This is a genomic window from Tenacibaculum sp. FZY0031, assembly GCF_036350695.1.
Classification (GTDB): domain Bacteria; phylum Bacteroidota; class Bacteroidia; order Flavobacteriales; family Flavobacteriaceae; genus Polaribacter.
In genome coordinates this window covers 115,344-173,014 of the sequence record NZ_JAZDVY010000003.1, presented here as the reverse complement: position 1 = coordinate 173,014, position 57,671 = coordinate 115,344, and the positions used below count along the sequence as shown (strand labels likewise).

51 protein-coding genes (2 of these 51 cut by a window edge) are annotated in these 57,671 nt (G+C 33.0%); 11 read left to right on the top strand and 40 right to left on the bottom strand.

The window, feature by feature from the left end; genetic code table 11:
* The 3 genes from V1T75_RS05115 to V1T75_RS05105 form a co-directional block, all read left to right on the top strand.
* Positions 1-977, top strand: the 3' portion of a protein-coding gene (locus V1T75_RS05115; protein ID WP_330487487.1) for a short-chain fatty acid transporter. The gene continues 403 nt to the left of window position 1, outside the view; 977 of the gene's 1,380 nt are visible here — the last part of the coding sequence; its start codon lies beyond the left edge, outside the window; its stop codon occupies positions 975-977.
* A gap of 117 nt (positions 978-1,094) precedes the next feature.
* Entirely contained in the window at positions 1,095-1,718 is a 624-nt protein-coding gene (aat, locus tag V1T75_RS05110; RefSeq protein ID WP_330487486.1) for a leucyl/phenylalanyl-tRNA--protein transferase, read from the top strand.
* Between the two features lie 256 nt (positions 1,719-1,974).
* Complete coding sequence (locus V1T75_RS05105) at positions 1,975-3,690, top strand: Eco57I restriction-modification methylase domain-containing protein (protein ID WP_330487485.1); 1,716 nt, start codon at positions 1,975-1,977, stop codon at positions 3,688-3,690.
* On the opposite strand, the gene V1T75_RS05100 is transcribed toward V1T75_RS05105, so the two are convergent.
* From V1T75_RS05100 to V1T75_RS05035, 14 genes are all read right to left on the bottom strand, one after another.
* Positions 3,674-4,408: a hypothetical protein gene (locus tag V1T75_RS05100; protein WP_330487484.1), complete on the bottom strand. Its 735-nt coding sequence runs from the start codon at positions 4,406-4,408 to the stop codon at positions 3,674-3,676. The two genes, V1T75_RS05105 and V1T75_RS05100, sit on opposite strands and share 17 nt — an antisense overlap.
* The gene (locus V1T75_RS05095; RefSeq protein ID WP_330487483.1) at positions 4,409-4,624 is read right to left on the bottom strand and encodes a helix-turn-helix domain-containing protein; all 216 of its coding nucleotides are present in this window, start codon (positions 4,622-4,624) and stop codon (positions 4,409-4,411) included.
* Positions 4,625-4,936: 312 nt separating this feature from the next.
* On the bottom strand, positions 4,937-5,380 hold the full coding sequence (locus V1T75_RS05090) for a hypothetical protein (RefSeq protein WP_330487482.1): 444 nt from the start codon (positions 5,378-5,380) through the stop codon (positions 4,937-4,939).
* A gap of 64 nt (positions 5,381-5,444) precedes the next feature.
* Complete coding sequence (locus V1T75_RS05085; RefSeq protein ID WP_330487481.1) at positions 5,445-5,858, bottom strand: type II toxin-antitoxin system VapC family toxin; 414 nt, start codon at positions 5,856-5,858, stop codon at positions 5,445-5,447.
* The gene (locus tag V1T75_RS05080; protein WP_330487480.1) at positions 5,855-6,100 is read right to left on the bottom strand and encodes a DUF6364 family protein; all 246 of its coding nucleotides are present in this window, start codon (positions 6,098-6,100) and stop codon (positions 5,855-5,857) included. Before V1T75_RS05080 ends, V1T75_RS05085 begins: the two co-directional genes overlap by 4 nt.
* Positions 6,101-6,307: 207 nt before the next feature.
* Positions 6,308-6,586 (bottom strand): hypothetical protein, encoded by a 279-nt coding sequence (locus V1T75_RS05075; protein ID WP_330487479.1) that lies wholly within the window; start codon positions 6,584-6,586, stop codon positions 6,308-6,310.
* Positions 6,583-7,296, bottom strand: a complete 714-nt coding sequence (locus V1T75_RS05070) for a HEPN domain-containing protein (protein ID WP_330487478.1) — start codon at positions 7,294-7,296, stop codon at positions 6,583-6,585. The genes V1T75_RS05075 and V1T75_RS05070 overlap by 4 nt, the downstream gene beginning before the upstream one ends.
* A gap of 203 nt (positions 7,297-7,499) precedes the next feature.
* The gene (locus V1T75_RS05065) at positions 7,500-9,518 is read right to left on the bottom strand and encodes a hypothetical protein (RefSeq protein ID WP_330487477.1); all 2,019 of its coding nucleotides are present in this window, start codon (positions 9,516-9,518) and stop codon (positions 7,500-7,502) included.
* 265 nt (positions 9,519-9,783) lie between these two features.
* Positions 9,784-10,443 (bottom strand): VOC family protein, encoded by a 660-nt coding sequence (locus V1T75_RS05060; protein WP_330487476.1) that lies wholly within the window; start codon positions 10,441-10,443, stop codon positions 9,784-9,786.
* A 53-nt stretch (positions 10,444-10,496) separates the two neighbouring features.
* The gene (locus V1T75_RS05055) at positions 10,497-11,156 is read right to left on the bottom strand and encodes an SDR family NAD(P)-dependent oxidoreductase (RefSeq protein WP_330487475.1); all 660 of its coding nucleotides are present in this window, start codon (positions 11,154-11,156) and stop codon (positions 10,497-10,499) included.
* A 212-nt stretch (positions 11,157-11,368) separates the two neighbouring features.
* Positions 11,369-12,181: an META domain-containing protein gene (locus V1T75_RS05050; RefSeq protein ID WP_330487474.1), complete on the bottom strand. Its 813-nt coding sequence runs from the start codon at positions 12,179-12,181 to the stop codon at positions 11,369-11,371.
* Between the two features lie 274 nt (positions 12,182-12,455).
* Positions 12,456-14,378, bottom strand: a complete 1,923-nt coding sequence (locus V1T75_RS05045; protein WP_330487473.1) for a CocE/NonD family hydrolase — start codon at positions 14,376-14,378, stop codon at positions 12,456-12,458.
* 78 nt (positions 14,379-14,456) lie between these two features.
* Positions 14,457-16,955: a zinc-dependent metalloprotease gene (locus tag V1T75_RS05040; protein WP_330487472.1), complete on the bottom strand. Its 2,499-nt coding sequence runs from the start codon at positions 16,953-16,955 to the stop codon at positions 14,457-14,459.
* A gap of 104 nt (positions 16,956-17,059) precedes the next feature.
* A complete protein-coding gene (locus V1T75_RS05035; RefSeq protein WP_330487471.1) occupies positions 17,060-17,617 on the bottom strand; it encodes a hypothetical protein in 558 nt (185 codons plus the stop codon).
* Between the two features lie 143 nt (positions 17,618-17,760).
* Here V1T75_RS05035 and V1T75_RS05030 point away from each other — a divergent pair, with 143 nt between their 5' ends.
* Together V1T75_RS05030 and V1T75_RS05025 are read left to right on the top strand one after the other, a co-directional pair.
* On the top strand, positions 17,761-19,716 hold the full coding sequence (locus V1T75_RS05030) for a YgiQ family radical SAM protein (protein WP_330487470.1): 1,956 nt from the start codon (positions 17,761-17,763) through the stop codon (positions 19,714-19,716).
* Positions 19,717-20,065: 349 nt separating this feature from the next.
* Positions 20,066-20,623 (top strand): hypothetical protein, encoded by a 558-nt coding sequence (locus V1T75_RS05025; protein WP_330487469.1) that lies wholly within the window; start codon positions 20,066-20,068, stop codon positions 20,621-20,623.
* A 53-nt stretch (positions 20,624-20,676) separates the two neighbouring features.
* Here V1T75_RS05025 and V1T75_RS05020 read toward each other — a convergent pair whose 3' ends face one another.
* From V1T75_RS05020 to V1T75_RS04965, 12 genes are all read right to left on the bottom strand, one after another.
* Positions 20,677-20,931, bottom strand: coding sequence for a hypothetical protein (locus tag V1T75_RS05020; protein WP_047788492.1), 255 nt, complete (start codon positions 20,929-20,931; stop codon positions 20,677-20,679).
* Between the two features lie 138 nt (positions 20,932-21,069).
* The gene (locus V1T75_RS05015; protein WP_330487468.1) at positions 21,070-22,542 is read right to left on the bottom strand and encodes a nicotinate phosphoribosyltransferase; all 1,473 of its coding nucleotides are present in this window, start codon (positions 22,540-22,542) and stop codon (positions 21,070-21,072) included.
* Positions 22,543-22,621: 79 nt separating this feature from the next.
* Positions 22,622-23,662 (bottom strand): hypothetical protein, encoded by a 1,041-nt coding sequence (locus V1T75_RS05010; protein ID WP_330487467.1) that lies wholly within the window; start codon positions 23,660-23,662, stop codon positions 22,622-22,624.
* Complete coding sequence (locus V1T75_RS05005) at positions 23,634-24,287, bottom strand: hypothetical protein (RefSeq protein WP_330487466.1); 654 nt, start codon at positions 24,285-24,287, stop codon at positions 23,634-23,636. Before V1T75_RS05005 ends, V1T75_RS05010 begins: the two co-directional genes overlap by 29 nt.
* Before the next feature lie 65 nt (positions 24,288-24,352).
* Positions 24,353-25,078: a metallophosphoesterase gene (locus V1T75_RS05000; protein ID WP_330487465.1), complete on the bottom strand. Its 726-nt coding sequence runs from the start codon at positions 25,076-25,078 to the stop codon at positions 24,353-24,355.
* A gap of 80 nt (positions 25,079-25,158) precedes the next feature.
* Positions 25,159-25,665 (bottom strand): O-acetyl-ADP-ribose deacetylase, encoded by a 507-nt coding sequence (locus V1T75_RS04995; protein ID WP_330487464.1) that lies wholly within the window; start codon positions 25,663-25,665, stop codon positions 25,159-25,161.
* Entirely contained in the window at positions 25,655-26,623 is a 969-nt protein-coding gene (locus V1T75_RS04990; protein WP_330487463.1) for an ADP-ribosylglycohydrolase family protein, read from the bottom strand. The genes V1T75_RS04995 and V1T75_RS04990 overlap by 11 nt, the downstream gene beginning before the upstream one ends.
* Before the next feature lie 18 nt (positions 26,624-26,641).
* A complete protein-coding gene (gene prs, locus V1T75_RS04985) occupies positions 26,642-27,478 on the bottom strand; it encodes a ribose-phosphate diphosphokinase (RefSeq protein WP_330487462.1) in 837 nt (278 codons plus the stop codon).
* A 64-nt stretch (positions 27,479-27,542) separates the two neighbouring features.
* Positions 27,543-28,232 carry an NUDIX domain-containing protein gene (locus tag V1T75_RS04980; protein ID WP_330487461.1) on the bottom strand — a complete coding sequence of 230 codons (690 nt, stop codon included), beginning with the start codon at positions 28,230-28,232 and terminating at the stop codon, positions 27,543-27,545.
* Between the two features lie 41 nt (positions 28,233-28,273).
* Positions 28,274-28,651 carry a potassium channel family protein gene (locus V1T75_RS04975; RefSeq protein ID WP_330487460.1) on the bottom strand — a complete coding sequence of 126 codons (378 nt, stop codon included), beginning with the start codon at positions 28,649-28,651 and terminating at the stop codon, positions 28,274-28,276.
* A gap of 40 nt (positions 28,652-28,691) precedes the next feature.
* Positions 28,692-29,231, bottom strand: a complete 540-nt coding sequence (locus tag V1T75_RS04970) for a sigma-70 family RNA polymerase sigma factor (RefSeq protein ID WP_330487459.1) — start codon at positions 29,229-29,231, stop codon at positions 28,692-28,694.
* A gap of 262 nt (positions 29,232-29,493) precedes the next feature.
* Positions 29,494-29,829, bottom strand: coding sequence for a DUF3703 domain-containing protein (locus V1T75_RS04965; RefSeq protein ID WP_330487458.1), 336 nt, complete (start codon positions 29,827-29,829; stop codon positions 29,494-29,496).
* A 118-nt stretch (positions 29,830-29,947) separates the two neighbouring features.
* On the opposite strand from V1T75_RS04965, the gene V1T75_RS04960 reads away from it, so the two are divergent.
* On the top strand, positions 29,948-30,412 hold the full coding sequence (locus V1T75_RS04960; protein WP_330487457.1) for a hypothetical protein: 465 nt from the start codon (positions 29,948-29,950) through the stop codon (positions 30,410-30,412).
* Between the two features lie 72 nt (positions 30,413-30,484).
* Here V1T75_RS04960 and V1T75_RS04955 read toward each other — a convergent pair whose 3' ends face one another.
* From V1T75_RS04955 to V1T75_RS04925, 7 genes are all read right to left on the bottom strand, one after another.
* Positions 30,485-32,098 carry an amidohydrolase gene (locus V1T75_RS04955; RefSeq protein WP_330487456.1) on the bottom strand — a complete coding sequence of 538 codons (1,614 nt, stop codon included), beginning with the start codon at positions 32,096-32,098 and terminating at the stop codon, positions 30,485-30,487.
* Positions 32,099-32,208: 110 nt separating this feature from the next.
* Positions 32,209-33,969, bottom strand: a complete 1,761-nt coding sequence (locus V1T75_RS04950) for a S41 family peptidase (protein WP_330487455.1) — start codon at positions 33,967-33,969, stop codon at positions 32,209-32,211.
* Between the two features lie 13 nt (positions 33,970-33,982).
* Complete coding sequence (locus tag V1T75_RS04945; protein ID WP_330487454.1) at positions 33,983-34,729, bottom strand: outer membrane beta-barrel protein; 747 nt, start codon at positions 34,727-34,729, stop codon at positions 33,983-33,985.
* Positions 34,730-35,060: 331 nt separating this feature from the next.
* On the bottom strand, positions 35,061-35,420 hold the full coding sequence (locus V1T75_RS04940; protein WP_330487453.1) for a DoxX family protein: 360 nt from the start codon (positions 35,418-35,420) through the stop codon (positions 35,061-35,063).
* Positions 35,421-35,423: 3 nt separating this feature from the next.
* Positions 35,424-36,863 (bottom strand): M20/M25/M40 family metallo-hydrolase, encoded by a 1,440-nt coding sequence (locus V1T75_RS04935; RefSeq protein WP_330487452.1) that lies wholly within the window; start codon positions 36,861-36,863, stop codon positions 35,424-35,426.
* Between the two features lie 49 nt (positions 36,864-36,912).
* Entirely contained in the window at positions 36,913-38,706 is a 1,794-nt protein-coding gene (locus tag V1T75_RS04930; RefSeq protein ID WP_330487451.1) for a hypothetical protein, read from the bottom strand.
* A 27-nt stretch (positions 38,707-38,733) separates the two neighbouring features.
* The gene (locus V1T75_RS04925) at positions 38,734-41,754 is read right to left on the bottom strand and encodes a tetratricopeptide repeat protein (RefSeq protein WP_330487450.1); all 3,021 of its coding nucleotides are present in this window, start codon (positions 41,752-41,754) and stop codon (positions 38,734-38,736) included.
* A 124-nt stretch (positions 41,755-41,878) separates the two neighbouring features.
* On the opposite strand from V1T75_RS04925, the gene V1T75_RS04920 reads away from it, so the two are divergent.
* The gene (locus V1T75_RS04920) at positions 41,879-42,562 is read left to right on the top strand and encodes a cell division ATP-binding protein FtsE (RefSeq protein WP_330487449.1); all 684 of its coding nucleotides are present in this window, start codon (positions 41,879-41,881) and stop codon (positions 42,560-42,562) included.
* Positions 42,563-42,767: 205 nt separating this feature from the next.
* Here the strand turns inward: V1T75_RS04920 and mdh are convergent, their stop codons facing one another.
* From mdh to gyrB, 4 genes are all read right to left on the bottom strand, one after another.
* Positions 42,768-43,694 carry a malate dehydrogenase gene (mdh, locus tag V1T75_RS04915; RefSeq protein ID WP_330487448.1) on the bottom strand — a complete coding sequence of 309 codons (927 nt, stop codon included), beginning with the start codon at positions 43,692-43,694 and terminating at the stop codon, positions 42,768-42,770.
* A gap of 126 nt (positions 43,695-43,820) precedes the next feature.
* Positions 43,821-45,737 (bottom strand): outer membrane protein assembly factor BamB family protein, encoded by a 1,917-nt coding sequence (locus tag V1T75_RS04910; protein ID WP_330487447.1) that lies wholly within the window; start codon positions 45,735-45,737, stop codon positions 43,821-43,823.
* A 126-nt stretch (positions 45,738-45,863) separates the two neighbouring features.
* The gene (locus V1T75_RS04905) at positions 45,864-46,880 is read right to left on the bottom strand and encodes a DUF6588 family protein (protein ID WP_330487446.1); all 1,017 of its coding nucleotides are present in this window, start codon (positions 46,878-46,880) and stop codon (positions 45,864-45,866) included.
* A 91-nt stretch (positions 46,881-46,971) separates the two neighbouring features.
* Positions 46,972-48,909, bottom strand: a complete 1,938-nt coding sequence (gene gyrB, locus V1T75_RS04900; protein ID WP_330487445.1) for a DNA topoisomerase (ATP-hydrolyzing) subunit B — start codon at positions 48,907-48,909, stop codon at positions 46,972-46,974.
* 428 nt (positions 48,910-49,337) lie between these two features.
* Between gyrB and V1T75_RS04895 the strand changes: the two genes are divergently transcribed.
* A complete protein-coding gene (locus V1T75_RS04895) occupies positions 49,338-50,516 on the top strand; it encodes a DUF3103 family protein (RefSeq protein ID WP_330487444.1) in 1,179 nt (392 codons plus the stop codon).
* Between the two features lie 71 nt (positions 50,517-50,587).
* Here V1T75_RS04895 and V1T75_RS04890 read toward each other — a convergent pair whose 3' ends face one another.
* The 3 genes from V1T75_RS04890 to asnB form a co-directional block, all read right to left on the bottom strand.
* A complete protein-coding gene (locus V1T75_RS04890) occupies positions 50,588-51,682 on the bottom strand; it encodes a helix-turn-helix domain-containing protein (RefSeq protein WP_330487443.1) in 1,095 nt (364 codons plus the stop codon).
* Positions 51,683-51,830: 148 nt separating this feature from the next.
* Entirely contained in the window at positions 51,831-52,361 is a 531-nt protein-coding gene (locus V1T75_RS04885) for a hypothetical protein (RefSeq protein ID WP_330487442.1), read from the bottom strand.
* Positions 52,362-52,599: 238 nt separating this feature from the next.
* Positions 52,600-54,261 carry an asparagine synthase B gene (gene asnB, locus V1T75_RS04880; protein ID WP_330487441.1) on the bottom strand — a complete coding sequence of 554 codons (1,662 nt, stop codon included), beginning with the start codon at positions 54,259-54,261 and terminating at the stop codon, positions 52,600-52,602.
* A gap of 383 nt (positions 54,262-54,644) precedes the next feature.
* On the opposite strand from asnB, the gene V1T75_RS04875 reads away from it, so the two are divergent.
* From V1T75_RS04875 to trpD, 3 genes are all read left to right on the top strand, one after another.
* Complete coding sequence (locus V1T75_RS04875; protein ID WP_330487440.1) at positions 54,645-56,036, top strand: anthranilate synthase component I family protein; 1,392 nt, start codon at positions 54,645-54,647, stop codon at positions 56,034-56,036.
* An 84-nt stretch (positions 56,037-56,120) separates the two neighbouring features.
* Complete coding sequence (locus tag V1T75_RS04870) at positions 56,121-56,714, top strand: anthranilate synthase component II (RefSeq protein ID WP_330487439.1); 594 nt, start codon at positions 56,121-56,123, stop codon at positions 56,712-56,714.
* A gap of 10 nt (positions 56,715-56,724) precedes the next feature.
* Positions 56,725-57,671, top strand: the 5' portion of a protein-coding gene (trpD, locus tag V1T75_RS04865) for an anthranilate phosphoribosyltransferase (protein ID WP_330487438.1). The gene runs 43 nt beyond the window's last position; only the first 947 of its 990 coding nucleotides appear in the window; its start codon is at positions 56,725-56,727; its stop codon lies off the right edge, out of view.

The window sequence follows — 57,671 nt, the reverse complement described above, 5'->3', positions numbered from 1 at the left end:
CAGAACATGCGCAACAACATAATATCAAATTAAACTATCCAATTATTGGAGCGGCTGGTTATATGGGATTGATGGTTTGGCATGGTGGAATTTCTGGATCGGCACCGATAAAAATTAACGAAAGCGGACATATTAAAAGCATGATGCAATCGGTTTCTTCGGAAGAGGTTTTAGCTCAAATACCTGATGTGATTGATTATTCTCAAACGATTTTTAGTTGGTGGAATTTGCTGATTTTTTTCGTGGTAGTAGCGACGGTATCGGCAACCTTTTATTTTTTAGGAAAGAAAGCAGCTCCTACAGCAATTAATTTACCAGAATATAAAATGCATACCGATGAAAAGGTTAGTGCCCAAGCAGAAAAATTAGATAGTTCTCAATGGTTAGCCATTGCTTTTGGTGTGTTGATTTTAGTGGCGTTTGGTTATCGTTATTGGGCAGACATTCAGCAGTTAAAAATTACGCCTAACTTAATTAACTTTTTTATGTTAGGGTTGGGAATTATGCTACACGGAAGTTTTAAAAAGTTTACCAACGCTGTAGGGGAATCGATTAGTGATGTATCTGGAATTTTAATTCAGTTTCCGTTGTATTTTGGTATTATGGGCGTGATGAAAAGTACGGGAATGGTTACTTTAATTTCTGATTTTTTCGTGTCGATAGCAACCGCAACTACCTTACCCATATTTACTTTTTTTAGTGCTGGTTTGGTCAATATTTTTGTGCCGAGTGGAGGAGGACAATGGGTTGTACAAGGTCCTATTGTGGTAGAGAGTGCATTAAAATTAGGGGTTCCGTTACCTAAGGCAATTATGGCACTAGCATACGGAGACCAAATAACGAATATGTTACAGCCTTTTTGGGCATTACCCTTATTAGGAATTACGAAACTAAAAGCAAAAGAAATTTTACCCTACACGTTAATTGCAATGGTGGTAGGTAGCGTAATTTATTTGTTAGGACTTACCTTGTTTTAAGAGTTTATTGAGGAAATGCCAACGAACTTCGCTGATGGTGACTATACTTTGTTTTATTGATAAAACGTTGATGTTGAATTCACGGATATAGTATTTTTGTAAAAAAGAATGTAACGAATGATTTGGCTTTCTGAAAAAATAGAGTTTCCTCCGTATGAGTTGGCTACTGATGATGGTTTACTGGCTTTGGGTGGTGATTTATCGGCTGAACGATTGGTGTATGCCTACCAGCATGGTATTTTTCCGTGGTTTAATGAAGGGGAACCGATTGTTTGGTATTCTCCATGGGAGCGTATGGTGTTATTTCCTGAGGAAGTGAAGATTTCTAAATCGATGAAACAGGTATTGCGAAAAGGTGGTTTTACGATAACGGAAAACAAAGCTTTTGATGAGGTGATTTTTAATTGCCGACACATCAATCGTTTTGACCAATTAGGTACTTGGATTACCGATGAAATGGAAGATGCTTACATAAACCTACACGATAAAGGCTATGCAAAATCTATTGAGGTATGGGTGGACGATAAATTGGTGGCAGGTTTGTACGGAGTAGATTTAGGAAACGGGGTGTTTTGTGGCGAGAGTATGTTTAGCAAAGTAAGTAATATGAGCAAAGTAGCTTTTATCCATTTAGCACAAAAAGGAGGTTACAAGCTCATCGATTGCCAAGTATATAACGACCATTTAGCAAGTTTAGGTGCGAGAGAAATTCCTAGAGAGGAGTTTTTAAAGTGGTTGTGAACGGTTTTGTGTATGGGAATTGGTGGATTTCTACGGGTTAATTTTTTTCTTTAGAGAAAACCTTTATTTTATATTTTTGTCATATCACTTATAGATAAAGTTGTATACTGACTTTTTCCATGTGTAGCTTTTAAAGCTCTTTACAACCGCAGGAACGAAGATTAAATGTGCTTGAAAATTGACTAGTTAATTTAGTCCGTTATTTGTTTAATACAATTTTTAGTTTTAGATTTGCATACTATAATTAGCAAAATATATGTTTAATAATCAATCATCATCTGTTGTCGATAGACAAAGTATTCACGAAAAAACTCTAAAAGTTTCTTATAGAAAGGATTTTGGTGTTTTCTTGACGAATAATATTCTAACTGTTGATGAGATTTTAGATGTTGTTGATTTTAATGATAAAGAAATCTTGCATAAGAAATTCCTTGAACCATCTTGTGGTAATGGTGTTTTTGTTATTCGATTACTAGAAAGGATTTTTAAAGAAAAGGGTAATCCTTCCCAATTTCAAAATTTTGTAGAATCAAACATTTGTTTCGTAGATGTTGATGAGAAAATGGTTGAAAAAACCAAGCAGAATATAAAAGAATATTGTGAAATAAGATTTAATGAAGTCTATGTTGGCAGTTTCAATGCTTTTGTATATGATTTTACAAAAAGAATTAAACCTAAATATAATAACTCGTTATTAGATACAACTTTAGATGTGCCTCTTGCAAAATTTTTGCAAAGCATTGACTATGTAATAGGAAACCCTCCTTACGTTTCTTTATATGGAAGAAGAGACAGAAAAAAAGATGAGAATCAAAGAGTTTATTATTTAAATAGGTATTCGCAATTTCCCGATTCACTCAAGAATGGAAAAATCAATTATGTTATGCTATTTATTGAACATTCAATTGATTTCTTAAAAGAGAATGGGAAGTTAAGTTTTATTATCGATTTAGCATTTTTTGAAACCGCTTATGAGCATACAAGAAAATACTTGCTTGAGAATACTAAAATATTGTCCATAAAATATAATATTAAAGATTTTGAAGTTGCAAGTGGTCAAGTAATTTTAACTGTTCAAAAAACTAAAGTAGAAGATAACTTTGTCAACATTATTAATGCAGAGGATGATACTTTTATAGAAGTAAATCAAAAACTTTGGAATAATCCAAGCGACCAATACAAGTATAGATTTAATTCTTGTTCAAGAAGTGCTGAAATTGTAGAAAAGGTCATTGCTAAAAAATATCCTACTCTTAAAGAACTCTATCCGAAAAAGAATTTACGCACTTGTGTAATGCTTTTAAATATGGAAGATAGATTTGTTTTTGATGAACAAAAGCCAAAAAAGGATGTTAGCATATATCCATACCATCAAGGTTCTAAAGGATTAAAAGATAAGTATGCTCAAATGGAAAACTCGAAGTTTTTCCATTATGATAAAGTATTGCAAGACAATATAAATGATAAATTAAAAGCTGAACTAACTGCCAAAGGAATAAAAAATAAAAAGAGGTTAGGATTAGGTGAAACTGTTATTTATGATAACCCTAAAGTCTACATAAGACAATCCGCAAAAGAAATCATTGCATCCTTTGATGAAAAGCCAAGTTCTGCAAACAATAGTCTTTATGTATTTTCTTTAAGAAATAACTCGGATTCTACTATCCAGTTTTTGAAGTTTTTATGTGGTCTTTTTAACTCTGAACTTATCACATTTTATGCTCAACAACGCAAAATAATCCGTTTTTCAAAAGGCAAACAACCTCAAATTAAAGTTTCTGATTTATATACAATCCCAATTCCTACTGACATTACTGCCCAAGCTAAAATAGCTAAATTGGTTGATGTTATTTATTCCGATTTAGATAATAATGAAGAAATAAAAAGTCAAATTGATTCCTTCGTTTATAAGTTGTTTGGAATTACAAATGATGAAATAGACATAATTAAAAAGTCTATTTTAGATTTTTAATAGAATCCTCTTGATTTTTATTCTCTGTCAACAAATCTGATAGTTTTATTTCCATTGATCTAGTCTTTTTAAAGAAGCCTCCTTTTAAGTTTTCTAATTCCTCTGTAGCTTTCTTTAGCTTTCTCTTATTAGATTCAATCTTCTTTGTGAGTAGTAATTTAAGGAATTCTTCTCTTGTACGATATTCAGGTTCAGCCGAACCATTTACTTGCATTTGATTCGCTGGTGTTATTCTAAATGTAGGACTAATATCTTTTAAAAAATATGGTTTAACATATTTATCGTTAGCTTGAACGAATTCAAGACCTTTGTCGGTTCCTCTATAGAATACATATATGAAGACTAAATAGAAATTGTTTTCTAAAATATGTTTTATGATTTTGTCTGGTGTCCCACTGTCTGGATTCGTATCATCATTATCAATATTAACTGCTTTGAAATCTATCCAAACATCTTGTTTAAACCCTTGAACTGTATAATCCGTTCTTGCATCCCAAGGATTTTTAGTTTTACCTCTAGGCGATGCTTCAGAATTAGAGAAATATTTGTGTTTTTGAGTTTGGGCTACAAAATTATTTTCAAAAAACTTGCTTATTGCATCGCCAACTCTTTCTCCTTTTTTTACAGCAATATTTAATTTAGGGTTTTCAGAAATTATTCCTTTTACAACTAATTCTAATTCACTTATTAAATTGTCTTCGTATTTTTTTATTTCCATCTATTCAAATAGGTCAGTTACTTTTACTTCTAATGCATTAGCAATTTTTTGAATATTTATTAGAGTTATATTTTTCTCCGCTCTTTCAATCATACCAATATAAGTTCTATGTAAATCAGCTTTATGAGCTAATTCTTCTTGAGAAAGACTTTTCTCTTTTCGGATTTCTCGAACTCTTTCTCCGAATTTTATTAGTATGTTTTGTTTCGAATTCATTGCTAATTAAAGTACTCAAAGCTAACTTTAGTATTCAACTTGAACAACAGACTATAGTTAGCATTATCAGTCAGAAGTGAAAAAAAAGCAATGTGTACAATAGCACACTTTGCTTTTATGCGGCAGGATTTTTAGCTTGTTGGCAACTTGTTTATATAAGCACCTTTAGTGTTTTTTTTACGAATGATATGGAGGTATAATAGCATTTTTTTATCCAAATATAAAAAAATAAAAAGAGTACTAAGAGTTTAATTTAATAGGGTCAGTTAAATAAGCGTCCTTAAAACAGACGCTTATTTAGTAGTATAGATTTTAAACAGGACTCACTGGACCTGTAAGTGGAGTTTGAGCAGGTTTGGCAATTCCGTAAACCACTACAACTCCAGAGCCGCCACCCCAAGTAGAGTAGGCAGGGGCAGGTTTTGCTTCCATCACCGTTTGAGATAAGTTCCAGTTATTGGCACACCAAAGGTTTCCTACTTGGTCAACTACTACATCGGTCAACATTTGTATACTACCCGAATGAATGGTGTGAATTAAATCTCCTATAGTAAAATCTTCGGGACGTTCAGTTGGTGAAGCACCTGCCATAAACGATACGCCTCTTCCCATAAAGTTGGCAACCCAAACATCATCGTTCCTATCAATAGATACTCCCCAAGGAGCATTCAGTTCACCATCTCCGTAAGGTGTTAAATTAGATTCGTGGGTAATTTTATCAATCGTGTCTATAGGTGTAGCATCCACAGGAATCATAAAAACGGACCCTGTTTTATGTTTGCGACACAATTGTTTATAGCCATTGTTAGCCACTGGCATTTTATTCCGCTGCTAAATATTCTTTTGCCGTTAATACTGGAATTTTTGAATTTTTAAAGTCTTTCTTGTTTCTTGTCAGGATTATTTCGACTCCATTTTCTATTGCCGAATAATATTGAAGTCCGTCTTCAAAATCAAAAAACTCTTCATCGCTCAATGCTAATTCTATTATTTTATCATCTAAGTTTAGAATTTCAACTAATACTTTAAATTTTCTTAGAATTTCTCTCGCTTCTTTAGCTGATTTTTGCTTAGATAAGATATAATTGGTACTTGCAAATGTCAGTGACGAAATAGTCAATTTAATTTCCTTTTTATCGGAAAGTGAAAAAAGTTCCGCCGCTTCATTGTAAAAATTCTCTCGTTTTGCCAAAAGGTCAATCACAATATTTGTGTCAATCAAAATCTTTTTCATTTATATTTTTCCATTAGATACTCTGAATAGGCTTCCTTTTCATTGAAATCAGATGGAATTTCAATCACTCCACTTAAACTTTTTACCAACGGAGTTATTTCAGATGTTTTTTTTGACTTTCCTGTCAAAGTAGCCAAATAAGATTCAATCAACTTTGATAAGCTGATATTATTTGATTTAGCATAGATTTTTGCGTTTTCTATAATGTTCTGGTTCAGGCTCAATGTCAATTTTTTATCCATTACTTTTGATTTACGTGTAAAAATATAAAATTTTTACGTAAAACGCAAGGTTTTTGTCGGTTCTGCTTGTGGCTAACGGCTTCGTGTATGAGTAGTTGTGTGGTTTAGGACTAAACTTTGCAAGTACGCACAAGCTGAAAATCCGTAAGGATTTTCAGAAGTAGGCGAGAAAAAGCAATTACTTATAGCCAATGTTAGCGATAGTTGTTATTTTAAATTTTTCTTTAAATAATCAGTGACATTTTGACTAAATGAAGTCAACCAAGCAGAAGGTGCAGATGTAACTCCAACATAAATTTTGTCACCTGAAATTAAGTGCTTTTTTAAGTTGTCTCGAACAGAAGCTGGCGTATCTTCTGTCCAAATTATGCAAGCATTATCCATAAGAAAAGCAAATTTCTTATATTCTCTAATCTCGTTTTTCAGAGTATTCTTTTTTTCGAGAGAAGGATTCTTGAATTCAAATACTATTATTAACTGATTCATTTCTTTTGACTTATTTTATGGATTTCACTTGCAATAAGTTTAACCAACTCAATACATTTTGAAGCAGATTCTTTATCAATTTCAATCTCTGTAAGTTCTGTTTGCGTTAAATCGTGGTCTCCACAGTGGACAATTAAGTGTCTTCTTTGAGTGAAATTTTCGATTGAACTTAAAATATTATCAATACTCTTATCTGCACTAATAGATATTTGCTTAAAAACCTGATTCATTCCTGCCAGCTTCATAAACTTGTCAATAGACTTCTGACCTTGAAATGAGCGTTTCTCAAAATCCGCATCAAATTTTTGAATTACTTTGTCGTAAAAATTGTTTTCCAATACTACTTGGTGTAGTTCTTCTTTACTAAACAATTCTTCTTTAATGTATTTCTTAAGGTCGCTTGATAAACTTCTTTCATTAAGGTTTTTCTTTATTTCTACAATCAAAAAGGTCTTGATATATGAATCTAATGCAGAAATAGAAAGTACAACTACAGCACGATATGAATCAAGTAATTTGTTTTCTGGAATTTCTAATGGTTCACCATTTGAATTGATGTCAATCTCTAATAAGTTTTGCGCACGTTTTATTCCACTTTCAAAAATAGAATATGCCTGTTCTGAAGAGCTTCTGACAGTCTCTTCTGCTTGATTATCGGAATCAGATGAAGGAACATCATTTCCTATTTCATCATTTAAATTTTCATCCATTTAATTTTATATTTCGTCTTCTCAACAATTATCGCTAATTTGTTTATATAAGTGCTTTTAGTGTTTTTATACAAATGATATGGAGGTATAAGAGCACTTTTTATTCCAAATATAAAAAAATAAAAAGAGTACTAAGAGTTTAATTCAATACAGTTAGTTAAATAAGCGTCCTTAAAACAGACGCTTATTTAGTATTATAGATTTTAAACAGGACTCACTGGACCAGCAAGTGGCGTTTGAGCAGGTTTGGCAATTCCGTAAACCACTACGATACCAGAGCCACCTCCCCAAGTAGAATAAGCAGGGTCTGGTTTTGCTTCCATCACCGTTTGAGGTAGGTTCCAGTTATTGGCACACCAAAGGTTTCCTGCTTGGTCAACTACTACATCGGTCAGCATTTGTATACTACCCGAATGAATGGTGTGAATCACCTCTCCTGTAGTAAAATCTTCGGTACGTCCATTAGGTGAAGCACCTGCCATAAACGATACGCCTCTTCCCATAAAGTTGGCAACCCAAACATCATCATTTCCATCAATAGATACTCCCCAAGGAGCATTTAGTTCACCATCTCCGTAAGGTGTTAAATTCGATTTGTGGGTAATTTTATCAATCGTGTCTATAGGTGTAGCATCCGCAGGAATCATAAAAACGGACCCTGTTTTATGCTTACGTCCCACTGTTTGTTGTAGGTGTGGATATCCAAGGGCAAATCCTTCAATAATAGAAACGCCATCTGTAGTAGTGGTATGAGGAAAGTCTGGACTCGTATTGCAGGCTACCCAACAATTTCCTTTTGAATCTAAAGCAACACCGCGTCCGCCACCAGCAAGAATAAAACGTTCTACCGGTCTGTTTTTTTCATTTGGAGCATAACGCACCAGCGATACGCCGTTGGTATTACTAATCCATACACGATTGTTAGTATCTATAGAAGCAGCAAACGGAGCAGAAAGCGCTTCATTAAGTTTTTCATTTATAACAACTCTACCTCTGGTAAGGTCTCCCTCAGGAAAATGAAGCATGGTGTTGGATGAGGTTCCAACAATCCAAATATCACTATTCGGAGCTACTCCAATACCTTGCAAGCCTCCAATTTCATTTAGGGCTTCCGCTATATGTTCTGGAACCTTTTCAACGACTGGAGAACCGTCTTCTAATTTATACACACCAATAGAACCGTTAAAACTCGTTACCCAGCAAGTGCCGTCTTTGGTAACAGCCGTACCCCAACCAGCACCATCAACACCCATTCCGGTATAACCTGTAACTGGTGGAGATACTAATTTTCCTGTAGAGTCCAACTTTACAAGTCCGCCACCGATACCTTGATACACGCCATTTTGTGCTCCTGGCATCCAGTTTAACCCCGTCCATAGGTTTCCTTCTTTGTCAAGAGATAGTTTTCCAGGAGCGCAGATTCCTCCTTGACCAAAAGCTAAAATCATAGCGAAATCTTCTGGAGCAAAACTTAGATAAGGTACAAAAGGAGCATTGCGTCGACTTGTAGGAACTTTGCTGTTAGGTTTGGCAGGGAAACCATCTTCTGGTGATGGATAGGCTTTGTCAAAAAGATGAAATAAATCCGCAGGATGCAGCCAAGGTGATTGGGCGACACCAATTATAGCTTCGGCAGTATTTTGTGGTTTTTTACCTCCTAGTGATGTTGTATACTTCAAGAATTTTTCCTTCCAATTGTATTCTTCAATCTCTACCGTTCCGTAGGCTGTGATTAATGCGGCTAATGTATTTAATCGCGCGAGTGTTTCGTTTTGTGTGATGTTGAAAGGATCCGTTAATACCTCTCCATAGCTTCCTGTTACAGGGTTGATAAGGTTGGGAGTGTTTTTAGCGGCAATTTTGATTCCGTGTAGATTCCCCGTTAATTGAAGTCCGTTAAAAAACTGAGCACAGGTAAAAGCAGAGGCTACTGTAGTTAACTCATTTACAACAATGCCTTTTTTTGTAATGTCTTCTTCAAAATTAGGTGATAGTACAGAGAGTAGCACTACTTTAGAATTTTGTAGTTCGGCAGTGATGTAGAGAACAGTGTCTTTTGCTTTAGGAGTTGCTTTTATGGTGAACCTTCCTTTTGCTTTTGGAGCAATGATATGCTCACCAATGGCTTTTTTATTGTTTGCTTCCCACAATGTTACAATTGCAGTGACCTTATTAGATTGGTTAAACGATACATCTCCTTTAATAGTGATTTGATTAGACATAGCTTTAGTTAGTTTTAAAGTTGAAAAAGAATTTGTTTTAGCGATTAAATTGTCAGTGAATTTCTAATACGTGAATTTAATAGCGAAAACATTCTCCAAGTTACTAATAACTAGTTTGCATATGTACTATTGATGTTCTTACATCCTAATATAAAGGAATAAAAGTGCTTTTTTTAAGTATAAAAAATGAGAGAAGCAGTAGGTTAGTTAATAATGTTTTTATAAATGATACTTTAGAAGTTTTAAAGTAGAATTCAAATCCGTTTTATGGGGTTATTGTTAACGTAATATCAGTACCCGAGTTGGTTAATTTAATAGTCGCCCAACTAGCTTTAGATGGAGTTTCTGTTGGGTACCAATTTCGGTTGGTTTTAACGATGATTAATAGTCCATTATCATCACCAAGAACTGTGAATGTTTCACTGTTATGATTTTTTTCAAATAAATGGAGTCCGTAAGTGTCAATCAAATACTTTCCGTATATATCAGGACGGTCTTTCACAATTCCAAACTCACTTATGTTTAAAATTTGATTGCTATTGAACTGCGTTGTAGTAGCATTATCCAAATCGTGTCGAGCAATAAACTCTAATATGTTTCCGTCAGCATCATAAAAATATACTGAATTCGCGTTCCAGTTTTCGAAGTTAGTAATCAGTACCTCGTTTTCTTTTTTTACAAATTCGAACTTGTCAGCAGACCATTCGATAGCTTCTTGTAACTTGTTTTCAGGGATGTTAAAAGCCAAGTGGTAGGCAGGTGAAGGGTTTTTAGAATCTTCTATGAATTTTAAGTAGGAAGCACCAATTTTAATACGAATTGATTTATTGTCACTCTGCGTAGTTGGAAGCTCCAAGACATTTGCATAAAATTCCTTGATTGGTTTTATATCAGTCGTTTTTAGTTCAATTTCGTTCAGTGTCATCTTGGTAGTTTTTAGCTTAGAGTTTAACTTTAATTAGGTATAAGCATAGTGTTTTACCATTCTCTGATGTTTCCTTGATGCCAAAAATATCCACTTTTAGAATTGTTAGTTATTAAGTTTCTAACATCTTTTGCAACATCGTCAGGTTTTCTAGATGCTTCATTTCCTCCCATATCGGTTTGAGTCCATCCAGGATCAAGAGCTGAAACAATTACATGTTGTTTCTCGAGTCTTTTAGCGATTAGCTTAGTGTACATATTTAAAGCAGCTTTAGACATTTTGTAATGAGGTTGAAATTCATCAAAATTCTTTTCGCTAAAAGAACCCCAATCAGATGTAATGTTAACTATTTGTCCATCTTTTTTAAAGTTAGGAATTAATTTTTCAGTTAATTCAATTGTTCCAAATAAATTTACATTAAACGTTTGTTTTAATTGCTCGATGTTTATGGATGCATCGTTCCAGTTTTCTAGTAAGATTCCCGCATTATTAATAAGAAAGTCAATCTTGGTGTTTTTAATCTTTTTGATAAAATCATCTATGGAATCACTTTCAGAAAGGTTTAGTTGATGGATTTCAAAATTTGATTTTGTAATTGGAGAAGTTCCTGAAGTAGAGGTTCCAATAATTTTATAGTTGGGGTTTTCAGTTAACAGATTGGCAATAGCAAATCCAATTCCTCTACTGCACCCAGTTATTATTCCGGTTTTCATAATCGGTTAGATATTAATAAAATGTTAGCATATCAAACCTATTGAAAAATACACCAATTAAGGAGGTAATAGCATAGTTATTTTATAGCTTTTCATAGTTTTTAATTATGAATACTATCTGCAAAAGAGTTGTATAATTACTTTGATGATTGGTTTTATTAAGCGTTGAAAATAAAAGACTCTCAATACGCTATTGAGAGTCTTTATAGTTATTAATCAACTTTTTTAAATACCAATAAGGTTTTATCAGGATTCAAAAGTGTTAATCGGTTATTAGCAATTGTGTAAGATATGGTGCTAGCCAACGCTTTTGTAAACTCTTGTTCTTTTTCATTTCCTTTAGTACATAGCATTTCTGTTGAAGCCATGTTGGTAAATCGAATTCGCTCTCTTTCAGAAAAAAGTTTACCAGTGATGCTGTTACATCCTGAAGTTCCCATAAAGGTGTTTTTAGTAGCATTTATTTCTATATATGGCAATTCTTTACCAAAATCATCTTTACTAACTTTTGTGCCATTTAACTCTTCTAATGCCCAAATATCGTGTAATCGATAATTGGTGATGTATTCTCCGCATCCTTCTAAGCTAGTAAACTCTGTATCCTTTCCTTTTTTGTAGTCAACAGTTACCGAATAAGGAAATGATTTACCCGACATAGCATTGATACATTCCATTTGGTTAATTTCTATTTTAACAGCAGCTAATTCGGTATGTAAAGTATATAGTTTTACGTTGCTGTCTTGCGCATAGATAGGTTCTGTGTGTGGTGTTAAAATAGAATCTGAATTATGAAGTGTTTGTAGCTTAATCATCTTATCAGAAATAGTCAAACTCCAAAAAGGTTCAACTCCATGAGCTTTGAAATAAGCATCTGTTATTGTGTTTTTAGTGGTAACAGAAGAAGTTTTTGGAATTGAATCGGTAGTAGTAATGGTTTTTTCTTCAGAAGTTTTCTTTTCTTTTTTATTTGAGCATGCTGAAATTACTAAGCAAGCACTTAGTAGTATTGGTATAAGGTTTTTCATGAGTACGTTTTTTATAGTATGTTAAATATAGGGTATTATTTTAATATTTGTACTTGGTGAATATTGATGCTTTTAGTTCTTTTGTGTTGTTATTCAGTTGTTTATGTGTTAGTTTGGTGAGGGTATTTGCTTTGTAGTCTGTATATTTTAAAATAGATGTACAAAGTGTGAAAAGGTTGCGTAGAAAATCTAGTAATAAATAAGTTGTTTTTTTGATAAAAAAAACTCACAATACCTAAGTGTTGTGAGTTTTTTAAATAGAAAAAGTTTGTTGTTATTTTAGCACAGTAAACTCAATACTAGAGTCAGTAAATACCGAATGTGTTTGTGTTTTAAAATCTTTTTCGTCTGCTTTGTAAATATTGTCTACATAAGTTTGCGGATTCAAATCGATTAAAGGAAACCACGTGCTTTGTACTTGTAGTTGAACTTTGTGTCCTTTTTTAAACGTATGGAAAACATCTTGTAGTTTAATATTTACGGCTGTTTTCTGGTTTGGTGTAAATGGTTCTGGGTTAGAAAAACTGTTTCTAAAACGTCCACGCATTACTTCGCTACGTACCATTAAATGATAGTTGCTGAGTTTTAAATGGGTTTGCATTTCTTTGTTGTCGTTTTTTAAATCAGCAGGATGCACATCAACAACCTTCACAATCCAATCGGCTGCAGATCCTGTGGTAGCCACTTGTAGTTTTGCTAAAATATCACCAGCAAGTGTAAAATCTTCAGTTAATACCTCTGTTTCATAAACGAGTACATCAGGTCTACGAGCAGCAAAACGCTGATCGTCTGTCATATATTTACGCGGAGTAAACACCGTTTTAATATCTTCTGAATAGGGTACAGGTCGCTTAAGGTCACTAATAAAACTAACCTTGTTATTTCCTTTTTGAGTTGCTGTTAATTCTTGGTTTTCTGAAAGGAAAAATGTTTGTTTTTGAGCATTTTTTGGTGGCCATGCATCGTATGATTTCCACGTTTTTTTACCTGTATCAAAAACATAGGCTTCTGGTAATCCTGAGTTTTTAGTACCATCACCTTTTAAGAAGTGATTGAAGAATTTGGTTTCTACTTCTTTTTGGAATTTTAAAGAGATGGAATCTCCAAAGTAGTAGTTCCCCACTTTGTTAGCCACTTTATTTCTAGACCATCCGCCATGATCCCAAGGTCCAAAAACAATGGTATTATAGTTGTTTGGTTGATTTTTTTCAATGTTTTTGTAAGTTTCTAATGGGCCATACAAGTCTTCAGCATCAAATTCACCTCCAACAATCATCGTTGCTACAGTAGATGGTACTTTATCTAAATGTTGGATAATTCCTTTGCTTTGCCATACAGAGTCGTAATTAGGGTGTTCTACAATTTCCTTCCAAAAGAAATCATCAATACGCTCTTTGTTATCGGCAACTTTGGTGTCTAACTTATCGTATTGAAAATATTCGTTTAAGTTTTTTAATGGTCCTTTGTCTAAGAAAAACTGATATTGGTCTTGAGTTTTCATATCAGGGAAAGAGTACCAAGCAGAATCGGTAGGTTGATCTTTGTATGTTCCAAATAAAGAAATGGCTTTGAAATAGCTTAATAAGAAAGCTCCGTTATGGTGGAAATCGTCAAAAAAGAAATCTCCAATACATGCTTGCGGTGAAGCAGCTTTTAAAGCAGGGTGAGCATCAATGGTTGAAACAGTAGCGTAGTGACCTGGATATGAAATTCCCCATGTACCTACCTTACCATTATTATTTGCTACATTGTTCACCAGCCAATCGATAGTATCATAGGTATCGGTAGTTTCATCAGTTTGTTTTGCTGTTTTATTTGGAATATAAGCACGCATGTTGTCGTATACTCCTTCACTCATCCAACGTCCGCGAACATCTTGGTATACAATAATGTTTCCTTCTTTCATTAAAACGGGATTAGGGCCAATTTTTTTTCTGAATTTATCTTCTCCATAAGGTTGACAACTATACGGAGTACGTTGTAATAAAATAGGGTAGGTTTTACTAGTATCTTTTGGTGAATAGATGGTGGCATGTAGTTTTACACCATCTCTCATTGTAATTTTTACCTCTTTTTTTGTGTAGTGGTCTTTAACGTAAGTGTTTGCTGTCTTTTCAGCTTTTTTTGCCGTTGTTTTCTTAGTACAACTAGCAAACGAAATTGCTAGTATAAATAATAGAAGTAAGTTTTTTTTCATTATAGTTTTTTAGTGGATCGAAGGTAAATGTATAAAAAAATAACAGCAACCCATTAGATTGCTGTTATTTAAGAAAAATTAGTTGTTTGGATTTAGAATAGTGTCTATTCTATCCGCTGCATCTTGTAAGTGGTAACGAGTTATCGTATTACGTGCTGAGAGTATACTTCTTTTTATATCTCTTTGTAAACGCTTTAATTCTCCTCTTACTACGGGTTTAATGTCTGATTGATTGATGGTAACGGCTGTTTGTTTAAAATACCCTCTGTCGCTTCTTGGTGCTTTTTGGTCTTTTGCTTTGTTTAGTAAAAAGTCCAACCTGTCTAAATGTGCACGTTGCAAGTTTCTACGATACGGGTCAATGGTTTTGTTAGCGTATACTTCGCTCCAAATACCTTTACGTAAATCACTCATCATTTCAATAAGAGAATATGCTTTAGTTCCGTTTAAAGTTTCATTCTCTATCATACGTGTTAACCTTCCTGTTTTTAAAACTCTGTTTAAGGTTTGTACTTGTAGCCCTCTAATGCGCTCAATGATTCCAGAGTGTTGTGTTTTACTAATAATATTTTCGTCAATTAACCAATTTGGAGTTTTAAATAACTCATCATTTACAAATTGTAACGCTCTTTTTTGGTGTTCTTTTGGGACGTGAATATATACAGCACCGTCTTGATCGGCAGTTTTAAAGTATTCATATACACCACCAATATTAGAACTCACATGTCCCATATATCTATTAAATTGCCCAACTACTTGTCCGTACATAGTTTTTAACTCTTCGTAAGTTTCACCATCTTCAGTAGTCCACTCTTCTAAACGAGGTAAAATACGTTGTAGGTTTTTAATACCGTAAGCACTTGCTTTCATGGCATCATCACCTAAGTCCTCTGTTTGTGAACTAGGATCAATAATGTTACGAACTTGTTGATGTCCGAATCTATACACAGGATTTCCTGCTTTTTCTTTAATCCACTGATTTAATACAGGTTTTTCTTCCTTAGCAGATTTATCTATTATTGGTCTATATCCCCAATTGATAGCATACTTGTCGTAAGGACCAATATTAGGCATTAAAGCAACCCCTTTGTCTTCTGGCTGTGCCACATAGTTAAAACGAGCATAATCCATAATAGAAGGAGCAGTTCCATTCTTTTTAGTAAATTCAGCAGAACGTAAAGAATCTACAGGATAGGCAACAGAACTTCCCATGTTATGAGGCAATCCTAAAGTATGTCCAACTTCATGAGAAGAAACAAAACGAATTAAACGCCCCATAATTTCATCTTTAAACTGATTTGTTCTAGCTTCTGGATTGATAGCAGCTGTTTGTACAAAATACCAGTTGTGTAATAGAGTCATTACATTGTGGTACCAGTTAATATCTGATTCTAAAATTTCTCCAGAACGAGGGTCACTAACATGAGGTCCATTTGCATTTGGAATAGGAGATGCTAAATAGCGAACTACAGAATAGCGTACGTCTTCAGGGCTCCAATCAGGATCTTCTTCTTTAGTAGGAGCATCTTTAGCGATGATGGCATTTTTAAATCCAGCAGCCTCAAAGGCAATTTGCCAATCTTCAATACCTTGTTTGATGTATTTACGCCATTTTTTTGGTGTAGCTCTGTCAATATAGTATACAATTTGTTTCTTAGGTTCTACTAATTCACCTCTTTTAAACTTTTCGAGGTCTTCATCTTTTACTTCTAAACGCCATCTGTCTAAATAGGTAACCGATTTACTTTTTTGAACATCTAAACCATAATCTGTTTGAGAACTCGTAAACCACCCAACACGCTCATCAAAATAACGTCTTTTCATAGGGGTTTTAGGAAGTAAAATCATAGAGTTACTCAACTCCATAGTTACAGAACCTACACTTGAATTTGATGGAGGGTTTCCAGCAATGTAAGTTTTTACATTTCTAACTTCGATGTTTTGTGGATAACTGCTAATTCTGTCAATATAAGATCTCGTTTTATCCATTTTAGAAATCTTATAAGGTTTTCTGCTTCTTTGTGGAAAAGTAATTGCTTTTACATCACCTTCAAAAAGTGGACTAGCATCAATTACAGTAGCTGTTGAGTCTTTGCTAAATGCTTTGATAGGAAAAGCAAATAAAATGGGCTCAAAATTAGAATTAACTACTGCTTCATGTACCGGTAAAATGGTGTCAGCAACAACATTGTGAGAAACTACTTTTAGTAAAATTTGTTTCTTGTTTTTTACCCAACGCAATACTTGTGTATTTTGTTTTCCACCACCAAAACCAATACCGCTAGCTGTTTTGGCAATTCTAGTCACCATTAGCATTTCACGGTTCAGAAGAGAATCTGGAATTTCAAATAAATATTTAGCATCTTTTGAGTGCACTTTAAACAAACCTTCGTCTGTTTTGTGTTGTTTGGTAACCACCTTTTCGTAAGGTTGTATACCGCCCTTTTTAGGGCTGTCTTTTTTAGTGGTAGTCTCTTTTTTTGCGTTTTTTTTCTTCTTTCGTTGTGCTTCTGCATTCAAAGAAACTCCTAAAGCAAGAAATACCACTAAAATAGTTGAAAGTATTTTTTTAGTCATTGTAAAAATTAATTGAATAAATAAGGGCGGAAATTAGTAAAACTACTTTCGGTTTTATCTTAATTAATTGTTAAAGGGAAGTTAAACTAAAAGATGTGAGTAGTTTAGATTGCATAATTCATATTAGGTGCTAGCTTAGTCGTTTTTTTACGCTCTATTTTTTTTCGTACTTTTTTTAAGCCCTTGTTTACAACATCTTTCATTTTCTGTAGTTGCTCTTGTAGAGTTTCTTGAGTAAAAGTTTTCGGTTCTTTTTTTTCTAAAAGCTTATTAATTCTTTTCACTTGATTTTTTTTGTTGAAATCCACTAATTTAAATTTCGCACCTGCAGAAAAAGCTCCCATCACTGCATTGGTTTCAACTAAATAAACTTTGTCTGCTTCTAAATTAGCTTCTAGCACATCAATATTTTCCGCTTTAATCCAAAATACTTTTTCTCCTGGCTCACATTCATAACGTAAATAGTTAACACCATTAAATCTTCCTAAGTATTCTTCATTGTCAAAATACCTGATGTTCATTAGAGCACCTAAACCGCTTGTTCTAAGAAAATAAATTACCGATTTACCTTTGGCAGGAGGAACAATTTTTTCAGTTTGTAGTTGAGAAAAGCTTTGAAAGGATAAAAATACTAGTAGCAGAAAAAGAATGTTTTTTTTCATTTTTAAATTTTATTTAAATGATTTAGGAGATAAATCTAATTAAAAATTACGATTTTCTTTTTTTTGTTAGATGTGTTTATAATGTAGTTTTCAGTTTTTTACTGTATTGTAGTGTAAATAAAACCCCGTACCTTTGCAGCGGCATGAGAATAAGACGACTTTCAGATTGGTTACCGACTACAAATAAGGAGGTGAAGTTAAGAGGATGGGATGCATTAGACGTAATCCTGTTCAGTGGAGATGCATATGTAGATCATCCATCATTTGGTCCTGCAGTAATTGGACGTATTTTAGAGAGTTATGGCCTGCGTGTGGCAATTGTTCCGCAACCAAGTGTTCATGACAACTTACAAGATTTTGAGAAGCTAGGAACTCCAAGATTATTTTTTGCAGTTACCGGTGGTTGTATGGATCCGATGGTGAGTAATTACACGGCGAGTAAACGCCGTCGTGATAAGGATGCTTATACGCCTAATGGAGATAAAGGATTCAGACCTGATTATGCTACTTCAGTATATTCTAAAATTTTAAAAGAGAAGTTTCCAGATGTTCCTGTGTTAATTGGTGGAATTGAAGCTTCGTTGCGTCGTGTTACTCATTACGATTACTGGTCTGATCAATTATTACCAACGATTTTAGAAACGTCTAAAGCCGATATGTTGGTATACGGAATGGGAGAGCAGCCACTAAGAGAAATTGTAGAGCTGTTGCAAAAAGGTGTGCCATTTTCGAGCTTAAAAACGATTAAGCAGACCGCTGTTTTATTAGAAGAAGATGAGAAAACTCCGAAAAATAAGAACTGGGACGATGTAGAAATTAGTTCGCATGAAGTTTGTTTGAAGGATAAGAAAGCCTATGCTTCTAACTTTAAAGTGATAGAGCAGGAGTCGAACAAATTATACGCTCGTCGTATTTTTCAAAAAGTTGGGAATAAAAAGTTGATGATTAATCCGCCGTTTCCAACAATGACGGAGGAAGAAATTGATGCTTCATTCGATTTACCTTTTACACGTTTACCACATCCAAAGTATAACAAGCGTGGACCGATACCTGCGTTTGAAATGATTAAGTTTTCTATCAATATTCACCGTGGGTGTTTTGGAGGCTGTAGTTTCTGTACTATTTCAGCACACCAAGGAAAGTTTATTGCAAGTAGGAGTCAAGAATCGGTTTTAAAGGAAGTGGATCAAGTTGCCCAAATGGATGACTTTAAAGGGTACTTATCAGATATTGGTGGGCCATCTGCGAATATGTATAAGATGAAAGGTAAAGTACAAGCGATTTGTGACAAGTGTGTTGCTCCGTCGTGTATTTCACCTGTAATTTGTAGTAATTTAGATACCTCACACAAACCGTTAACCGAGTTATATCAAGCGGTTGATGCACATCCGAAGGTGAAAAAATCATTTATTGGAAGTGGTATTCGACATGATATGTTAGTGCCTGAGTTCAATAAAAATGCGGATCCTAAAGAGTTAGATGCTTATACAGAGGAGGTGATGACAAAACACGTTTCTGGGCGATTAAAAGTAGCGCCAGAACACACTTCCGATCCTGTACTAAAGTTAATGCGTAAGCCTTCGTTTAAGTATTTTCATTTATTTAAAGATAGGTTTGACCGCATCAATGTAAAAAAGAAATTAAAACTTCAATTAATACCGTATTTCATTTCTAGTCACCCAGCTTGTGAGGCGGAAGATATGGCAAATTTAGCTGCTGAGACCAAAGATATGGGCTTCCAGTTAGAACAAGTACAAGGGTTTACCCCAACACCGATGACGGTGGCTACAGTAATTTATTACAGTGGTTACCATCCGTATACTTTAAAAGAGGTAAAAACTCCAAAGACTAAAAAGGATAAGGAAGATCAGCACAAGTTTTTCTTTTGGTATAAAAAAGAAAATAAGCAATGGATTAAAGATACGTTAAACAAAGTTGGACGTACTGATTTATTGAAAAAATTACTTCCAGAAGACACTTCGTGGCGTAAAAATAAAGCAGGAAAAGCAAAAAACACCTTTGATGATACTGTAACCTACAAACCATCAAAACCATCTAGAAGAAAAAACAAAGGTTTCAAGAAGAAAAGAAGAAATTAATAAAGAAAAAACTTCACGCTTATTCCTGAATAACACTAGGTTATAACTTTTAATGATTGTTTAAAAGGTAAATACCTGTAGGTCAATTATATATGTTTTATTTTTGGTTTATAAATATACAATTATGTGTATTTGTTTAACCTAAAGTTGACTATTTGATTAAGTAGCTGCTAATTTACTTTTAGGTTGTATAAATGAAGCATTAAAATATGTAAAAACATAGCTGAGGAATTATTATTACTCAAGACAATATTTATGTTTTTACTTATTAAGAAATGCCACAAAGCGAAAAAAAATCTGTGTTACAAGATTTTTAGTAGCAATTTTTACTAACTTAAAAAGAGAAACAATGTTAAAAACAAAAAGGAAAACGACCGTTAATTTCAATATTGACCCCGTACAATTAATTAAAGACATATTTGGAGGCAACTCGGAGAGAAATGATTTAGCTATTGCTGTTGAAAATGGAACAAATGTTCAATGGGAAGTGGCTTGGAATAACGATGTTGGCCATGGAGATTTTCACGATTCTAAAGGAAATAGTACTTTACAACCGATTACCCCATATAGTAGCAAACCTGTTAATGCTACTACTTTTGAGCTTGGTTTTCATGCAGTAGGAGCTGGGTGTAATGTTGTTCTAAAAATAATGTTAAATGGTGATTCTGATAGTTACTTTGGAGTTATGGCAGCGACACCAGTTAATAAAACGAATTATGTGAAAGCTAAATATTATACAAAAGACATGTCATTTGAACACCTTTGGGATGATTTGGATGATATGGGTAAGCATTATGGAAGTCAAGGGGCTTTAAATGTAAAAAACAAGAATAAAACTATTAATGCTGAAATTACCATAGAGGAAACAAGCCCCGCTGGATGTATTATTAAGCTTGAAATGGCCTAAATAGTATTTCTATATAAATGAATAAAAAAATCCGCTGTTAAGCGGATTTTTGTTTATGCTTCATTTTCTAAACGGTTTCGTTTCATTTCAAAAGCTTCAGTAGCTTGTTTTATAATATTTAAGGTATCAGAAGCTCTTACCATTACTTTTTCGAGTTCTTTGTCTAAATCTTTTGACTGGATATCGAATAGTTGAACTTCAACCACACCAATTTTTTCAATTAAACTTTTTTGCGTGTTTTTAATGTCTTCCATTTTAACTAAAACGGAATTCATTGTATCGAGTCTTTTCTGTTCTTGATCTGTCATAAGTTTCTTTTTTAGTTGCAATTAAGATATGAAAAAATCAAGAGTTAAGCAAATTAAGTAGTTTGTAAGGTGTTGGTATTTAGTGTTTTTGATGGGTTTTTAAATGGGAAAAGCAGGAGTAAAATTCCTGCTTTTTTGTTATTCTGAAAATTCTAATACGCTGTTTTTAGTACGGAGTCTTATTTCACTTAGTTTTTCATCAACTAACAATTTTCCGTCTTTAAAAACTTCTCGTAACTCGCCTTCTTGTTCTTCTTTCCAGCTTACTTGATCGTGTAATGTATACTCTCCATCTTCTAGTGTTATTTTTAATAATCCTTTGGCAGATTTCTTTGTTCCGTCATCGGTAATTGGATCTTTAAAAATTTCTCTTCCTTCTCCATCTACTTCTCCGTAGGTAGCTTTCATGGCAAATCCAAAGGTATCTCTGGTGTTGTATTGATAAGTGAAAGAACCAATTCCTAGCACTATATTAGTAGAGGCAAATCCTTTTTGTTTTAAGCGTTCACAAATTTGTGTGGCTCTTTCAAGGGTAATGCTATCACCATAAATAGCTCCAATATGACTATCTAGTTCTTTATATCCTTTTGCATTGGTTGTACCTCCAAAAACTTCCCAAAGCAGTTGTATAACTCCTTTTTGTTCTACTTCTGTCTTACCGTTTGTATTTCCACAAATAATATCCACAGGGTCACCGCTATCAGGTCTAATCACTACTTTACCATCTCTGGCTAAGACTTCTTCTTTTAAGTTAGGTAAATATTCGGTAAGTACTTTCCATAAATCCCACGTATCAGAAACAATAGAAACGATGCCATTTGGATATACTTCCGTAATTAATCTTTTAAAAGTCTCTTCTTCACCGCTATTGGTTCCCATACACATTACAGAGTGTTCCGTTGCCGCAACAGAACCACCAATCAATTCATTATCAGAATCTGCATTGTAATACTTTTCTAAAAAGTCTACAGCTGGTATAGTATCTGTTCCAGTAAAACTTAATAGGTGACCCGCAGCGCTCATTTCAGCAGCTTCTAAACCAGCCATTCCTCTCATAGAAAAGTCGTGTCCTTGCCAATCTACCATTTCGGGAACAGATGAGGTTTCTTGTGCGTATTTATCTAATAGTTGCCTGTATTGTTTTGCAATGGTTGCAGAATTACATGGTAACCAAACAGTGGTTGATAATAAGGTTTCAAAATAGTTGGTTAGCCAAAAGAATTCTGGCAATGTATTATACATAGTAAACATTGGTACTCTAATAGGAACTTCTACACCCTCTGGCAATGCTTTAAAAGTCATAGGAATGTACCCTAAATCGTGTAATGCTGCAATATGTTCAATACCTACTGAGTTTTCGCCTAAATAGTTGTTAATTCTTCTGCTGTATTGTTTGCAAATTTCTTCTTTTGGTTTGTTAAAGAAGTTGGTTTGAAATTCTTCAATGATATATTTTTTGATGAAGTATTGCAGTCCGAAAAAAACTACTTTTTCAACTCCTTGAATTCTACTTTTTCTTGGTGTCCAGTTTGAATATACTAACGTAGTGTTGTTAGGGTATTGTCTTCTGTGGTCTACTTTATAACCGTCTGTATATAATAATGGATTCATAGTTTGTTATTTTGTTTGTGTCAAATTTACGCAAATTAAATTTACTTCACAACAGAACCTTAATTTTTTTTATAAATAATTATAGTAATTTTTCGAAGTCTATAAGAATTAGGTCTTCTCCTTCTATGCGTTTATTGTTTCTTGTATACACTACGATTTTAAGGTACCATATAATTTCAAAATCGTTATTTTTAATAGAGATAGGGAGTGATTCTTCGGGGAATTTAGATTTAAAGGATGAAATATTTATAGGGGTTACTTTTGTTTTTTCTCCTTCATAAAAAGTTTTAATACTGGTTGATCTACTACTACCGTTATCATAGGTAACCTTTTCTTTTCCTATTAACTGACAGTTTATATGTTGTATTGTATTTGTTCTTTTTTTTAACCTGAAGTTAGTTTGGTAGTAGTGTTCATCTAATGCTTCTAGTTTGTAGTTAATTGCCCCAATAGCCAGTGAAGGTTGTATTTTATAAAAATAAACTATTCCGCACAGTATGGCATATATGCTTAAAAAGACATAAAAAACCTCTAACCTACCTAGTTGTGAATAAATTATAGCACTTATAATTCCTGTTATGATAAGACCAAAAAATAAAATTGTTTGCGCTTTTTTGATACCGGGTTTGATGCTACCTGAAGTTTTTTTAAATTTATAAGTGGAGTTTCCTTTTATTAGTAAGATGGGAATTTCATGATAAAAATCAGGACGAATGAGCCCTTTTAAATAACCTCCTATTTTAAAGTCAGATAATTTTTCTTTTCGTAACTGTTTTTCACTTTCCTTTTTTATGTCGACTTTAGCTGTTAGCAAAACCGTTTGTGTCATGTTTTCCCCAATAAAAGAAACGTTATAAACAGGTTTAAAGGTAAATGTAGAAGCTATCGTTTGGCCTTTAGAAATTTTTTCACAATCGTTTATGGAATAATAGTCCAAAGTAATTTCATCAGTTTCTCCCTTACCTTGGTGTTTTATAGATAATTTAATTTGAATGTTTTCAATATCTAAGTGAATAGGACTATGGTTTTTAATAAAAACTTCACCAGAAATTGTCTCATTTGCTTGAAACTCGTTTTTGTCAAGTGTAACCTTAATATCTACAAATTGTTGATAACTCATATAGTTCGTTATTGGGGTTTAAGAAAAAATCATACAAGGATAGTTGAATTTCTCGTAAATTATTACCGTGATCTTCCAATAATTTTTGAAGATGTGCATCTTTAATTTTTATAGATTCTTTTTGAGAATCTAAACAGGCAAGTTCAATTCTTTTATGTACAATTTTTCTTAAAAGGTTTATGTCTAATTCTAGTTTGCTAAAATTTATTTTTTTATATAATTTTCTTTTCGGGAAATACGGAATTTTATGAGAGTAGTGTGCACCAATAATTAGTTTGTTTTGATTTGTAAGTAGTTCCAGTTTGTTTTTTGTGGACAAGAGCTGAAAGGAGTCTATAATGAGAATGCCAGGGATTGTATTTATATATGAATGTTCTTTCTTCTTTAGTTTGAAGAAAGTTGAGTTAGCTAAGTGCTTTGAGTGTAATGATTGTAAAAGAGTTGATTTTCCCTTTCCTTTTTTACCATAAAACTCAATAAAACAAGAACTGGTTGACATTATTTTTAAAGCCAAATCGTTAAGGTTGATTCGTTCTTCTGTAACCTTTAGTAATTCTTGGTCATTTAGAAATGAAAAAGGATTATATTTTAAGTTTAGCTTTTGATAATGATCTTGTTCTAGCATGTTACTTCTAAGGATATTTCGTAAAATTATTGAATGTTTACTTTTTAGATAAGTTAAAATATCTTTTAATTCCTTCCTTTTTCGTTTGGATATAGCGTTTTTATTGGATTGCTTTGCCAAAATTCTTTGCTGTCGATATCCATAATTGTTAAACACCCTGTAAATGCAGCTCCTGTATCAATATTCCATAGGTTTAAAGCGTTTATAGGGTTTGGTGAATTATAGCGTATAGTTGGGGTGTGACCAATGTATATTTCTGAATAGTGTATAAACCTCTCTGGGTATAGTTCAGATTTTTCAGATAAGTTTTTATCAGTAGCCAACGCTGTTTCCCATAAGGTTCTATCAAAATGATAATTTAATTTGAATGTTTCTTTTTCCACTCCGTGCATAGAGGTAAAACCAGCATGAATAAACAAACGATTTTTACTGTCGATATGGTAAGGTTTCATTTCTTGAAAAAATGCCAGATGTTCATGTTTCTGTTCTTCTGAATAAGATTCGTAGCTTTTTTTGGTTTCTTCGCCACCATGTGCTAACCAAATGGCTTTACCTTCACCAGTTCTCAACCAGTCTTCACACCACAAATCATGATTTCCTTTAATGAAAATACATTCATGCTTTTTGTTTAACTCTATTAAAAAATCAATGACTTGTGCAGATTCACTCCAGCCATCTACATAATCACCAAGAAAAATTAAGGTATCTTCTATAGTGATTTTGGCTTTTTTTAAAACCTGGGGTAAGGCTTTTAAGCCTCCATGAATATCACCAATGACAAATGTTTTCATACTATTATAAATCTTCAAATTCAATAAATTCAGCCGGGACAAGGTTGGTTAACCAAACGCCATTTCTTTTTGTGTTTTTCTCATTCATAGCTTAATAAGTTTTTATATATCGTGTAGCTTTCATTATCAAAACATACAAAAATTACTTCATCTAATATTGGAGTACTTTTTATTGTTGAAAGAGCTACTTCAGCTGCTACCTGTTTAGGAAAGCGATAAATCCCTGTACTAATGCAAGGAAAAGCGATGGAATGCAAATTGTTTTCTTTAGCAAGTAACAGGCTGTTTTTATAACAGTTGGCTAATAATTCTTTCTCGTTATTTTTTCCTTCTTGGTACACAGGGCCAACAGTATGTATAACTTTTTTAGCAGGAAGATTTCCAGCAGTTGTAATTACAGCTTCCCCAGTTTTACATTTACCTTGTTTGTTCCTAATTTGTTGGCATTCTTCTAAAATAGAAGAACCGCTCGCTCTGTGTATAGCTCCATCGACACCACTTCCTCCTAATAAACTCGAATTAGCAGCATTAACTATAACGTCAACTCTTACTTTTGTAATATCTCCTTTTATAATTTTAATTGTCATAGTTGTATTTTTTAGCAAATTGTTGACTTAATTGAAGAATATCATCTTTTCTTACTAATGAATCTACCCATTCTTGAGATATATTATCTATTCCATAGTACATACCAGCAATAGCTCCAACTATAGTAGCTGTAGTATCAGTATCATCCCCTAAATTTACAGCTTTTAAAACTGCTTCACTATAATTAGAAGTGATAAGTAAACACCAAAGTGAAGCTTCTAATGTATGTAGAACATAGCCACTGGAATTTATATCTTCTTCTTTTAAACTAGATATATCTTGCTTTAAAATTCTAGAGAAATAATTTTGCTCGTAAGAAGAAATATTTCTTTCTGAAAAAAAGACAGTAATTTCCTTTTGCATCTTTTTATATGAATCTACAATTGAAAATCCATTTAAAATATGTTCAGCTAATTTTAAATATATTAAACAAGAAATTGCCGATCTTATGTGGGGATGTGTTAGTGATGAAACATGCCAAATAATATTAAACTGGTCATTTATTTTTTTATCCTTTATGTAAAAGAGTAAAGGAACAATTCTCATTAATGAACCATTACCATTTGTATATTCATCATCAGAATATTTTAAAATTTCTAGTTCTTTATAGTCTTTTTTATTTATGATTTTTGAAAGTTGTTCAATCGCTTTTCGCGTTTGGATTCCGATATCAAAAACATTACCGTGTGGAGTCCATATCTCAGCATTCATCCATTGGATAAATTTATATGAAATATCCACTAAATCGTATCCTTGACATAAACTTTCAGCTAAACAAAATGTAAGAGAACTATCATCTGACCAAGTTCCTTTGGGTTGATGATGTGTTCCAAACTCTCTCATGTTTATTACAGGGTTTTGTTTTAACTCTTGCCTGTTTGTAAACTCTACAGGTACCCCTATAGCATCAGCTACAGCTAATCCAATAAATGTTGATTTAATAATGTTTTTTTTCATAGCAATTTTTTATGGTTTTTATAGCAATTTCCCCAGTTCAATCTGTATACAATTATCGTTTTCTATAGTTTTAAAACTATCCGTTGTAAAAATTTTGGTGAAGTGTTTTTCAAGTTCATCAAAACCTTTACTAAATATTCCGTGACTTACGGCTAAGTAGAGGTTTCCAGCATTCTTAGCTTTTAATTCTTTAGCTAGCCCTAAAAAAGTTCCGCCTCCATCACAAATATCATCCACAATTAAACAATCTTTACCCTGTAAATTATCAGCATATACTTTAAAACCTGTTAGCTGACCCGTTTTTACGTTTCTGCTTTTAGAACATTCAATTACTTCATAGTTTTGAAGGTAAGCAGCAACTTTGTATATCTTTTTTAACGCACCACCATCAGGAGAGATCAATATCAGATCTTTTGAAAGTTGCTGTGTTATTTGCTCTATGAATGTATGGTTGTCGATTATTTTACAGTTATTCAATAGGGCAGGAGTTACTTCAGAATGTGGATCGAAAACAGTTACTGACTCAAAGTTTTGTGTATTTATAATATCTGCATATACTTTTACCGATAAAGGTTCACCCGATACCATTAATCTGTCTTGACGAGCGGCTGGAAAATAGGGAAGGACAACGTGTAACTTTGTAATACCCATGTTTTTTAATGCATTAGTAGCCAATAAAAGTGTACCGATATCATTAAAAGACTGAATGCGATGTGTAATGGTAACTTCTGACTCATTTTCAAGTTCAGAAATGATTTTAATATGTGGTTCCCCTCCTGAAAAAGTAAAGAAATTATAGTCTATATTGTTTTCTGTTCCGTAAGGAGTAAAGTTTTTATCTAAGTTTAAAATCATATTGCGTAATTTTTACACAAATATAATGTGGTTTTTTAAAATAAAAAATGTTTTAGTGTTTTTTTTAAGCAAACTTAATTTCGAAATGGAAGCCTTTCTTTTCTAGTTCTTTATATTTCTTAGCATTGAACTTAAATAGCTTTGCAGGTCTACCGCTAGATGGTTGGTGTATTTTGTCGGTTTCGGTAAGTATCCCAAAGCTCATAATTTTTTTTCTAAAATTACGACGGTCAATTTTTTGGTCAAGAATAGTTTGATACAAATTTTCTAAATCAGAAAAAGGAAACTCTTTTTTTAGTAATTCAAAACCAATAGGTTGGTAGTTTATTTTGTTTTGAAGTCTTTGTAAAGCTGTGGTTAAAATACGATTGTGGTCAAAAGCTAGTTTGGGCAATTCATGAATAGGGAACCATTGCACTTCAGCAGCGTCTGTATTCGCACTGATTTTAAAATGATAGGGGCTCACTAATCCAAAATAGGTAACAGAAATAACTCTGTTTCTTGGGTCTCTTTTGGGAGTTCCAAAAGTGTACAATTGTTCAAGATAATCAATAGTGACTCCAGTTTCTTCTAATAGTTCTCTTTCAACGGCATGCTCTAGTGATTCGTTTTCTAAAACCAATCCACCAGGTAATGCCCAAGCTCCTTTAAAAGGTTCGATGCCTCTTTTTATTAATAAGACAGAGAGTTCTTTTTGTTGGTAACCAAAAACAACAGCATCTACAGCAACTTTTATATTTTGTGATATCTTCATTTAGTGTTGAATTTACACAAAGTTACGAAAGTTTTAAAAAATTATGGATTCTTATTTTTAAACTTGGATGTTAGTTTATGCAAAGGTGTTTTTTGACTGTCTTTTTGCAATGTAAACTGCACAATTTTAGCGGTAAAGGCAACAAAAGTTCCGATAGATAGAAAGGTATATATTATTGTAAATATTTTACTAATGCTATGTGTGGGTACGAAGTCTCCATAACCTACCGTTGCCATTGTCATTACAGAGAAGTATAAAGAGTCTATAACCTCCCAATGCTCAATTTTGTGATAGAATATAGTAGAACTTGTTAATAGTAAAGAGAGAAAAAAAAATAAATATCTAAATTCAGTATCTTTTTTGATACCTATAAAAACAAGTTTACAAAAGCGATAAAAGTTGATAAAGAATGAAACCATAAGTTGAAAAATACGTTAGAAGAAAAGTTGAAGATATAACTTACTTACAAACTTTACAATCTTCTTTGTCTTGAATTTCACCTACTAACTTTCCTTCTTCGTTAAGTGAAAATCCACAGCAATCCATAAAACCTTGTGCAATCAATTTACGAGCACGTTGAATTTGAGATTTTGTAGTAGGTAAATTTTGCTGTAAAGTATCAGCAACTTCTTGTTGTTTTAACCCTTTTATGTCTGATAAAAACAGCGGATCTCTATATTTTTTTGGTAAATCTTGTATGATTGCACGAAGACAATCTTTTTCGGTATGTTCGTGTTCTTTTGAGTCTGTTTGTGCTTCAAAATTGTTTAATTCAACTGTTTGGTTAGTGTTTTTGAAGTAATCCATCATCGTGTTCCGAGCAATCGTAAAAATCCAAGATTTTAGTTTGGTAATGTCGTTTAAGGTGTGAAGTTTCGTATGAACTTTTATAAATGTTTCTTGTAAGAGGTCATCAGTCGCATTGGGGTCTTTCACTTTACTTAAAATAAAGTGTTTTACATCATCTGCGTATTTTTTCCAAGCTTGTTGTGTTGTCATGCTAGTAAATTTACGAAAAATGCCACGCTGAATAAAATGAATATTTTGTTTTCATTGTGTTCAGAGTGACAAGAATTTTAAAAGTTGATTTAATTAACAGTTACAGTTATTACACGTACAGTTTTCACAAGTACAATTTGAGCAGTCTCCTATTTTGCATCCTTCGCAAGTGCAGGTGCATTGATTATTGTTTTTCATGATATTATTTGTTTTGTGTGTTTGTATAGTAGACTAGAAAATGAGTATAAAGATGCATTTATTGTTAAAAATATTTTTGAAGGTCTTTTCTAACAGGAATAGGTTTAATTGCAGATATGTTAGAGCCACCTGTATTTCCTGTAGGTACCCAAATTAAAGTAAATAAAATTGAAGCTATAATTCTGAAAAATTGTCCAATAATTTCTTTACTACTGTTTGTTTTTATTCCGTAAATAAACATCCAATAATGAGATAAAGTATGTCTATATACATGTTTTTGTCCCAATATATGAGCGTTTTCTAAATGATAAAAAGACACTCGAAAGCTTTTACTTTTAAGTGCCTTTTTAGCTAAGATTAATTGATTGTAAAATTCTTGTTTTCGTTGTAGTTGTGTCATGATTTGTTGACTTTATAAATCAGACTACAAAGAATAAAAAAAAGATGCGTTTTTTTTTTTTTTTTTTTTGTAAAAAGCTTTAAATTAGCGTTTTAACTAACTTTAAAATTTATTTATTATGAAAAAAAGAAAGATTATTTTAGGATTATTAATTATGGTGTTTGGCCTTATATCTTGTAATGATAATGAATCTCTTGATACTTTGACGGATACAAAAATGAGTCCAGATGAGTTTTTTTCTAAAGTAGCTGCTATGGATATACAAACATCAAATGATGAAAATGTCATATACATAGATGTTAAGTATGATAAGAAGAATAACACTATTGAGTATCTTAGTTCTATTGAGGCAGAAGCAGACTTTTTTATTTTGGACAGTGATAAAGATATTCAAAGAAGGATTGAAGAAAGTAAATATGAGGTAACTTGTAAAGGAGGCACAAATGAATTTACTAAGGGGTGTGATGGAAAGTTTTCATGTGGTAAGTTAATTTATAATTGTTTACAGTCAGGAGGATGTGCTACTATATGCCAAAACAGAATAACTTATGCTCCACAGAATAGGACATTTTATATAGAATAAATTATTTTATTAAATAGCAAGAGCCTTAGAAAATATTTTCTAAGGCTTTTTTGTTTAGTAAAATCTTTGTTTTTAATTCACTTTTTCTCCATTTACATAGGTTGCTATTACTTTTGTATTCGGAATTTCTTTTCCGTCAATAGCCATTATATCCTTATCAAGAATGATAAAATCAGCGACTTTACCAACTTCGATGCTTCCCTTTTCGTTTTCCTCAAAATTTGCATAGGCATTCCAAATGGTCATTCCTTTTAAGGCATTTTCTCTAGATAAAGCATTTTCCATTTGGTAACCACTTTCAGGATACCCTTTTAAATCTTTTCTGATAGTAGCTGCGTAAAAAGTATATAGCGGACTTACATGTTCAATAGGAAAATCGGTTCCTAAAGCAACTTTTCCGTATTCTTTTAATAAGTCGTTAAAGGCGTAAGCTCCTTTTATTCTTTCTGCACCTACTCGGTCTTCTGCCCAATACATATCAGAAGTGGCGTGTGTGGGTTGAATAGAAGGAAGTACATTTTTGAATAAATCAAAGTCATTCAGATCTACAATTTGAGCGTGTTCAATACGCCAACGTCTGTCAGTTTTATTTTTCAATACTTCGTTGTAGGTTTTTAACATCACATAATTGGCAGAGTCACCAATAGCATGGGTGTTCATTTGATAGTCGGAAGCAGCGATTCTCTTCGCTACTTTTTGTAGGTTCTCATAGGAATTTACCAAAGCACCAAAATGTCCTTTCTTATCAGAATATTCATCTTTAAGAGCAGCTCCTCGAGAACCTAGAGCTCCGTCAGAATAAACCTTTACAGAACGAACGTTTAATCTATCAGTTTTAATGATGCCTTTGTCGAGGTAGTAATCAAGATTTTTTTGATTGTTTGAAATCATAGCGTATATACGCATTTTTAAACCTCCAGATTGTTGTAAGCTATCAATTAATTCAATAACTTCTTTATCTAAACCAGCATCGTCAACGGTAGTTAATCCTAAATCGAAACATATTTTTTCAGCATCTTTTAATGCTTGAATTTGCTCCTTTTTTGATGGTTTTGGGTTGTTAACAAAATTCATCGCATTGTCAATAAGTACTCCTGTTAGCTTGCCGTCCTTTTTTATAAATTCTCCTCCGTTAATTTTTGAGTCAAGAGTTATTCCAGCTAAATTAATAGCAGCTTGATTGACTAACATTGCATGACCATCAATTCTACGAATGGCTACCGGTGTGTTTGGAAATATACTATCCAATTTTTCTTTGGTAGGGAATTCTTTTATTTCCCAATCATTTTGATCCCAGCCACGACCTGTGATGTAGGTTGTGCTTTTTTCTTTTTGAAAAGCAATTAAGCGTTGTAGTACTTCATCATAACTTTCAGTTCCAACTAAATCTACTTTTTGTTGTTGTAAGCCTAGTCCGTAAAAATGGCAATGTGCATCTATAAATCCTGGGTATATTGGGTTGTTTTTGGCATCAATAATGTTGGATGTGCTATATTTTTCTTGAATTTCTTTATTGTTTCCTATGGCTATAAATTTTCCATCTTTAATAGCGAAACTTTCAGCGGTATCAAAATTTGAGTTTACTGTATAGGTATTGGAATTAATAACAATAGTGTCTACTTTTTCTTTTTGTTTACAAGAAAGCAGGAAACTAAAAGCAAGTAGAGGGAGTAGTGTTTTTTTCATGGTTGGTATTGTGTTAAAGGTATAGATGTTCAAATGTATTTAAACTTAAACAAAAAAAGGAAAACTAAAACTAGTTTTCCTTTTATAAAAATACATAACAGAAAAAGTTCCTATTTACTAACGGCTTGTAAAGCAGCGTCAAAAGCAGGATCAATATAAGTTGTTGTTAATTCATCTACTTGTTCTTGTGTAGGGATAGTTTTTACATCTGGAGCAACACCAATAGCTTCAACAACTTTTCCTTTACTATTTTTAAATGCCATTAAAGGCATGTAAAATTCTAAATATCCGTTGCTTAATCTATTTCCTCCATTAAATGAATCTTGGCCTCCTAAGCCTGCAGTACCACCACCGCTATTGTCTCCAACGATTGTTACATGGTCTCCTTGAGATTTAATCATCATAGTACTGATTTCTGCCATGCTAAAAGAGTTTTCGTCAATTAAAACTGCTATAGGAATATTTTGTTCAAGGGCAAATTTGTGAGGTTTTGTTTCTACTGGCGTCCATGGACTGTAATTAAAACGACCATTGCCTTCTTTTGTTCTTTGGTATCCCCAAACTTTTTGTTGCGTTATAAATCTTTCGGTAAAAATACGGGCATCAATTACATATCCACCGCCGTTACCACGTAAATCTAAAATTATTTTTTTTGCTGTACCATTGGTTATAGGGTTGTATAATTTTTGATAAAGATCAAAATTGTAATTTGAAGTGATAGAATTTAACAATTCGTCAAATTCATCAGTAAATGTAAAGCCAAAAAAAGAAATGGTACTAGCAAAGCTAGAAACTTTTTGGTAAGTTGTTATGCGCTTATTGTAAATTCCGTATAATATATTAACAGCTTCTTTTTGTGCTTCTGTAGTAGTTGGAGCATTGTAATAAGCGCCTAATATAGGTAATACAGTTGCATGTTTTGTTTTAAACTCGTTTTTAGCAGCCTGTGTAAAGCTAGCTAAAGGAGCTAAACTGTTTTCAAAGTCGCTAATTAACTCAGTGTTTTTAAAGTTGTCAAGAGCGCTTATGTAAGTTTTATACTCGTTAGAATTAATTACTGTGTTTACTAGTGTTTTAAAAGAGGATAAATTATCCTTCATCAAAGCTTCAAACTCAGTACCAGCTTCATTATCTAATTTTTTTAAGTCATCAAAATACGATTGATTAATACCATCAATATCGCTAATGTCTTCTAATAAAGGGAATGCTCCTTCTATTATAGCAGTTGGATAAACCTCAAAACCAGTTAACTGAATATACATTGTTTCTGGGTCACTTTTTAAGAAACCAGCTAAAATAGGACCTTCTTGAACAATTGTAGTAGGATCTAGCTTGTCATTAGTCATAACCAAGCTTACTTCATCTTTGTTAACTTTTGGGTTCCTTTGGTTTCTTCCAAAGTTAACAAAACCGTCTTCTTCAGTATACTTGTACTTCATATTACTAGAAAAACCAGCAGAGATAGAAGCGCTACGACCTGGTAATTTAACACTAGGTAAAGGAATGGTTACACTTAAACCAAAATGTTGATCTAAAACTTTTCCAGTAATAATTTCAGCAAAATATTTGAAGGCTAAGTTGGCTTCTTTTTCAGCTTCAATAGGACTTGCATCTGCCTTATTAAAAGTTGTTAGTCCTTTAAATTTTGGACTGTATTTTTTGTATACATTGTCCCAACTTTCTTCTTGTTCGTTAAAGTAGTTATAATCGTTATTCATGGTATCCCAAAAAGCATTGAAAAGATCCGAATAACTAGCTACATCAGTTCTGTCTAATTCAGCTACTTCTAAAGCGTCTTCTCTACAAGATTGAAGAGTTTGTAATGATAGAACTACTATAAATATTTGTAATATGTATTTAAGTTTTTTCATAATAATTTAGTTTTTAAAAGTTGTAAGATATTCCTATACCATAATTAGAGGTGGTATAATAATAATTAGAAGTATTTCTTAATTGTTCTTTTTGGTTGTCAGATAAACCATACATAAAAGAGTATTCAACAAATAGGCTTAAGTTTTTGTAAAAGTTATAGCCTAATCTAGTTTCAGCTTGTAGGCCATAATCAACTCTGTTAAAATGATTTTCATTTTTATCAAAGTCGTAAGTTTCAGTTACTGTTTTCTTAGGGAAACCATCAAAATCAAGTTCTCCAAAAACTTCAACTGTACTTTCTCTTTTAAGAGAGTTCCACCAGCCTACATAAGTTCCTGCAAAAACTTCAAAGTTAAATTTGGTGTCTTTTAATGCTTGATGTAGTGGTTGTATTCCTACCATTACGGGAATGTTGAAATATCTCGACCTATGAAGGGTAGAAACGCCTTCTCGTGTTCCTGTTCTTTGAAATCTATAGTTTTTATTAAGGTAGGTTATCCCTGTTTGTATACTAATGTGTTTATAAACGTTAAAGTTGAAACCTGCTTTAAAGTAGTTTCCATCCTCATTTGTATATTCGGTATCTACTCTGTTGTTGGCGCTATAAGTAATATCATTGTTATTTAATCCTCCTGAAAAACTTACTCTAAATTTATTTTGAGCAGAAAGAGAAGAGTTAATTAAAAGGGCAACAAAAAGAAGTAAGAGTACTTTAGGGGTAAAAGAATACTTTCTTCCATGAGTTTTTTTATTTTTCATGCGTGTTATGTTAAAATTAATAAATAATAAAAGGTATCCGAATATGGATATAGCGTAATTTTTTCTAGAATAAAATTGCGGTACTAAAACAAGTGAATTGCTAAAAACCCTAATATTTTATTTAAATTAATGTTAAAAAGAAGTGAATTTTATGTTTTTTTTATATGAAAAGCAAGAAAGTGATATTTGTTAGCGATTTGATTTGTAGTGTTGTAGGTTGTTGTGTGTTTTGATAGGATTTTTTTAAAATATTTTTATTTTTTTTAAGAGTATTGAGGTTGTGTTGTCGCTTTAGTACAGTTTTTCTATAATACTTCTTGATTAAGGAGTATTAGTATGTATAAATTAAATAAGCGATATATAATAGTAAAAACTGAAGAGGTACTCTTATAATGGCTATTTTTTTAGATCCGATTGCAGGTTTTTCTCTGAAAACATCCCAAATATGAATAGGTAAGAAAATTAACATTAATACCAGCATTGCTAAGGCTGCTTGTTTGGAAGTTTGATTAATTAGTAATCCAATACCTATTACCAGTTCTAATAAACCAGCTATATAGTTTATTGCTAATTTTGGAAGAAAATTAGGGATAAAGCGATTGAAAATCTTAGGCTTTATAAAGTGCATAATCCCTGCAAAAGCGAAAAATAGTCCGAATATGATTCTTAATACTATGATAAGAGTATCCATGAATTAAGGTTTTAAAGCTTCTTCGTTGTATAAATATGTATCCATTAAATATACAATACTCGCCATAGAGGCGCTACCTAGTTCTAATTCGCGTTTATTAACTTTGTCAAACGTATCTGTAGCGGCATGATGGTAATCAAAATAGCGCTGTGAATCTGGTCGGTAGCCTACTAAGGTAACATGGTCGTCTTTTAAAGGACCGATATCTGCACCGCTACCTCCAGCAGTAATATCATGTAATCCGTAAGGAGCCAAAAGCTTTTTCCAGCTTTGAACTAGTTGTAAGTTTCTTTCATTAGCATCGATAGAAAAACCTCTAGGGGTATGACCACCTGCATCAGATTCTAATGCTCCAATATGTAATTCGTTGTTTTGTTTGGCTAAACGAGCATATTCTGTTGCTCCTCGCAAACCATTTTCCTCATTCATAAAAAAGACAATGCGTACGGTGTTTTTTGGTTGAATATTGTTCTTTTTTAATAGATAAGCAACTTCTAAAGACTGTACAATTCCTGTTCCATCATCGTGTGCTCCTTCTCCTAAATCCCAAGAATCTAAATGTCCACCAATTACCATAATTTTGTTAGGGTATTCACTTCCTTTAATTTCTCCTACAACATTGTGTGAAGGGGCATCAGGTAAGTTTTCACAACTTTGTTTAAAGTAAAACTGTAAGTTAGGTTTTTCTTGTAAATGCTTACTTAAATTTTCTGCAGCACGAGAACTTATAGCAGCTGCTGGAATGTATTCTTCTTTTGGAATATCGCCGTACCCCATAGAACCTGTGTGCGGATAATCATCAATTCCGTTAGTCATAGAACGAACAATGACTGCTTTTGCTCCAAATTTTCCAACTATAGCAGCTCCGCCATAGCGCTGTCCTACACAGCCTCCATAAGCTTGGAAGGTATTAATAAGTGTGTTGTCAAAAGCACCGTTAAAGAACACAATTTTTCCGTTGGCTTTATCTCCTAACTTTTTGGCTTCTTCAATGTTTTTAACTTCAATAACTTCAGTAGTAATTCCATTAGTTGGTGTTGCAATTGAACCTCCTAAAGCACAAATGGGAACATTTATTTTTTCTCCGTTAAATTCATAATGAGCAACTTCTTTTTCTCCACGAACCCAATGAGGTACCATAACAGGTTGTAGCCAAACAGAGTCTAAACCAACTTCTTTCATGAGTTTTTCTCCCCAAATAACAGACTTAGCAGCTCCTTCTGATCCTGATAAACGACTTCCAATGTTTTGTGTTAAATCGCGTAACCATTCGTATGATTTACCCTGGGTAAGTGCAGTACTGAATAGTTTTTTTATCTGTGTAGAGTCTTGTTGGTAGTTTACTTCTGTGTAAGTATTAGAAGCGGTAGTAAGTTGTTTTTGTTCTGTTTTACAAGCAAAAAAAGCAATGCTTGTAAGTAGTAAAAAGGTTCGTTTTTTCATTTGGGTATTCGTTTTAACACCTTAAATGTAAGTTTTATATTTTAATTGTTTAGAACAAGGTGTCAAACTTCCAAGTTAAACCTCCCATTGCTTGAAATCCTTGTACGTTAAAGTTATTGAATCGTTGATAGCTGTTGTTTAAAACATTGTTTAGGTTTAAGAACACAGAAAAAGAATCATCAAAATGATAGCCTCCATTAAAGTTTACATCAAAATAACTTTTTAAGTCTATCGAAGTAAAGGTCTCAGCAGGTAAAGTATCATAAACTCGTCCATTACGATTTCCTACGAAGTATAAGTTAGCACCAGCAAACCATTTAGTAGTTTTGTAGGTTCCAAAAACTTCTCCTTTTATCTTAGGTGTGTTCCAAGCTTCTGTTTCGTTAGTTAACGTGAATTTATTAAACTGAGCATTCGCTCCAATAGTCAAGTTTTTTATACCGTCAAAGGCAACTTCACCAAAGAAGGTCATCAGTTTAATATCGTCATATACAACCTTAAAAGAGTTTCCGTATTCATATCCGTAAAAAGTAAACCCGTTAGTTCCAGCAATGTTATCACCTTCCGATTTTGATTGATTCAGCACAAAAAATGGATTATTTTCAATATCAGCATAACTTACTTTTGCATGATAACTAAATTGATGGTTTAGCTTACCTCTAATTCCTCCAAAAGCATCAAACTTTTTATTAGTTTGTCTCATGTCAAGAGTGGGAGACAAATATGGATTGTTATCTGTAAAAGATTGATACATATTTGTGGTTAAATCACCAGAAGCACCAACAAATACATTTGCTAGTTCTTTAACGATAGGATAAGAAATCTCCACGTCAGGATAGATGAAAAAATTGTTTTCACTATTTTCTGTATCCATTGAAAAGTAACTTTTAGCTCCTAATTGAATTGCTAAATCTTGTACATTGAATTTATAATTAGGGTGCACTCCAAGTGTGATGAACTTATACTCTATAGGAGTTACGGCGTCGTAAGCGTAAGCATACGAGCCTCCTAAATAATGCATAGTAGTATTTACATACAAATCGTTTAATTGACGGTGAAAATTATCTAAAGGAAAACGAAATTGTGCATTACCATCCACTAAAAACTCTGCGCTTTCAAATGAATCTGAAAAAAATGAAATTGCGCCATTTGCTTCGTCCAAATAAGAGTCGTCTGGTTTTACTTGACCGAAGATTTTGATATGATTGTAACTTTGACCTTCTTCAATAGCACTTAAAGTGGCTTCGGTAAACGTAATATTGGTGGGCAAACCATACCAGTTGTATTTGTCTTTTTCAGCATCTAAACCAGCCGACCATTGAAAGTAACGTTCTTGTTGAGTATAGTTTAAGTTTAGGTCAATATTATAAAAAGTACTACTTAATTCTGTGTCAGCTACAGGGTCAGATGATAATAAAAACTTTAAATGCGCTCCTAATTCACTATTGTAGCTTTCACTACGTCTTACATAGGCTTCTAAAAAGGGTGAAAGTACGTTTCCGAATCCAACCGATACGTAGTTTGGGTATAACTTTTCTCTTTTGCCCAAGTCAACTTTTTTCATTGTTCCACTTTTGGGGATAAAAGTAGAGGCAACAGGCACTGAAAATATTTGATATTCTAATGCTTTTTTCTGAGTTTCTTTAGTGTGTTCAATTACAGGTTTCTGCTTTATTTTAAAAGCATCCGTAATTTTAGGAACATATGAAGTTACCACATTTACAACTTCGGTTTTTATAATAGTGTCTTTTGTTTTATTAGTGACGTTTTTCTCTTGCGCATTTGTATATGCTACTACAAATAACACAAGTAAACTTAAGTGCTTTTTCATCGATCTAGTCATTTAACTTTCGTTTGTTATTAACAAATTTTAGTTTTGGGTAGTTACTGATTCGTTTGTTTTTGCTTCTTTATTTTTAATGGTACGAAGCTCGTTTTTTGCTTCCTCAATTACATCTTTATACTGTGTGAAGTTTTTAATAATGTTTTCCAAGATGTATGTTGCTTGGTAGGCATCTTTTAAAGCGTAATAATTTTTTGCCATAATTATATAACTTTTAACTCCCCAGTACTTATATGATGAGTAGTTAGCAATTAAATTTTGTACGGCTTGAGTAGATGCTTCATATTCTTTGTTTTCATGTAAAAAGAAAGCATTGTAGTATAAGCATTCGGCTTTCAATTCACCGGTAGCTTTTTTACTAGCTTCATTAAAATATTCTTCAGCCGTTAAAAAGTCATTGTTTTTGAAAGAAGCACGAGCTAAAATAATTTTAGCATCCTCAGCAATATTAGTGTCTATTTTCCCTTTGGTTAACACTTTTTCAGCATAGGTAATAGCATTACTATAAGCCTCTTTTTTATAGTACCCTTTCATTAAATTACTTTGCGCAAAAATGATGTTTTGCGGATAGTTAGCTTCTTTTTCTAATTGTTGTAGGACTAAAATACCGTTGCTCCAATCTTCTTTTTGCAAATAAATATTAGCCAACTTAGTTAAAGATTCTTCAGTAAACTCACTTTTAGTTTGTTTGTTTACATAGGTGTAGTGAGGTATAGCTTTATCAAATAACTTTGTGTTGTTATACGCTTGAGCTAAGTAAAAATGAGCTTTTAATACATTAATTCCATTAGGGAACTGTTGTAAGTATTTATTGAAACCTTCAATAGCTTTAGTATTGTTATTTTCTAAGAACTTATTTTCAGCAGATTGATAAGTGGCGTTGTCTAATTCTACATTGGTAACATTAGCAAAAGGGATGTTTTTAACCCAAGTGGCATATTCATCTACTTTACCAATATCGATGTATACATTTTTAACGTTGGTTACTGCTTGTTTTGCTTCGTTAGAATTTGGATGTTTAGCAACTACTTCTTTATATTTTTCAATAGCTTTTCTGTTATTGTTGTTGCTATAATACAGTAACCCTTGGCGTAATAATACATTTGGAATGTAGTTGCTTTTTGGGTGGTTCTTTAATAAACGTTCGTAAGTTTTTTGTGCCTTTGACGCATTATTCATGGTGGTGTACGTGGTTGCTAACTGAAATAAAGCATCATCTTTTAATTGAGAACCTTCATAATTACTAATTAAAGTTTCAAGTTCTTGGGCTTTAGCATCATTCTTACCTAAAAAGCCATTACTCATAGCTGTTTGATATTGCGCATAATCAGCCCCTACACCACCTTCTTGAATTACTTTATTATAAGCTTTAATAGCGTTTGTGTAGCTTTTCGAAGCATAAAAAGAATCTCCCAAACGATTAGAAGCATCATCATTTAAATCGTTATCATCCAAATTTTGTTCTAAAAATTGCTGAAAGTATTTTGCAGCATTAGGATAACTTTTTAGTTTGAAGTTGGTGTACCCAATTTGGTAATTTAGCATCTTAGCTTCGTTAATCTCTTTATCAGTAACCGATAAGAAGTGTTTAAGGGCATTTTGATAATTTCCCAAAGAATATTCGGTTTCAGCTAACCAATATGCCCCTTTATTGCTCACAATAGTATTTTCTGATTGCGTTGCATTTATAAAGTATGGTTTGGCTTCTGTTATTTTAGTTTCGTTGTATAATTGAATACCTCTGTATAAGGAAACTTCATTGATAATACTTTTACTTTCTGGAGTCTCTGAAGTGCTTAAAAAATCCAAAGCACCTTGATAATCTCGTTGGTGTAAGTATGAGGTCACTAACAAATTACTAATTTCAGCAGCATTTGGAGAAGTTGGGTATTTCGCTAAGAAGCCTTTTAAAACATCAGGAACACTTTCGTAGGGGTTCCCTTCTTCGTAACTTAATTTTGCGTAATTTAAAGAAGAGCTTTGAGTAATTTGAGCATCGAAATCCATTTCACTAGCATTCTTGAAGGCGTTTAAAGCTTCTGGTTTTTTATCTAGTTCTAAATAACATTCTCCTAAATGGTAATAAGCATTTTGCGCTACTTTATTATTTCCCCCTATAATTTTATTAAAGTTGCTAATAGCAGTTTCGTAGTCTTTTTGTTGATAGTAAGCATAGCCTAAATAATAGTAATCGGTATTTGTCCAACGACCATTTTTACCTTTATATTCTTTTAAATACGGAATAGCTTCTTCGTATTTTTTTAGATTGAAATAACTTTCCCCAACAATTTTAGAAATTTCTGAAGTTTCTTTTGGGTCTTTTGTAGTTGTTAATAATTGCTCTCCAATTTGAATTGATTTATCAAATCTTCCAGCTTTAAAACTAATGTCTAATATATAGTAGTTTGCTTTTGCTTGGTAAGTAGCATCGTTTGCTAGTTGACTTAAATTGTCTTCAGCTTCTCCAAAATTTTCTTGCTTGTAGGCAATGTATCCGTAGTAATAACGAGCGTCGTTACCGTAAATAGGATTTCCTAACAGGGTTTGAAAGCGGGATTTGGCATCTCTTAAGTAATTAGAAACCAATAGGGCATACCCCATTTTATAATTGAGTTCATTTTTTTCTTCCAGACTCAATAGCTTTTCATTTACTTTTTGATACCATTTTAAGGCGTGTGCCGCTTTTCTGTTGGCAAAATAATAATTACCAACATTTAAAAAAGCCTTCTCTTTTTTATTGTTGTACGGGTAGTTTTGAACGAATTGATTAACTCTATCATCAGCATCATCTTGCTGTAATTTTATTGCGCACATAGCATCGTAATAGTCAGCATCAGCTTTTAAATTATGATGCTTTTCAGAGTTTACAGAAACTTCACGGAAAAGTTCTTGTGAAGCAGCATATGCTTTATTGTTGTATAAACGTATTGCTTTATGAAAATCGGCATTTGCATCAGTGTTTATAGCCGATTCTTGCGCTATTACCGCTGTTGTAATGGTTAAAAAAAGAAATAAGTAGCAGCTTTTTTTGAAACAGTTAAATCTCATATTTTTTAGTTATCTAGAAACTATAACGTTAGTTTTTTATTTTTGTTGGGAGACTTTTTATCAAAAGTAAGAAATGTTACAGAATTACGTTATAAAATTTTAGATTTGTAAAAAACTACATTCCATGGAAAATCCTGTTTTACACCTTGAAAACGCAGATATTTATCAACAAGACAATTTAGTATTGTCAAAAGTAAATTTTACCCTGAATAAAGGTGATTTTTATTATTTAATCGGAAAAACAGGAAGTGGAAAAAGTAGTTTGTTAAAAACCTTGTATGGAGATTTACGTTTACAACGTGGTTTAGGAAGTATCGTTGATTTCGATTTAAAGAAAATGAAAGAAAAGGATATTCCTTTTTTAAGAAGAAAACTAGGGATTGTTTTCCAGGATTTTAAATTGTTAAACGATAGGAATGTTTATGAGAATTTAGAATTTGTATTAAAAGCTACTGGTTGGAAAGATAAAAATGAAATGAAAGATAAAATTCATGAAGTTTTAGATAAGGTAGGGATGAAGGAGAAATACTATAAAAAAACTTTTGAACTGTCGGGAGGAGAGCAGCAGCGTGTAGCAATTGCCAGAGCGTTATTAAATGATCCTGAGTTAATTTTAGCAGATGAGCCAACTGGGAACTTAGATCCTAAAACGTCATTAGAGGTGATGGAGTTATTGAATGAAATTCATCAAAGTGGAAAAACGATTCTTATGGCAACGCACGATTATCAATTAATTGTGAAATTTAAACAGAAGGTGATTAAATGTGAGGGAGGGGAATTGTTTGAAGTGGTACAGCAGGCTGTATAGTATATAAAAACAAACCCACTTCAAGAATGAAGTGGGAAAATTGCTATGAAAAACTATGAAAAGAAACACTACTAATGCTTCTCTATTATAAAGACGCCCAGATGGGCAAAATCTTACATCGATAGTGTAATTTTAACAAAAGTTTATAAAAAAAACCTGAGTAATTTTATTACTCAGGTTTTTAATATTTAAGACTGCTAATTTCTTAGAAAGTTAATGCAGTATTGTTGTTTTTAACAGCTTTAGCTGAAGAAGTTAACGCAGCTTTTTCTTCTTCGCTTAAGTTAATCTCAACGATTTTTTCAATTCCGTTTTTACCTAATACTACTGGTACACCAATGCATAAATCAGTTAAACCGTATTCTCCTTCTAACAAAGCTGAACAAGGATAGATTTTCTTTTGGTCACAAGCAATGGCTTGTACTAATCCAGATACAGCAGCACCTGGAGCATACCAAGCAGAAGTACCTAATAAACCAGTTAGGGTAGCACCACCAACTTTAGTATCTTGTTTTACTTGCTCTAATCTTTCTGCTGATAAGAATTCAGATACAGGTACAGAGTTACGAGTAGCTAAACGCGTTAAAGGTACCATTCCTTTGTCAGAGTGACCACCAATAACCATTCCGTCAACATCAGAAATAGGAGCTTCTAAAGCTTCTGCTAAACGATATTTGAAACGAGCAGAGTCTAAGGCACCACCCATACCAATAATTCTGTTTTTAGGTAATCCAGTTGCTTTGTGTACTAAATACGTCATTGTATCCATTGGGTTAGATACTACGATGATGATTGTATTAGGAGATTGCTCAACTAAGCTAGCAGCTACTGATTTTACGATACCAGCATTGATTCCTAATAACTCATCACGAGACATTCCTGGTTTACGAGCAATACCTGAAGTAATTACACAGATGTCTGATCCAGCAGTCTTGCTATAATCTCCTGTTGTTCCTGTAATTTTAGTGTCAAAACCATTTAAAGAAGCAGTTTGCATTAAGTCCATTGCTTTACCTTCAGCAAAACCTTCCTTAATATCAACTAAAACAACTTCAGAAGCGAAATTTTTAATAGCAATGTACTCAGCACAACTTGCACCTACAGCACCTGCTCCTACAACCGTTACTTTCATTTTATATATGTTTTTTGTAATTAATTATGTTTAAGAGTGCGGAATCCGCACAAGATGCACAAAAATAGCGATTTGGCTATGGATATAAAAGAAAAACCCGTTGATATTTCAACGGGTTTTATATTGTTAGTTGTAGCTAAATATTTTTAAGTCTTTTCCTTTAGAAAAATAAATCTTTTTAGCAGGCTTGTCAATTTTGTATTTTGGTTTGTCTACACCAAATTCATAAGTTTCAACAATGCTCCCTGTATCTTTGTTTACTTGAATTAATATTTTTTTACTGTCTTTTCGAGCGTAGAAAAAAGCATTGTTTTTTGTAGCTTTAAAAGCGTTGTATCGATTTCCGTTCCATAATGAGTTTGATAATTCTGCAATTTTCAAACCTTGGTCGTGTTGTTTTGCTCCTTTGTTAGCATAAGCGTCTCCTTGTTTTGCAACATTAGCATTTCCAACAAAGGCACCAGCTCCATAAAGAGTTCCACCAACAGCCATATTTCCAATTCCAGACACCTGCATTGTTGCAGCTGTAAGTCCTCCAGCAAAAGAAGCAACGTTTTGAAGATGGCGAAGTCCTTCACCTGGTTGTTGGAAAAACTCTTTTTTGGTAACATTCCCTTCAAGGTCAGTCATTACGAATTCCCAATTACCGTTTATAAAATAGCCATTGTTTCTAGCCTCGATAAGAGTTATGTCATTTTTGTCGTGAAAGTCAATCTTTTTCACTTGGTCTTTTCCAAGTCCTTTATCAGGGTTTAAAATGTATAGTTTCTTACCACTTAATAAAATTAAGTTTTGGTTTTTTTTATCAAAAGTAAGTTTGTCGCTTTTTTCGTCTAATCCTATTTTATAAACTCTCTTTTCTTTTCCGTTTTCAAAATACTCTATTCTGTAGGGAGTTACAAAAATTGTCCCGTTACCGTAAGAGAAAGTGGTGAATTCTTCTTCGTCATCTACTTCGAAATCTACATTTTTTATGACTTTTTGAGGCTTTTTCCAAATTTTCTTACCTGTATTGTCTACTAAATGTTTTTTGTTTTTGTAGTAAACCATATAACCTTCCCCTGTTTTTTCAACACCTTTTATTTTCTTCTTTTTGAATTCTTTTTTCCAAGCTTCTTCGCCTGTGTGGTAATCAAATAATTTTGCTCCATCTTCGTGAATCAAGAATAGTTTCCCAGCTTCAAATTGATAGTCTACAAAACCTTCATCTAGTTTAATAGATTTTTTCCACGTTTCTTTACCAGAGTTTACGTCAAAAGCAATAAGCTCTTTCCCAATTACTTTTTTACCTAATAAGGATAAGCCCATAGTAAATCCAGCTTTAATAGCCCCACCAACAAGAGAACTACTTTTGTTTTCAACAGCAATTAAAGATTTGTTGTCTTCTGTAAAGAATAATTTGCCTGCATCGTACTTTTTAGATAGTATAACTTTTCCGTCAGATTTGTTGATTAAAAAAACAGTTTTACCTGCTGTAAAAGCAATTTTGTCTTCGTTTTGGACAAAGTTATAAGTACCTGCTCCTCCCAATAAACTTCCTAGTTTTTTATTGGTTTTTATAGTGTTTTCCCAAATAATTTTATCATTTTCAATACTGGTTAAAAATAACTTTGCTTCAGTTTTATCTGTTTTAGCGAAAAACAAAATAGCATTATTGTCAAAAACAAATTTATGATCAAAAATCTCTTTATATCCATTGGTCTTTTCGTCTAAAATTTTATGACCCGTTTTGATGTTAAAAATTGTTTGATTAAATTTTCCGAATGGAGATAATGCTACCTCGCTAAAAGAAGAGCCTCCGTCTTGTCCAAGAGCATTTAAATTTTTGATAAATCCAGTTTCTTTGAATTCCCATATTTTTACACCTGTTTCACCATTTACACCATATACAGCACCAGCTGTTGTTATTACAGGAATTCCTGTTAGGTTGTGTAGGTAAACGTCACTAATTTTACTGTCAAGAGTAAGTGTGTGATCAGGGTTCTTTTGAGCGGACGCTAATACAAAGGTTAATAGAAATAATAAGAATAATTTTGTTTTCATAACACTTAAGAATTAAGGAGTTAAAGTTTTGTTAAAATAAAAATTAGCCGCGAATATAGAGATTAAAAAAATCCTATTTTAGGAAATAGGATTTTTTTATTGTGCATTTTATAAAGTGAGTGAGGATTATCTAAAGCTAAAAGCAATCCCTGCATTAATAGCGTTGTATTCTTGCAAGGTATAGTCAGCAAAAATTTTAAAGAAACCTAAGCTTAGCCGTGTACCTAATGTGGTTTTAAAACCGCTAACGTTGGAGTCTAGATTTAAAGGGTTGGTTAATGTTCTTTGGTTTAAAGAGGCGTTGTAAGAAAGAGTATACCTTCCTGTCATATCTAAAGATGATGTACCGCCTGTGTAACCTATTCCGCCATAAATATTGATGACAGGGAAATTTAATGAGGCTATTGCTTGAACCGTGTAAGAGTTTAAATTAAAGTCGACTTTACCATTTTCAATTTCAATGTCGTCATTTGGGTCTTCGTCAACAATATTGTAATCTACTCCCATGGTTGAGTATGTAGCTAATAAAGAAACGTGTAAGGGAGTCTTGTCCATTGGGCCGAACCAGTCTGTAATTTCCTTTTTTAAACCAATACCAAATAGGCCACCTTTTACATCATCGCTTCCAACTTTAGGAACATAGCGTAAAATAATATCTGATTTAAAAGGTAATCCCATGCTTGCTTGAATAGCAGGTGCTGGAACAGCGTTTAAGGGAAGGTCTTCTTTAATTCCTCCAGGCATATCAAAAGTTCCAGTATAGGTGATTCCGCTTTCCTGAAATGTAACAGTAGCTTGGCTACCGTTATTTTCTGAACCAGCCACTGTGGCAGAAGTGATATCTCCTGTAGGTTGGTTGATTGAGGTTAAATTAGCTAAGCTAAACATTTCGTCTTTTGAAGGAACCATAGAGCCGTTAAAACCGATGGTAAGATCAAAGCCAAATTTTTTATGAACTTTAGCGGTGTGATACCAACCATTATTCATACCGTAAATTAATCCCTTCATAGCAGGATTAATATAGGCGTTAGTTAATCGATTCGTATCTTCTTTACTGGCAAATAAAATTCCTTCAGGGCCGTCTTGAGCTTTCATGCCAAAACTTACTATTAACATTAATAGTGGTAATAGAATTTTTTTCATAATAATGAGGGTGTTGTTTTAAGAAGTAAAAATATAAAATAAAAAAAAGCTCAATAATATTAGTGAGCTTTTTTAAAGTTAAGAACATATTTTATGCATCAATATTCGCATATTTTGCATTCTTTTCAATAAAATCTCTACGTGGAGGAACTTCATCACCCATTAGCATAGAGAAGATTCTATCAGCCTCGGTTAAGTTATCGATAGTAACTTGTCGTAGTGTTCTAAACTCAGGATTCATGGTAGTGTCCCATAATTGTTCTGCGTTCATCTCTCCAAGACCCTTATAACGTTGAATAGTGACTGACCCACCCATTTTTTGAGCAATTAAATCACGTTGATTGTCATCCCATGCATACTCGCGTTTTTGTCCTTTTTTAACTAAATATAAAGGAGGAGTGGCAATGTAAATATATCCTTGTTCAACCATTTCACGCATGTAACGGAAGAAGAATGTTAAAATTAAAGTAGCAATGTGAGAACCATCTACATCGGCATCACACATAATAACTACTTTATGGTAACGTAATTTGGTCAAATTTAATTCACGAGGGTCGTCTTCTGTTCCGATTGTAACTCCTAATGCGGTAAACATGTTTTTGATTTCTTCATTTTCAAAAACTTTATGTTGCATAGCTTTTTCTACATTTAAGATTTTACCTCTTAAAGGAAGAATGGCTTGGAAATTACGATCACGACCTTGTTTTGCAGTACCACCTGCCGAGTCTCCCTCAACAAGGAATATTTCACATTGAGCAGGGTCAGTTTCAGAACAGTCAGATAGTTTACCAGGTAAACCACCAATACTCATTACTGTTTTACGCTGTACCATTTCACGAGCTTTACGTGCTGCATGACGTGCTTGCGCAGCTAAAATAACCTTTTGAACAATGGTTTTAGCGTCATTTGGATTTTCTTCTAAGTAATCCGTTAACATTTCAGAGACTGCTTGAGATACTGCGGCACTTACTTCACGGTTACCTAATTTTGTTTTTGTTTGACCTTCGAATTGAGGCTCTGCTACTTTTACAGATACAATTGCTGTTAATCCTTCACGGAAGTCATCACCAGCAATTTCGAATTTTACATTTTTAAGCAAACCAGATTCATCGGCATACTTTTTTAATGTATGAGTTAAACCACGACGGAAACCTGACAGGTGTGTACCGCCTTCGTGTGTATTAATGTTGTTTACGTATGAGTGTAAATTTTCAGCATATGAATCATTGTAAACCATAGCAACTTCTACAGGAATGCCATTCTTTTCACCTTCCATAGAAATTACATCTTGAATAATTTGTGTTCTTGTTCCATCTAAGAACTTCACAAATTCAGATAAACCTTCTTCTGAATGAAATACCTCAGAAATATCGTTTCCTTCATCGTCCTGATTACGTTTATCTGTTAATGTAATGGTGATACCTTTGTTTAAGTATGCTAATTCACGCATACGTGTGGCTAAAGTATCGTAGTTGTATTCTGTTGTTTGTTGAAAGATAGATTTGTCTGGTAAAAACGTAACAATAGTTCCAGTAAAATCTGTATCTCCAATAGTTTTTACAGGGTATAAAGTTTTACCTCTTTCGTATTCTTGTTGCCAAATTTTACCTTCTTTGTGTACGGTTGCAGTTAAATGATCGGAAAGTGCGTTAACACAAGAAACTCCAACCCCGTGTAGTCCACCAGAAACTTTATATGAATCTTTGTCAAATTTACCACCAGCACCAATTTTGGTCATAACAACTTCAAGAGCAGAAACACCTTCTTTTTTATGAATTCCAACAGGAATACCACGACCGTTATCTTTTGTGGTAATAGAGTTGTCTTCGTTAATAGTAACTTCAATAGTGTCACAGTGGCCAGCTAAAGCTTCATCAATAGAGTTGTCTACTACTTCGTATACCAAATGGTGCAATCCTCGTACTCCAACATCTCCAATATACATGGAAGGACGCATACGTACATGCTCCATTCCTTCTAACGCCTGAATACTATCGGCTGAATAATTATGTTTTTTTTCTTCGCTCATTATAAAGAGAATTAAATTAAAGTCTTTATCATAAAAAAAATCGCTGGAAAGCGATTGTTGTTGTTATACAAATTTACAATTTTTAAAACTTAAAATAAAGTTTTTAAGCGGTTTTTGTAATATTTTATCAACAATTGCTTGAGTGATAAAAAAGCTCTTAAAAAGGCTAAAAACACTTTTAAATTAGAATTTGAAGGTAAAAAAGAGGTTGGTATTAATCGTTCTTTTGCAAAATAGCTTATATGGCTTTAAATGCGTTAAAAAAAAGAAAGGTTATGAAATGAGTTTTTTAATGTTAAAAAAATGTATATAAACTAAAGTTTATATGATGTTTGTGTTTCTTTTGTAAAAAATTAACATTTTTTAAGGTTTTTGTTATGTTTTTTACTAATATTGGGATTAGTATTAATATATAAAATATTTTAAAAATGAAAACCCCCCGAATTTTATTAGGAGCTTTATTAGCTTCGATGCTGTTTGTTGGTTGTAACAATTCAGAAGAATTAGTAACTGACGTGGAAAATTTAACAGAATCGCAAACTTCTGATTTTGTCAATAAGAAGGAAGCTACTTTTCAGTTTATTGATTTGATGAAAAATCAAGATTTTAAAGAGAAGACGCTTGAGTTATTGAATAATCAACAACCAAGTGTAGCGATGTCTAGAATTTTAGACCAAACTTCTGCGTTTGTGAGTCATGACGAATCGTATAAAAAGTTAATGTCTAAAACAACGATGTTGGAAGCGAGGGCGTCTAAAGATGCTGCGCCAGAAAAGATAGAGATTTTAGAAGTTTGGATGCATAATGGAGAGAGAATAGAGAATTTTTCTGAGGTGTTGTTTTCTTTTGCTCCTGAAGGAGATGAAAAAACATGGAAGAGAGTTGAAGCTTATACGATCGATAAAGAGGTTGTTTATCTTGATCCTAAAGAAGCACCGAGTCAAACAGTTATTGTTATTGAAACCGACGGTTTTGAAACCTTAAAAAAAGAGGTGACTTATATGAATAAGTATCTTCAAGAAAGTGGAGTGCAAAACAATAGGTTCCTAAATTCTTCATTAGATTTAAGTGCAAAATCTGCTAGAAATACAGGTTTGGAGACCACAAAGTTAGATAAGATAAGGTTAAATGATGATGAAGAGCCATGGATTAGTGGTGCCGCTGAGGTATATGCAATAACATCAGGAATTAAAGATGATGAAAACAATCCTGAAATTAAGATAATACCTATGTATTATTTAGATCATGATGATACTGATTATTATCCAAATCAAATATTGTTATTTTGGGATGACTATCAGTACCAAGCTGCGAATATTCAGTTATTTGAAAAAGATGATAATACCAATTATAAAGATTTAGTTGCTGCTATTGTAAACGGTGTTTTTCAAATTATTGGAACAGTGTCAACGCAACCTTGGGTTAGTGTTTTGGGACAAGTTGCTGGAGCAATAATTCAAGCGATGCCAGACAGTTGGTATGCGAATAATGATGATTATGTAGATTCTTTTTATACTATTGAAAAAAATAAGAGCTACTATAATTACTACGGAGCTAGAAGAAATGCAAAGGTGAACTTATCTCCTTTTTATGTAGCGCCAAATTAAAAGGTAAGAGATAAGTAAGTGAAAGAGCATTCTGAGTTTTCAGAGTGCTTTTTTACTTTAAAGGGTTTTAATTATGAGAGTTGTATGTTGTGTGGAAAACCTAGGGAGTATTTTTGTTTTGAAAGCTCTTTAGGACACATGCCGAACTTTTTTTTAAAACAATTAGAAAAATAAGAGCTGCTGTTGAAGCCAACATCTGTCGAAATTTGGTTTATAGCAGACGACCCCATTGTTATTGAGTCTATGGATTTTAAAAGTCTAAAATCTTTTAATAGTTGGCTAATCGATTTTCCTGTAATGTCTTTACAATTTCTGTATAGTTTGGTTTTAGACATCATCATTAAAGTACATATACTAGAAACGTTAAACTTAGGGTTCTGGTAATTTTTTGAAAGGATGTCTATAAATGAAAGGATGAAAGATTCTTTTTCAGGAGTCAACCAATAGGTTTTTTTCAACCCAGAAAGTAAAGGAGGCATGTTTCTTGTTTTTGAAAAAACGATGAGTGGTTCTTTCTTTTTTATTAGATAAAGTAGTTTTGTGAGCTTAGGAGTTATTTGAATAGAAGTATTTTCTTTACCATTGTTTAAATGTGTGTACAAGATAATTTTAGTAGAACTGTTATCTGTCCTTTTGTTGAGCTTGTCTAGTATAGAAGCAGTACAGCCTAATGCATTTTTGACAGAGTAAAATGAAGCTATAATTTCCTCGTTGGCCTCTATTTGGTATCCTTTATAAGAAGTTATTAAATTTTGAATGATGGCTTTTTTAAATGATAAGGCTTCACAAGTTCTTGTCTTATTTACTAAAAGTGTTTTTTTGTTAAATATCTTAGCTAAAAAGTACACCGAATACTTTTGAGGTTCATAGAATGATTTGGATTGAATAGCTTTAAGTTGTTGAGCACTTTTTAAGAAGGCATAGACTAAATGGCTGTTGACAGAAGTTATTTTATAAGGATGAAGGTTGATGGACTGGTAGTACAATTTTTGGATAGAACTTTTGTTCGGTGCTTTTATCAAGAAAAAAACACTGTTTTTTTTATGGTCAATCCAGCAGTTAATACATTTTTTTAAAAGGATTTGTTGTAGTTTAGAATAAAAGGAGATAGCTAAATTAATAGCGGTGTTGTTGTTGGTTATATGTTGAATCAAATAAACAGACATGTGTAAAGTTAACAAATAGAAACTTGATAAGGGATCGACTTAGATGGAAAGAAGGAAAATTTTTAATAAATGGGGAAAAAACCTTAAAAAAAGTATTTTACGAGTATCGTAAAATACTTTTTTATATTGTTGTAAATCAGCCTATTTTTTAATGAATGTTGCCATCGTAATCTAGTTTTAGGTTTTTTCGTTTTCCTTCATTTCTAATTTGAACCTTAAACACTTTTTTAGACTTACTATTACTTCTATAGGTTACGAGGTATACATCTTTGTGTATTTTCCATCCAGGGTATTTTTTTAGAATGGCAGTTCTAACTATTTGGGGTAAAAGGATATTTTTATAACGTTCAATTGAGCTAATAATTTTACCATTAGCATCGTAAGTAGCAGTTATTAACCCTGTTGTTCCTCCTTCTTTTTTTGTTTTGAAAATAACTTCGTAAGCTTCAAATTCTCTATCGAAAATAGGGTCTTCTGTGATGTCGTATCTAGCCGCTTCATTTTCTAGATTTTTAACTAGTTCAGGAGTGTCCTTGTGTTGAACTTCATTGAGATAGCTTAGGTTTAAAGGTTTGATAGTAACGGGTTCTAAAATAATATTTTTAGCAATGCCATTACTTTGAGAATGTACTAGGTTGGTTAAGCCTAGAAAAAGTAAACCAAATACAAATTTCTTCATAATACTAAGTTTTAGTGGTTGTTAAAAAAAACGAGGAGTATGAGTAATAATTCGGTTTTTGAGAAGAACAAAATTAGTAGCAAAAAGAAAAATATGTTATTAAAATTGTTCTTATTACTATAAGAAATGATTCAAAGACAGTTAGTTTAACAAAGTTTTAAGTTTTTTTTACACAAAAAAATCCCGCAAAAGCGAGATTTTATCACAACTAAAATTTGAAAAAAAACTAAGAATTTTCTTAGTAAGCGTCTTCATGTACAGCTTTAATGGCTCTACCTGATGGTTCGTTTTGGTTTTGAAAACTTTTATCCCAAGCCAATGCTGTAGGTGTGCTACAAGCAATTGAAGGTACAGATGGAACTGTTAAGGCAGCAGTTTCACTAGGAAAGTGCTCTTCAAATATTGAACGATAATAGTATTCTTCTTTGGCTCTAGGTGTTTGCGTAGGAAAGCGATGTGAGGCATTGGCCATCATTTCATCAGTAACAGCTACTTCTACAACTTCTTTTAAGGTGTCAATCCAATTATAGCCAACTCCATCTGAGAATTGTTCTTTTTGTCTCCAAGCGACTTCTTTAGGTAAGTAGCTTTCAAAGGCTTTTCGCAATACCCATTTTTCCATGCGTTCCCCGTTAATCATTTTATCTTCAGGGTTAATACGCATCGCAATATCCATGAATTCTTTATCTAAAAAAGGAACACGACCTTCAATTCCCCAAGCCATTAAGCTTTTGTTAGCACGTAAACAGTCGTATTGGTATAGCTTGTCTAATTTTCTAACAGTTTCTTTGTGGAACTCTTCTGCATTCGGAGCTTTGTGGAAGTATAAATACCCTCCAAAAAGCTCATCCGCACCTTCGCCAGATAAAACCATTTTTATTCCCATCGATTTAATAACACGTGCCATTAAATACATAGGAGTAGAGGCACGAACCGTTGTAATATCGTAAGTTTCTAGGTTGTAAATAACATCTTTTATAGCATCTAAGCCTTCCTGAATGGTAAAGGTTATTTCATGGTGAATAGTGTCAATATATTCCGATACTTTTTTAGCAGCAACTAAATCTGGAGAACCTTCTAAGCCTATTGAAAACGAATGTAGCTGAGGGTACCAAGCAGCATCTTTATCACCTGATTCTACACGTTTAGCAGCGTATTTTTTTGCAATAGCAGAAGTAATAGAGGAGTCCAGTCCACCAGATAATAAAACACCGTATGGTACATCACTCATAAGTTGACGGTGAACAGCTGCTTCTAAAGCATCGCGCACTTCATTTATAGAAGTTTGGTTGTCTCTAACAGCTTCGTATTCCATCCAGTCACGAGCATACCATTTTTGTAATCCGTCTTCACGTGTATAATAGTGTCCCGGAGGAAAAATTTCAATTTTGTTACAAACTCCTTCTAATGCTTTTAGTTCAGAAGCCACATAAAAAGTGCCATGTTTGTCCCATCCCATGTATAAAGGGATGATTCCCATGTGATCACGAGCTGCTAAATACTCATCGGTTATAGAATCGTATACAGCAAAACCAAAAATTCCGTTCAAATCATCTAAAAATTCTACCCCTTTTTCTTTGTATAAAGCTAAGATAACCTCACAATCAGATTTTGTTAAAAATTTATGTTGCTCCTTAAGTTGCTTTCTTATCTCTTTATGATTGTATATTTCTCCATTAGCGGCTAACACAAATCTACGATCATGGCTAAACAGAGGTTGCTGTCCAGAAGCTGGGTCAACAATTGCTAATCGCTCATGTGCCATAATTGCTTTTTCATCACTATAAATTCCGCTCCAATCTGGGCCTCTATGGCGAATTTTCTTTGCCATTTCTAAAATTTGAGGTCTTAGTTTATCTGAAGGTTGTTTTAAATCGAATGCACATACAATTCCACACATAATAATATCTTTTTATAAATTTTATTCTTTTGGGTTAATTTCTGGTACAAATAACAAGAGAATGTTTTTTAATTGTAAGTTAAAATAAAATTATAGTTATAAAATAATAGTTTTATTTGGTTTTTTGTATTAAAGTGAAACTTGTTTTTGTTTATTTACTCAAATAGACTTACTATTTTTTAGTTGTAATAAATAATTTTAAAGAAAAGTTTGTAAAATCAAAATCACTTTATACATTTGTACTGTAATGATAAAACAACAATTAAATAACTGGTGGTGGAAAACTCATAACTTACGTTAGTGAGACCATACTGTTATATCTATAATACAACGAAAAGGCTTATCTCATGATAAGCCTTTTTTGTTTTTACATATTAAATAAAATGAAAAAAATTACCTTTAAAACAATAGCAAAAAAACAATTGGCAGACATGATAACGCCAGTTAGCTTGTATTTGAGAACAAGAGATAAGTATGCGAATAGTTTACTGTTAGAAAGTTCAGATTATCACAGTAAAGAGAATAGTTATTCGTTTTTGTGTATAGAACCGTTGGTAACCATCAAAACAGAAAATGATGAGTTGTTATTGTCGTATCGAAAAGAAGAATTAGAAAGAGAACCTATTCAAAGAAATTTTTACGAGAAGTTTGATGCGTTTAGTAATGTTATTTCGGTTGACTGTTCAGAGGAAATAAAATCATTTAATGGATTGTATGGTTATACGACTTTCGATGCTGTTCAGTACTTTGAAACAATTCAGTTAAAATCAGATAAGGCTCCTTCAGAAATACCTTTATTACAATATAGTTTTTTCCGATTTATTGTGGCCATCAATCATTTTAAAAATGAAATGCTTTTAATAGAAAACATTCCAGAAGGAGAAGAATCTCGATTGTCAGAAATTGAAAACTTAGTAAATTCTCAATCGTTTGCTAAATATGACTTCGCTTTTGAAGGAGGAGAAACATCTAATATTACTGATGAAGAGTTTAAAGAAAGTGTAACAAAAGCAAAAGAACACTGTAAAAGAGGAGATGTTTTTCAGTTGGTATTATCACGTCAATTTCAACAACAATTTAAAGGAGATGAATTTAATGTATACAGAGCTTTACGCTCTATAAACCCTTCACCATATCTGTTTTATTTCGATTATGGAAGTTTTAAATTGATGGGGTCTTCGCCAGAAGCACAAATTAAAATAAATGAAGGGCAGGCAATTATCAATCCTATAGCTGGAACTTTTAGAAGAACAGGAGATGATGAAAAAGATAGGGTGTTAGCTAAAGAGTTGGCAAATGACCCAAAAGAAAATGCAGAACATGTAATGCTAGTTGATTTAGCACGTAATGATTTAAGTAAACATGCTACTAATGTAACGGTTGAAACCTATAAAGAAGTGCAATACTTTAGTCATGTAATTCACTTGGTATCTACAGTGACGGGAAAGATTACAGGAAACCCAATAGAAATTGTAGGGGATACGTTTCCGGCAGGAACCTTAAGTGGAGCCCCAAAATACAAAGCAATGGAGTTGATAGATAGGTACGAAAATCAAACGCGCGGATTTTATGGTGGATGTGTTGGTTTTATTGGACTGAACGGAAATGTAAATCAGGCCATCGCAATTCGTTCTTTTGTAAGTAAAAATAACACTTTGTTTTATCAAGCTGGTGCAGGAATTGTAATCAACTCTAAAGAAGAAAACGAACTACAAGAAGTGAATAATAAGTTAGCAGCACTCAAAAAAGCATTGGTGCTAGCAGAAGAAATATAAAATTAGAATTGAGATGTTTGTATTTAGATGTGGGATATACATGTATTTATCAATACTCAAACCTCAATACTCAATACTATAAATATGAAGATATTAATATTAGATAATTACGATTCGTTTACCTATAATTTGGTACACTATGTAGAAGACATTACAGGAAAGTTGCCTGATGTGTATCGTAACGACGAAATTTCTCTAGAAGAAATTATAAACTATGATGCCATTATTCTGTCACCAGGTCCCGGAATTCCTGATGAAGCAGGTATTTTGAAAGAAACAATTAAGACTTATGCAGGCAAGATTCCAATTTTTGGAGTATGTTTAGGGTTGCAGGCTATAACCGAAGTTTTTGGAGGCGAGTTAGAAAACCTGAACGATGTATTTCACGGAGTAGCTACCGAAATGAAAGTAACTAAAAATAACGCAATTACCTTTAAAAATATTCCAGAAACTTTCGAAGCTGCACGTTACCATTCTTGGATTGCCTCTTATACGAATTTTCCAGAGGAATTGGAAATAACAGCAATTGATGAAGAAGGAAGCATTATGGCATTACGTCATAAAGAATTTGCTATTGAAGCCGTACAGTTTCATCCAGAAAGTATTTTAACTCCTGAAGGAAAAAAGATGATTCAGAATTTTATTGCTTTTGCCAAAAGTCAAAAGCCAAAAGCTTAAAGCCATTCACATGAAAAAAATACTAAACATACTATTTGAACAAAAACGGTTGACCGAAGCACAGTCGAAAGAGGTATTGATAAATATTGCACAAGAAAAATACAATGCTTCACAAATAGCAGCATTTATTACGGTGTTTTTAATGCGCCCAGTTTCAGTAGACGAGTTATCAGGATTTAGAGAAGCTTTATTAGAATTGGCGATAAAAGTAGATTTATCGGATTTTAATACAATTGATTTATGCGGAACAGGAGGCGATGGAAAAAACACCTTCAACATTTCAACGCTAACCTCGTTTATTGTTGCAGGAACGGGACATAAAGTTGCAAAACACGGTAATTATGGGGTGTCTTCCGCATCGGGTTCTTCTAATATGCTAGAGTTTTTAGGATATAACTTTACGAATGATGAAACCACCTTGAAACGTCAGTTAGATGAAGCAAACATTTGTTTTTTACACGCACCGTTATTTCATCCAGCAATGAAAGTTGTAGCGCCTATTCGAAAAGAATTAGGGGTGAAAACATTTTTCAATATGCTAGGACCTTTGGTAAATCCAAGCTGTCCGCAAAATCAGTTAGTAGGAGTGTTTAATTTAGAGGTTGCTAGAGTGTACAATTATATGCTACAGCAATCAAATGTAAACTATGGTGTGGTGCATGCATTAGACGGGTACGACGAAATATCATTAACAGGAGACTTTAAGTTGTTTACGAAAGAAGCAGAGCAGCAAGTTTCTCCATCAGATGTAGGGCAAAAACAAATTGCTCCATCAGCTATTTTTGGAGGAAATACAGTGAAAGAAGCTGCGGATATATTTGTAAATATTATTAAAGGAAAAGGTACAGAAGCGCAAAATAATGTGGTGTTAACTAACGCGGCATTTGCCTTAAAAACCTTCGATAAAAATAAGAGTTTTGAAACTGCATTTGAAGAAGCAAAAGATTCGTTATTAGG

Excerpts from the sequence above, each read along its gene's own strand:
- V1T75_RS04905 (WP_330487446.1), bottom strand. The coding sequence starts at position 46,880 with ATGAAAAAAATTCTATTACCACTATTAATGTTAATAGTAAGTTTTGGC.
- V1T75_RS05015 (WP_330487468.1), bottom strand. The coding sequence starts at position 22,542 with ATGAATCCATTATTATATACAGACGGTTATAAAGTAGACCACAGAAGA.
- V1T75_RS04895 (WP_330487444.1), top strand. The coding sequence starts at position 49,338 with ATGAAAACCCCCCGAATTTTATTAGGAGCTTTATTAGCTTCGATGCTG.
- V1T75_RS04925 (WP_330487450.1), bottom strand. The coding sequence starts at position 41,754 with ATGAGATTTAACTGTTTCAAAAAAAGCTGCTACTTATTTCTTTTTTTA.
- V1T75_RS05050 (WP_330487474.1), bottom strand. The coding sequence starts at position 12,181 with ATGAAAAACCTTATACCAATACTACTAAGTGCTTGCTTAGTAATTTCA.
- mdh (WP_330487448.1), bottom strand. The coding sequence starts at position 43,694 with ATGAAAGTAACGGTTGTAGGAGCAGGTGCTGTAGGTGCAAGTTGTGCT.
- V1T75_RS04965 (WP_330487458.1), bottom strand. The coding sequence starts at position 29,829 with ATGACACAACTACAACGAAAACAAGAATTTTACAATCAATTAATCTTA.
- V1T75_RS05005 (WP_330487466.1), bottom strand. The coding sequence starts at position 24,287 with ATGCTAGAACAAGATCATTATCAAAAGCTAAACTTAAAATATAATCCT.
- V1T75_RS04885 (WP_330487442.1), bottom strand. The coding sequence starts at position 52,361 with ATGAAGAAATTTGTATTTGGTTTACTTTTTCTAGGCTTAACCAACCTA.
- V1T75_RS05010 (WP_330487467.1), bottom strand. The coding sequence starts at position 23,662 with ATGAGTTATCAACAATTTGTAGATATTAAGGTTACACTTGACAAAAAC.
- prs (WP_330487462.1), bottom strand. The coding sequence starts at position 27,478 with ATGATTTTAAACTTAGATAAAAACTTTACTCCTTACGGAACAGAAAAC.
- V1T75_RS05075 (WP_330487479.1), bottom strand. The coding sequence starts at position 6,586 with ATGAATCAGTTAATAATAGTATTTGAATTCAAGAATCCTTCTCTCGAA.
- V1T75_RS04980 (WP_330487461.1), bottom strand. The coding sequence starts at position 28,232 with ATGAAGATATCACAAAATATAAAAGTTGCTGTAGATGCTGTTGTTTTT.
- V1T75_RS04910 (WP_330487447.1), bottom strand. The coding sequence starts at position 45,737 with ATGAAAACAAAATTATTCTTATTATTTCTATTAACCTTTGTATTAGCG.
- V1T75_RS05060 (WP_330487476.1), bottom strand. The coding sequence starts at position 10,443 with ATGACACTGAACGAAATTGAACTAAAAACGACTGATATAAAACCAATC.
- V1T75_RS05055 (WP_330487475.1), bottom strand. The coding sequence starts at position 11,156 with ATGAAAACCGGAATAATAACTGGGTGCAGTAGAGGAATTGGATTTGCT.
- V1T75_RS04930 (WP_330487451.1), bottom strand. The coding sequence starts at position 38,706 with ATGACTAGATCGATGAAAAAGCACTTAAGTTTACTTGTGTTATTTGTA.
- V1T75_RS05025 (WP_330487469.1), top strand. The coding sequence starts at position 20,066 with ATGTTAAAAACAAAAAGGAAAACGACCGTTAATTTCAATATTGACCCC.
- V1T75_RS04875 (WP_330487440.1), top strand. The coding sequence starts at position 54,645 with ATGAAAAAAATTACCTTTAAAACAATAGCAAAAAAACAATTGGCAGAC.
- V1T75_RS04870 (WP_330487439.1), top strand. The coding sequence starts at position 56,121 with ATGAAGATATTAATATTAGATAATTACGATTCGTTTACCTATAATTTG.
- asnB (WP_330487441.1), bottom strand. The coding sequence starts at position 54,261 with ATGTGTGGAATTGTATGTGCATTCGATTTAAAACAACCTTCAGATAAA.
- V1T75_RS04975 (WP_330487460.1), bottom strand. The coding sequence starts at position 28,651 with ATGGTTTCATTCTTTATCAACTTTTATCGCTTTTGTAAACTTGTTTTT.
- V1T75_RS05065 (WP_330487477.1), bottom strand. The coding sequence starts at position 9,518 with ATGTCTAATCAAATCACTATTAAAGGAGATGTATCGTTTAACCAATCT.
- V1T75_RS05040 (WP_330487472.1), bottom strand. The coding sequence starts at position 16,955 with ATGACTAAAAAAATACTTTCAACTATTTTAGTGGTATTTCTTGCTTTA.
- V1T75_RS04940 (WP_330487453.1), bottom strand. The coding sequence starts at position 35,420 with ATGGATACTCTTATCATAGTATTAAGAATCATATTCGGACTATTTTTC.
- V1T75_RS04970 (WP_330487459.1), bottom strand. The coding sequence starts at position 29,231 with ATGACAACACAACAAGCTTGGAAAAAATACGCAGATGATGTAAAACAC.
- V1T75_RS05020 (WP_047788492.1), bottom strand. The coding sequence starts at position 20,931 with ATGACAGATCAAGAACAGAAAAGACTCGATACAATGAATTCCGTTTTA.
- V1T75_RS05095 (WP_330487483.1), bottom strand. The coding sequence starts at position 4,624 with ATGAATTCGAAACAAAACATACTAATAAAATTCGGAGAAAGAGTTCGA.
- aat (WP_330487486.1), top strand. The coding sequence starts at position 1,095 with ATGATTTGGCTTTCTGAAAAAATAGAGTTTCCTCCGTATGAGTTGGCT.
- V1T75_RS05085 (WP_330487481.1), bottom strand. The coding sequence starts at position 5,858 with ATGAAAAAGATTTTGATTGACACAAATATTGTGATTGACCTTTTGGCA.
- V1T75_RS05105 (WP_330487485.1), top strand. The coding sequence starts at position 1,975 with ATGTTTAATAATCAATCATCATCTGTTGTCGATAGACAAAGTATTCAC.
- V1T75_RS05080 (WP_330487480.1), bottom strand. The coding sequence starts at position 6,100 with ATGGATAAAAAATTGACATTGAGCCTGAACCAGAACATTATAGAAAAC.
- V1T75_RS04995 (WP_330487464.1), bottom strand. The coding sequence starts at position 25,665 with ATGACAATTAAAATTATAAAAGGAGATATTACAAAAGTAAGAGTTGAC.
- V1T75_RS04990 (WP_330487463.1), bottom strand. The coding sequence starts at position 26,623 with ATGAAAAAAAACATTATTAAATCAACATTTATTGGATTAGCTGTAGCT.
- V1T75_RS05070 (WP_330487478.1), bottom strand. The coding sequence starts at position 7,296 with ATGGATGAAAATTTAAATGATGAAATAGGAAATGATGTTCCTTCATCT.
- gyrB (WP_330487445.1), bottom strand. The coding sequence starts at position 48,909 with ATGAGCGAAGAAAAAAAACATAATTATTCAGCCGATAGTATTCAGGCG.
- V1T75_RS04950 (WP_330487455.1), bottom strand. The coding sequence starts at position 33,969 with ATGAAAAAACTTAAATACATATTACAAATATTTATAGTAGTTCTATCA.
- V1T75_RS04945 (WP_330487454.1), bottom strand. The coding sequence starts at position 34,729 with ATGAAAAATAAAAAAACTCATGGAAGAAAGTATTCTTTTACCCCTAAA.
- V1T75_RS04920 (WP_330487449.1), top strand. The coding sequence starts at position 41,879 with ATGGAAAATCCTGTTTTACACCTTGAAAACGCAGATATTTATCAACAA.
- V1T75_RS05030 (WP_330487470.1), top strand. The coding sequence starts at position 17,761 with ATGAGAATAAGACGACTTTCAGATTGGTTACCGACTACAAATAAGGAG.
- V1T75_RS05035 (WP_330487471.1), bottom strand. The coding sequence starts at position 17,617 with ATGAAAAAAAACATTCTTTTTCTGCTACTAGTATTTTTATCCTTTCAA.
- V1T75_RS05000 (WP_330487465.1), bottom strand. The coding sequence starts at position 25,078 with ATGAAAACATTTGTCATTGGTGATATTCATGGAGGCTTAAAAGCCTTA.
- V1T75_RS05045 (WP_330487473.1), bottom strand. The coding sequence starts at position 14,378 with ATGAAAAAAAACTTACTTCTATTATTTATACTAGCAATTTCGTTTGCT.
- V1T75_RS05090 (WP_330487482.1), bottom strand. The coding sequence starts at position 5,380 with ATGATTCCTGTGGATGCTACACCTATAGACACGATTGATAAAATTACC.
- V1T75_RS04890 (WP_330487443.1), bottom strand. The coding sequence starts at position 51,682 with ATGTCTGTTTATTTGATTCAACATATAACCAACAACAACACCGCTATT.
- V1T75_RS05100 (WP_330487484.1), bottom strand. The coding sequence starts at position 4,408 with ATGGAAATAAAAAAATACGAAGACAATTTAATAAGTGAATTAGAATTA.
- V1T75_RS04935 (WP_330487452.1), bottom strand. The coding sequence starts at position 36,863 with ATGAAAAAACGAACCTTTTTACTACTTACAAGCATTGCTTTTTTTGCT.
- V1T75_RS04960 (WP_330487457.1), top strand. The coding sequence starts at position 29,948 with ATGAAAAAAAGAAAGATTATTTTAGGATTATTAATTATGGTGTTTGGC.
- V1T75_RS04955 (WP_330487456.1), bottom strand. The coding sequence starts at position 32,098 with ATGAAAAAAACACTACTCCCTCTACTTGCTTTTAGTTTCCTGCTTTCT.